The 57,104-nt window shown below is 72.4% G+C and carries 54 protein-coding genes (1 of these 54 running past the window's edge); 28 read left to right on the top strand and 26 right to left on the bottom strand.

Going from position 1 to position 57,104, the window contains the following annotated elements; genetic code table 11:
• Positions 1–82, top strand: partial view of a magnesium transporter CorA family protein gene (locus VMI11_11970; protein HTY73126.1) — the 3' portion only. The gene continues 950 nt to the left of window position 1, outside the view; only the last 82 of its 1,032 coding nucleotides appear in the window; its start codon lies beyond the left edge, outside the window; its stop codon occupies positions 80–82.
• 205 nt (positions 83–287) lie between these two features.
• Here VMI11_11970 and nagA read toward each other — a convergent pair whose 3' ends face one another.
• Complete coding sequence (gene nagA, locus VMI11_11965) at positions 288–1,514, bottom strand: N-acetylglucosamine-6-phosphate deacetylase (protein ID HTY73125.1); 1,227 nt, start codon at positions 1,512–1,514, stop codon at positions 288–290.
• Between the two features lie 72 nt (positions 1,515–1,586).
• On the opposite strand from nagA, the gene VMI11_11960 reads away from it, so the two are divergent.
• On the top strand, positions 1,587–2,252 hold the full coding sequence (locus VMI11_11960; GenBank protein ID HTY73124.1) for a hypothetical protein: 666 nt from the start codon (positions 1,587–1,589) through the stop codon (positions 2,250–2,252).
• A gap of 10 nt (positions 2,253–2,262) precedes the next feature.
• Here VMI11_11960 and VMI11_11955 read toward each other — a convergent pair whose 3' ends face one another.
• Positions 2,263–2,754 carry a potassium channel family protein gene (locus VMI11_11955; protein HTY73123.1) on the bottom strand — a complete coding sequence of 164 codons (492 nt, stop codon included), beginning with the start codon at positions 2,752–2,754 and terminating at the stop codon, positions 2,263–2,265.
• Positions 2,755–2,923: 169 nt separating this feature from the next.
• Here VMI11_11955 and VMI11_11950 point away from each other — a divergent pair, with 169 nt between their 5' ends.
• Together VMI11_11950 and VMI11_11945 are read left to right on the top strand one after the other, a co-directional pair.
• Positions 2,924–4,588, top strand: a complete 1,665-nt coding sequence (locus tag VMI11_11950; GenBank protein ID HTY73122.1) for an APC family permease — start codon at positions 2,924–2,926, stop codon at positions 4,586–4,588.
• A 37-nt stretch (positions 4,589–4,625) separates the two neighbouring features.
• Entirely contained in the window at positions 4,626–5,312 is a 687-nt protein-coding gene (locus VMI11_11945; GenBank protein ID HTY73121.1) for a GNAT family N-acetyltransferase, read from the top strand.
• A 12-nt stretch (positions 5,313–5,324) separates the two neighbouring features.
• Here VMI11_11945 and VMI11_11940 read toward each other — a convergent pair whose 3' ends face one another.
• Genes VMI11_11940 through VMI11_11920 form a run of 5 tightly spaced genes read right to left on the bottom strand, consistent with a single transcriptional unit; the run spans position 5,325 to position 8,770 of the window.
• A complete protein-coding gene (locus VMI11_11940) occupies positions 5,325–5,558 on the bottom strand; it encodes a ferredoxin (GenBank protein HTY73120.1) in 234 nt (77 codons plus the stop codon).
• Entirely contained in the window at positions 5,555–6,802 is a 1,248-nt protein-coding gene (locus tag VMI11_11935) for an NADH-ubiquinone oxidoreductase-F iron-sulfur binding region domain-containing protein (GenBank protein HTY73119.1), read from the bottom strand. The genes VMI11_11940 and VMI11_11935 overlap by 4 nt, the downstream gene beginning before the upstream one ends.
• Positions 6,799–7,362: a ferric reductase-like transmembrane domain-containing protein gene (locus VMI11_11930; GenBank protein ID HTY73118.1), complete on the bottom strand. Its 564-nt coding sequence runs from the start codon at positions 7,360–7,362 to the stop codon at positions 6,799–6,801. Before VMI11_11930 ends, VMI11_11935 begins: the two co-directional genes overlap by 4 nt.
• Positions 7,359–8,282, bottom strand: coding sequence for an FAD:protein FMN transferase (locus tag VMI11_11925; GenBank protein ID HTY73117.1), 924 nt, complete (start codon positions 8,280–8,282; stop codon positions 7,359–7,361). Before VMI11_11925 ends, VMI11_11930 begins: the two co-directional genes overlap by 4 nt.
• A gap of 2 nt (positions 8,283–8,284) precedes the next feature.
• On the bottom strand, positions 8,285–8,770 hold the full coding sequence (locus VMI11_11920; protein ID HTY73116.1) for a hypothetical protein: 486 nt from the start codon (positions 8,768–8,770) through the stop codon (positions 8,285–8,287).
• 533 nt (positions 8,771–9,303) lie between these two features.
• On the opposite strand from VMI11_11920, the gene VMI11_11915 reads away from it, so the two are divergent.
• From VMI11_11915 to VMI11_11895, 5 genes are all read left to right on the top strand, one after another.
• A complete protein-coding gene (locus VMI11_11915; protein HTY73115.1) occupies positions 9,304–10,047 on the top strand; it encodes a response regulator transcription factor in 744 nt (247 codons plus the stop codon).
• On the top strand, positions 10,044–11,693 hold the full coding sequence (locus VMI11_11910) for a HAMP domain-containing sensor histidine kinase (protein ID HTY73114.1): 1,650 nt from the start codon (positions 10,044–10,046) through the stop codon (positions 11,691–11,693). The genes VMI11_11915 and VMI11_11910 overlap by 4 nt, the downstream gene beginning before the upstream one ends.
• Positions 11,694–11,706: 13 nt before the next feature.
• Positions 11,707–12,591: a DUF929 family protein gene (locus VMI11_11905; protein ID HTY73113.1), complete on the top strand. Its 885-nt coding sequence runs from the start codon at positions 11,707–11,709 to the stop codon at positions 12,589–12,591.
• Positions 12,581–13,120 (top strand): vitamin K epoxide reductase family protein, encoded by a 540-nt coding sequence (locus VMI11_11900; protein ID HTY73112.1) that lies wholly within the window; start codon positions 12,581–12,583, stop codon positions 13,118–13,120. The genes VMI11_11905 and VMI11_11900 overlap by 11 nt, the downstream gene beginning before the upstream one ends.
• Positions 13,121–13,285: 165 nt before the next feature.
• On the top strand, positions 13,286–15,130 hold the full coding sequence (locus VMI11_11895) for an acyl-CoA dehydrogenase (protein ID HTY73111.1): 1,845 nt from the start codon (positions 13,286–13,288) through the stop codon (positions 15,128–15,130).
• Positions 15,131–15,196: 66 nt separating this feature from the next.
• Here the strand turns inward: VMI11_11895 and VMI11_11890 are convergent, their stop codons facing one another.
• Positions 15,197–16,132: a GNAT family N-acetyltransferase gene (locus VMI11_11890; protein HTY73110.1), complete on the bottom strand. Its 936-nt coding sequence runs from the start codon at positions 16,130–16,132 to the stop codon at positions 15,197–15,199.
• 218 nt (positions 16,133–16,350) lie between these two features.
• Between VMI11_11890 and VMI11_11885 the strand changes: the two genes are divergently transcribed.
• Together VMI11_11885 and VMI11_11880 are read left to right on the top strand one after the other, a co-directional pair.
• On the top strand, positions 16,351–17,727 hold the full coding sequence (locus VMI11_11885) for an NADP-dependent succinic semialdehyde dehydrogenase (protein HTY73109.1): 1,377 nt from the start codon (positions 16,351–16,353) through the stop codon (positions 17,725–17,727).
• 551 nt (positions 17,728–18,278) lie between these two features.
• Positions 18,279–18,704, top strand: a complete 426-nt coding sequence (locus VMI11_11880; protein HTY73108.1) for an OsmC family peroxiredoxin — start codon at positions 18,279–18,281, stop codon at positions 18,702–18,704.
• A gap of 194 nt (positions 18,705–18,898) precedes the next feature.
• Here the strand turns inward: VMI11_11880 and VMI11_11875 are convergent, their stop codons facing one another.
• Positions 18,899–20,725: an NHL domain-containing thioredoxin family protein gene (locus VMI11_11875; GenBank protein ID HTY73107.1), complete on the bottom strand. Its 1,827-nt coding sequence runs from the start codon at positions 20,723–20,725 to the stop codon at positions 18,899–18,901.
• 178 nt (positions 20,726–20,903) lie between these two features.
• Between VMI11_11875 and VMI11_11870 the strand changes: the two genes are divergently transcribed.
• Positions 20,904–23,726, top strand: coding sequence for a fibronectin type III domain-containing protein (locus VMI11_11870; protein HTY73106.1), 2,823 nt, complete (start codon positions 20,904–20,906; stop codon positions 23,724–23,726).
• Positions 23,727–23,732: 6 nt separating this feature from the next.
• On the opposite strand, the gene VMI11_11865 is transcribed toward VMI11_11870, so the two are convergent.
• Together VMI11_11865 and VMI11_11860 are read right to left on the bottom strand one after the other, a co-directional pair.
• Positions 23,733–24,503, bottom strand: coding sequence for a glycerophosphodiester phosphodiesterase (locus VMI11_11865; GenBank protein ID HTY73105.1), 771 nt, complete (start codon positions 24,501–24,503; stop codon positions 23,733–23,735).
• Between the two features lie 11 nt (positions 24,504–24,514).
• Positions 24,515–25,288 (bottom strand): carbon-nitrogen family hydrolase, encoded by a 774-nt coding sequence (locus tag VMI11_11860; GenBank protein HTY73104.1) that lies wholly within the window; start codon positions 25,286–25,288, stop codon positions 24,515–24,517.
• A 130-nt stretch (positions 25,289–25,418) separates the two neighbouring features.
• On the opposite strand from VMI11_11860, the gene VMI11_11855 reads away from it, so the two are divergent.
• Entirely contained in the window at positions 25,419–26,234 is an 816-nt protein-coding gene (locus VMI11_11855; GenBank protein ID HTY73103.1) for a maleylpyruvate isomerase family mycothiol-dependent enzyme, read from the top strand.
• A 50-nt stretch (positions 26,235–26,284) separates the two neighbouring features.
• Here the strand turns inward: VMI11_11855 and VMI11_11850 are convergent, their stop codons facing one another.
• The 5 genes from VMI11_11850 to VMI11_11830 all read right to left on the bottom strand — a co-directional run bounded on the left by VMI11_11850 (position 26,285) and on the right by VMI11_11830 (position 31,250).
• Complete coding sequence (locus VMI11_11850) at positions 26,285–26,410, bottom strand: hypothetical protein (GenBank protein ID HTY73102.1); 126 nt, start codon at positions 26,408–26,410, stop codon at positions 26,285–26,287.
• Between the two features lie 89 nt (positions 26,411–26,499).
• Positions 26,500–27,924 (bottom strand): dihydrolipoamide acetyltransferase family protein, encoded by a 1,425-nt coding sequence (locus VMI11_11845; GenBank protein HTY73101.1) that lies wholly within the window; start codon positions 27,922–27,924, stop codon positions 26,500–26,502.
• 51 nt (positions 27,925–27,975) lie between these two features.
• Entirely contained in the window at positions 27,976–28,974 is a 999-nt protein-coding gene (locus VMI11_11840; protein HTY73100.1) for an alpha-ketoacid dehydrogenase subunit beta, read from the bottom strand.
• On the bottom strand, positions 28,974–30,074 hold the full coding sequence (gene pdhA, locus VMI11_11835; GenBank protein ID HTY73099.1) for a pyruvate dehydrogenase (acetyl-transferring) E1 component subunit alpha: 1,101 nt from the start codon (positions 30,072–30,074) through the stop codon (positions 28,974–28,976). The genes VMI11_11840 and pdhA overlap by 1 nt, the downstream gene beginning before the upstream one ends.
• 138 nt (positions 30,075–30,212) lie before the next feature.
• Positions 30,213–31,250 (bottom strand): histidinol-phosphate transaminase, encoded by a 1,038-nt coding sequence (locus tag VMI11_11830; GenBank protein HTY73098.1) that lies wholly within the window; start codon positions 31,248–31,250, stop codon positions 30,213–30,215.
• Positions 31,251–31,421: 171 nt separating this feature from the next.
• Between VMI11_11830 and VMI11_11825 the strand changes: the two genes are divergently transcribed.
• From VMI11_11825 to VMI11_11815, 3 genes are read left to right on the top strand one after another with little or no spacing between them, the layout of a single operon-like run.
• Positions 31,422–32,060: a TasA family protein gene (locus VMI11_11825; GenBank protein HTY73097.1), complete on the top strand. Its 639-nt coding sequence runs from the start codon at positions 31,422–31,424 to the stop codon at positions 32,058–32,060.
• Positions 32,057–32,854 (top strand): signal peptidase I, encoded by a 798-nt coding sequence (locus tag VMI11_11820; GenBank protein HTY73096.1) that lies wholly within the window; start codon positions 32,057–32,059, stop codon positions 32,852–32,854. Before VMI11_11825 ends, VMI11_11820 begins: the two co-directional genes overlap by 4 nt.
• Complete coding sequence (locus VMI11_11815) at positions 32,802–33,710, top strand: LamG domain-containing protein (protein ID HTY73095.1); 909 nt, start codon at positions 32,802–32,804, stop codon at positions 33,708–33,710. The genes VMI11_11820 and VMI11_11815 overlap by 53 nt, the downstream gene beginning before the upstream one ends.
• A gap of 9 nt (positions 33,711–33,719) precedes the next feature.
• On the opposite strand, the gene VMI11_11810 is transcribed toward VMI11_11815, so the two are convergent.
• Entirely contained in the window at positions 33,720–35,081 is a 1,362-nt protein-coding gene (locus VMI11_11810) for a dipeptidase (GenBank protein ID HTY73094.1), read from the bottom strand.
• A gap of 95 nt (positions 35,082–35,176) precedes the next feature.
• Between VMI11_11810 and VMI11_11805 the strand changes: the two genes are divergently transcribed.
• Positions 35,177–35,998 (top strand): putative protein N(5)-glutamine methyltransferase, encoded by an 822-nt coding sequence (locus VMI11_11805; GenBank protein HTY73093.1) that lies wholly within the window; start codon positions 35,177–35,179, stop codon positions 35,996–35,998.
• A 78-nt stretch (positions 35,999–36,076) separates the two neighbouring features.
• On the opposite strand, the gene dnaB is transcribed toward VMI11_11805, so the two are convergent.
• The 5 genes from dnaB to rpsF all read right to left on the bottom strand — a co-directional run bounded on the left by dnaB (position 36,077) and on the right by rpsF (position 39,582).
• Positions 36,077–37,438 (bottom strand): replicative DNA helicase, encoded by a 1,362-nt coding sequence (dnaB, locus tag VMI11_11800; protein ID HTY73092.1) that lies wholly within the window; start codon positions 37,436–37,438, stop codon positions 36,077–36,079.
• 562 nt (positions 37,439–38,000) lie between these two features.
• On the bottom strand, positions 38,001–38,447 hold the full coding sequence (rplI, locus tag VMI11_11795; GenBank protein HTY73091.1) for a 50S ribosomal protein L9: 447 nt from the start codon (positions 38,445–38,447) through the stop codon (positions 38,001–38,003).
• Positions 38,448–38,458: 11 nt separating this feature from the next.
• Entirely contained in the window at positions 38,459–38,695 is a 237-nt protein-coding gene (rpsR, locus tag VMI11_11790) for a 30S ribosomal protein S18 (protein HTY73090.1), read from the bottom strand.
• Positions 38,696–38,747: 52 nt separating this feature from the next.
• The gene (locus VMI11_11785) at positions 38,748–39,251 is read right to left on the bottom strand and encodes a single-stranded DNA-binding protein (GenBank protein ID HTY73089.1); all 504 of its coding nucleotides are present in this window, start codon (positions 39,249–39,251) and stop codon (positions 38,748–38,750) included.
• Between the two features lie 40 nt (positions 39,252–39,291).
• Positions 39,292–39,582 carry a 30S ribosomal protein S6 gene (rpsF, locus tag VMI11_11780; protein ID HTY73088.1) on the bottom strand — a complete coding sequence of 97 codons (291 nt, stop codon included), beginning with the start codon at positions 39,580–39,582 and terminating at the stop codon, positions 39,292–39,294.
• A gap of 200 nt (positions 39,583–39,782) precedes the next feature.
• Here rpsF and VMI11_11775 point away from each other — a divergent pair, with 200 nt between their 5' ends.
• The 4 genes from VMI11_11775 to VMI11_11760 all read left to right on the top strand — a co-directional run bounded on the left by VMI11_11775 (position 39,783) and on the right by VMI11_11760 (position 43,327).
• Positions 39,783–40,130: a hypothetical protein gene (locus tag VMI11_11775; GenBank protein ID HTY73087.1), complete on the top strand. Its 348-nt coding sequence runs from the start codon at positions 39,783–39,785 to the stop codon at positions 40,128–40,130.
• Between the two features lie 92 nt (positions 40,131–40,222).
• A complete protein-coding gene (locus VMI11_11770) occupies positions 40,223–41,017 on the top strand; it encodes an exodeoxyribonuclease III (GenBank protein HTY73086.1) in 795 nt (264 codons plus the stop codon).
• A gap of 98 nt (positions 41,018–41,115) precedes the next feature.
• Positions 41,116–42,243 (top strand): peptidoglycan bridge formation glycyltransferase FemA/FemB family protein, encoded by a 1,128-nt coding sequence (locus tag VMI11_11765; GenBank protein HTY73085.1) that lies wholly within the window; start codon positions 41,116–41,118, stop codon positions 42,241–42,243.
• A 4-nt stretch (positions 42,244–42,247) separates the two neighbouring features.
• Positions 42,248–43,327, top strand: a complete 1,080-nt coding sequence (locus tag VMI11_11760; GenBank protein HTY73084.1) for an alanine racemase — start codon at positions 42,248–42,250, stop codon at positions 43,325–43,327.
• Here the strand turns inward: VMI11_11760 and VMI11_11755 are convergent.
• The 3 genes from VMI11_11755 to VMI11_11745 are packed head-to-tail and all read right to left on the bottom strand — an operon-like array spanning position 43,249 to position 47,363.
• Entirely contained in the window at positions 43,249–44,766 is a 1,518-nt protein-coding gene (locus VMI11_11755) for a glycosyltransferase 87 family protein (GenBank protein ID HTY73083.1), read from the bottom strand. The genes VMI11_11760 and VMI11_11755 overlap by 79 nt on opposite strands.
• A gap of 12 nt (positions 44,767–44,778) precedes the next feature.
• The gene (locus tag VMI11_11750; GenBank protein ID HTY73082.1) at positions 44,779–46,911 is read right to left on the bottom strand and encodes a transglycosylase domain-containing protein; all 2,133 of its coding nucleotides are present in this window, start codon (positions 46,909–46,911) and stop codon (positions 44,779–44,781) included.
• A gap of 50 nt (positions 46,912–46,961) precedes the next feature.
• Positions 46,962–47,363: a DUF5318 family protein gene (locus VMI11_11745; protein ID HTY73081.1), complete on the bottom strand. Its 402-nt coding sequence runs from the start codon at positions 47,361–47,363 to the stop codon at positions 46,962–46,964.
• A gap of 156 nt (positions 47,364–47,519) precedes the next feature.
• Between VMI11_11745 and VMI11_11740 the strand changes: the two genes are divergently transcribed.
• The 5 genes from VMI11_11740 to VMI11_11720 all read left to right on the top strand — a co-directional run bounded on the left by VMI11_11740 (position 47,520) and on the right by VMI11_11720 (position 52,923).
• On the top strand, positions 47,520–48,098 hold the full coding sequence (locus VMI11_11740) for a PadR family transcriptional regulator (GenBank protein ID HTY73080.1): 579 nt from the start codon (positions 47,520–47,522) through the stop codon (positions 48,096–48,098).
• Between the two features lie 5 nt (positions 48,099–48,103).
• Positions 48,104–49,174, top strand: coding sequence for an inositol-3-phosphate synthase (locus VMI11_11735; protein ID HTY73079.1), 1,071 nt, complete (start codon positions 48,104–48,106; stop codon positions 49,172–49,174).
• Between the two features lie 152 nt (positions 49,175–49,326).
• Positions 49,327–50,241, top strand: a complete 915-nt coding sequence (locus VMI11_11730; GenBank protein HTY73078.1) for a hypothetical protein — start codon at positions 49,327–49,329, stop codon at positions 50,239–50,241.
• A 46-nt stretch (positions 50,242–50,287) separates the two neighbouring features.
• Positions 50,288–51,490 (top strand): MFS transporter, encoded by a 1,203-nt coding sequence (locus tag VMI11_11725; protein ID HTY73077.1) that lies wholly within the window; start codon positions 50,288–50,290, stop codon positions 51,488–51,490.
• Between the two features lie 56 nt (positions 51,491–51,546).
• Complete coding sequence (locus tag VMI11_11720) at positions 51,547–52,923, top strand: glycoside hydrolase family 15 (protein HTY73076.1); 1,377 nt, start codon at positions 51,547–51,549, stop codon at positions 52,921–52,923.
• On the opposite strand, the gene VMI11_11715 is transcribed toward VMI11_11720, so the two are convergent.
• Positions 52,899–54,383, bottom strand: a complete 1,485-nt coding sequence (locus tag VMI11_11715) for a CCA tRNA nucleotidyltransferase (GenBank protein HTY73075.1) — start codon at positions 54,381–54,383, stop codon at positions 52,899–52,901. The two genes, VMI11_11720 and VMI11_11715, sit on opposite strands and share 25 nt — an antisense overlap.
• Positions 54,384–54,445: 62 nt before the next feature.
• On the opposite strand from VMI11_11715, the gene VMI11_11710 reads away from it, so the two are divergent.
• Positions 54,446–54,913, top strand: coding sequence for an NUDIX hydrolase (locus tag VMI11_11710; protein HTY73074.1), 468 nt, complete (start codon positions 54,446–54,448; stop codon positions 54,911–54,913).
• A gap of 91 nt (positions 54,914–55,004) precedes the next feature.
• Positions 55,005–57,104, top strand: a 2,100-nt coding sequence (locus VMI11_11705; GenBank protein HTY73073.1) for a DUF6049 family protein, incomplete at its 3' end; no start/stop codon positions are given.

Genomic DNA, 57,104 nt, shown 5'->3' with positions numbered 1-57,104 from the left:
GGGGTTCGTCATCTCGTCGACGATCATGATCGTGGCCGCCCTCGTGCTGTACACGATCTTCAAGCACAAGCGCTGGCTCTGACCCCAGCCGCCGGCGCTGATCCACACAGCGCTGGATCTGACCCGCCCGTCCGCCCGCCATCTTCTGCAGAAGTCCCATATGTGCAGATTCCGTGGCCGCCGGACCGGGACAAAAGGGACTTCTGCAGAAGATCAACCCCCGGGGGGGCTGCAGCAGAAGAGTCGCCCGGGGAGCGCGGGTGCGTGCGGGGCCTAGGGCTGGCTAGCTAGCGGGAGTCCCGGCGGCGGGTTCGATCAGCCGGCGCTGGCAGCGCTGGCACCAGAGCAGGCCCGCCGATGGTCGGCGGTCCGTCGAGCCACTCGCCGGCCCGCATGACGCGTCGGACCCGGAGGTCGTCGTCGGTCAGCACCAGGTCGGCGCGCATGCCGACGGCGAGCGACCCGCGGTCTGCGAGGCCGTAGCACGCGGCAGGGACGCGGGAGGCCGCAGCAACCGCGTCCACGAGCGGTACGCCGGTCCCGACGACCCAGCGCACGGCGTCCAGCAGCGTCACGGCGCTGCCGGCGAGGGCACCCGACGCCGTGCGGACCCGGCCCGAAGCGACGTACACCGTGGAGCCGCGCCACGCGAGCTCCCCGTCGGGCATGCCGACCGCCGGTGAGGCGTCGCTGACGAGCATCACCCGTTCGGTGCCCACGCTGTGCCAGACCCAGCGCACCACGTCGGCGTCGAGGTGCTCACCGTCGGCGATCAGCTCGCACCTGACCCGGGGGTCGTCGAGCAGCGCCACGACCGGCCCGCCCGCGCGGTGATGGATCGGCTCCATGCCGTTGAACAGGTGGGTCGCGACCCGCGCCCCCGCCTCGATCGCCGCTCGCGTCTGCGAGGTCGAGGCAGCCGTGTGGCCGACCGCCACGGTCACGTCGCGGTCGCGCAGCATCCGGACGAGCGCCAGCGCCCCCGGCAGCTCCGGCGCCAGCGTCATCGACCGCAGGGTCCCGCTCGCTCGGTCCAGCAGGTCCGCCACCTCCGCGAGGTCCGGGTCCCGCAGGACGTCCGGACGGTGCGCCCCGCAACGGCGCGCGGAGAGGTACGGCCCCTCGAGGTGGACGCCGTCCACGACGCCACGGGCGCTCGCCCCGGCGAGGTGGGCGACCTGCGAGGCGAGGTCTGCGGCCCGCTCCGACACCGTGCTGGCGAACAAGGAGGTCGTCCCGCACCGGTGGTGGTGCTCCGCCGCGCGGGCGAGCGCCTCCGGCCCGTCCGCGTACGCCGACCCGAGGGCGCCGTGGCAGTGGGTGTCGACCAGCCCCGGCAGGACGTACCCGTCGGTCTCGACGACATCGGCGCCGGGCGGCGACTCGCCACCGGCCGGACCGACGTCGGCGCCGACGCCGACGATGCTGGGCCCAGTCGTGCGCACCCACCCCTCGGCGACGCCCGAGGGCAGCACCAGGCGGCCCTTCACGAGAGTCGAGCCGGGGTGCTCCATCGTGGGTCAGGGTAGCCAGAGCCCTCCGAAAGCGCCCCAGCCACCGCGCGCAGCCGGGCAGACTCTGCTCTCGTGTCCGAGGAGAACAAGCACGTCCCCGAGAGCTACGTCTGGCCGTTGACGGCGCTCTTCCTCGTCATCGTGCCGCAGGTGTTCGTCCCGTCGCGGCTGCGCGTCGGGCCACCGTCGGTCGTCCCGGTCATCGAGGGGGTGGTCTTCGTCGCTCTGCTGGCCATCGCAGCCCGACCGGGACCGGTCCCGCGGGGTGCTCGACCGGTCGTGCTTGCCCTGTTCGGCGTGCTCCTCGTGGCGAACACGGGAGCGGCCGCGAGGCTGGTCTACGTCGTGCTCTCGGGCTCGAAGGTCGGCACGGCGCCCCCCGGGGTCGACCGGCTGCTGACCGCGGCGCTGCTGGTGATCCTCACCAACGTCGTGACCTTCGGGCTCTTCTACTGGCAGATCGACGCCGGCGGACCGCAAGGACGGATGCGCCAGCCGCCCCCCTACCCGGACTTCATGTTCCCCCAGCACGAGGCCGAGGGGTTGGCCCGACCGGGATGGCAGCCGCACTTCGCCGACCACCTCTACCTGTCCTACACCAACGTCGTCGCGTTCAGCCCGACGGATGCGGTGCCGATGACGATCCGCGCGAAGGGCCTGATGACGCTGCAGTCGCTCATCTCGCTGTCGGTGCTCGCCGTAGTGCTGGCCCGGGTCATCAACGTCCTGCCGAGCTGACGCCGACCGGTCAAGTCTTCGACGGCGCGGGAGGGAAGTCCTCGGCATCCGCCTTCGACAGGCTGGCGACCCGTCGCTGGGTCACCATGACCAGCGCGCGCACCACCACTCCGATGAAGACGATGTCGACGATCATCTGGATCGTGACCACGATCCGGGCGGTCTCTGACACCGCCGTGATGTCGCCGAACCCGACCGTGGCCAGCACGGTCACCGTGAAGTAGATGGCGTCGATCTTGGTCATCGACGAGGTGAAGCTGCCCGCCGTTCCGTTCGACATCGAGACATAGGTGGCGGCGAAGACGAGCACGAGCAGGGGGGCGCTGACCGCGATGGCCTCGAAGGCGCGCAGCCGCGGGAACGGCGACCTGGAGACGGCCACGATCTGCCACGTCGTGACGACGCCGATGCACGCCAGGGCGACCGCGAAGGCGACGTAGTCGTTGGCGTCGTGCTCGCTCTTCTGCAAGGGGGCCAGGGCGTAGGCGCCGAAGAGCACCACGGTGGAGACGACCCAGCGCGCGACAGACCAATACAGGTGTCTTCGATACTGAATCGGCCTCACGGCGAGCGAGTCCATGGCACGCTATCCCACGCCTTCGAGGTCGAGGTCCGGCCGTGACACGCCGCCCTCACCCCGGTTCTTTGCTGCCGACTGGCGGGAGGTCCGGATGAGCCAGATGATCGACCCGTACGAGGAAGCCCCGCTCCACCAGCCAGGCCACCTGAAGCGATCGGTCGGCTTCTACGGCCTCATGTTCGTCTCGCTCGGCTCGATCATCGGGTCGGGGTGGCTGCTCGGTGCGCTGAACGCCGCCGAGACGGCGGGCCCCGCCTCGATCATCTCCTGGGTCCTGGCGGCGGCGATGCTGACCGTGCTCGCCCTGGTCTACGCCGAGCTCGGCGCGGCCTACCCGGTCGCCGGTGGAACCGGCCGCTTCCCGTACTACTCGCACGGCCCGCTTGCCGGCTTCACCGCCGGCTGGGCCTCCTGGCTGCAGGCGGTCGCGATCGCGCCCATCGAGATCCTCGCGGCGATCGCCTACGTCAACAGCATCAAGGTAGTCAACGAGCACTTCTCGATGCTGCACGAGAGCGGTTCCCGCGCCGGCTTGCTCAACAGCCGCGGCCTGTTCGTGGCCACTCTGGCGCTCATCCTGTTCACCGCGATGAACCTCGCCGGCGCCAAGTTCATGTCCGAGAGCAACGCGATCATCGTCCTCTGGAAGACCGCGGTCCCGCTGCTCGCGATCATCGTCGTGTCCTCGCTGTCCTTCCACACGAGCAACTTCACGTCCGGGGGCGGCTTCATGCCGTTCGGCATCCACGGGGTTTTCGCGGCACTCCCCGCCGGCGTGGTGTTCGCCCTGCAGGGCTTCGAGCAGGCGGTACAGCTCGGCGGCGAGGCCCGCAACCCGAAGAAGGACCTGTCCAAGGCCATCATCGTCGCGATGTCGATCGGCGCCCTGCTCTACCTGCTGCTGCAGGTCACGTTCATCGGTGCAGTCGATCCCAAGAACGTCTCGAAGAGCTGGCACTCCCCGCTCGGCACCAACCCCTCCGACTACGGCGCCTGGTACACCCTCGCCCTCGCCGTGGGTGCCACCTGGCTGGCGACCATCCTCGTCATCGACGCGGTGATCTCCCCAGCGGGCACCGGCATCGTGTATGTCGGCACGACGGCCCGCATCTCCTACGCCCTCGGTGAGGAACGCGAGATGCCGTCCAAGCTCGCGAGCACGAACGCCAAGGGCGTGCCGGTCACCTCGATCCTCGTGGCCGCGGTGGTCGGGTGGCTGTGCTTCGGCCCGTTCCCCAGCTGGAACCGCCTGGTCGGCGTGGTCACGGGCGCCACGGCCATCATGTACGCGTTCGCGCCGGTCTCGCTGGCCTCGCTACGGATGCGGGACACCGGCCGCGCGCGGCCGTACCAGATGCCGGCCGGGAAGTTCCTCATGCCCGTGGCCTTCTGCTCGGCCAACCTGATCATCTACTGGGGCGGCTACGAGTACACGTGGAAGCTGGCCGTGGCTCTGCTCGTCGGCCTGCTCATCTTCGGGATCGGCTCCGCCAAGGAGCACACCAACGCCTTGCGCATGCTGCGGCCGGCGGTGTGGATCGGTCCCTGGATCATCGGGTGCGTGATCATCGGGGCGCTCGGCCGGTACGGCACCGGCGCGCACAACGTGCTGCCCGAGTGGTGGGACCTCATCGTGGTGATCGTCTTCAGCCTGATCATCTACTACTGGGCCATCGCCTCCACGCTGTCCCACGAGCGCATGGAGGAGGAGATCGCCAAGGACGCCGACCAGATCAACTTCGTGTCCGTGGAGTGAGTCCCGCGGCGTGATCACGGTCTGAGACGCTTCCCGGGTGGACGACGCCCCGGCCCGACTTGCCGAGCACCTGCGCAGCTGGGCCGGGGCATGGCCGCCCACGGGCGCGGGCGTGGAGGTGGTCGCCAACCCGCGCAACGCCGTGCCCGGCTGGGACGGCGAGGTGCACCCGGTGACCGGTGTGGTGCGGGCCGACGGCGCGGGGGTGCTCGGCGTGGCTCCGCAGGCCTACGCGCGGCTCGGGGAGGCGAACGCCCCCGCCGCGGACGTCGAGGCGCTCTTCGAGCGCCTGCCCGCCGCGATGGGGCGGCCCGACCTGCAGGTGTACCAGGCCGTGTACCGATGGAGCACCGAGCCCGCGCCGCTGGCAGACGTCGGTGAGTGGCTCGACGTGGCCGATCCGGCGCTGCCCGACTGGCTCAGGCCGTTCGGCGGCCAGGCCCTGGTCGTGCTGGACGACGACGGACGTTACCTCGCGGGCGTCGGACTGAAACGCCACGACGACGCCGGCTGGGAGATCGCCGTGGGCACCGAACCCGAGGCGCGCGGGCGCGGGCTGGCGCGCCGCCTGGTCGCCCAGGCGGCGCGGGCGGTGCTGGCGCGCGGCGCGATCCCGACGTACCTGCACGACCCCGACAACATCGCCTCCGCTCAGGTCGCGACGGCCGCCGGCTTCCCCGACCGAGGCTGGGGGGCCTTCGGGACGTGGCCGAGGGACGAGTGACGCGCCGACGTGTCAGACGCGCTGCAGGCTGAGCGCGAGGCGGGGGCAGGTCCGTACGGCCCGCTGGGCGTGGCCGACCAGCGACCCGGGGACCAGCACGTCACGCCCGCCCGGAGCCGTACGGTCCCGACGGGGCATGGGGTAGCCCCACGGGTCCTCCTCCATCAGCTCCGGCAGCAGCTCGTGGCAGAGCCCCGCGCCCTCGCAGGAGGTCCAGTCGACGTGCAGCCGCTTCTCCGCGCTCATGGCCGGCCCACGATCATCAGGCCGGTCGCCGCGCAGCGCCCGGACAGATGGGCTCGCACGTCCTCCTCGAAGGCGCGCAGGGCGCTGCGGGCCAGCCGAGCCGTCCCGTCCGGGTGGTGGCAGGCACCACGACGCTCGACCAGCTCGCTGAGCCGCTCGACGCGTTGCGCACAGTTGCGCGGGGCCCGTCCGCCCGCGAGAGCGGCGAAGTTCTCGGCCAGGGCCGGCAGGCCGTTGAGGCACGGCCCGCATTGCCGGGCGCTCTGCCCCGCCAGGTAGGTGAGCACCTTCGAGGTCGCGGCGAGAGCGCAGGCGCCGGAGCGCAGGGCCACGACGACGCCTGCGCCCGGCGTCGCGCCGTAGGGCGCGAGCCCGGCGCGGGACACCGCGATTCGCGCTGCGTCGTCGGCGTCGGCGAGGGGTACCCAGGCGCCGTGATAACCACCGATGAGGACGGCCTGCAGGTCCGCGCTCGGCCCGCCCACCGCGGCGAACAGGTCGGCGAGCGGTACGCCGTACCCGGCCTCCACGACACCGGGCGACGCGACGTCGCCGGACACCGTGGCCAGGAAGGTGCCGGGTTCCTCCGCGGTCCCGGCGGTGCGGAACCAGGCCGAACCGCCCCGCGCGATCAGCGCGACGTGCGCCAGCGTCTCGACGTTGTGCAGCAGCGTCGGCCGACCGCGCATCCCGGAGACTGGTGCGGGGATGCGCTTGTCGCGGGGCAGGGCGACCCGCCCCTCGAGCGCGGAGATCACCGCGGTCTCCTCGCCGTCGAGGAAGTGCCCCGACGCGCGGGTCACGGTGACCTCGACCCGGTCGCGGCCACGGCGCTCGGCGAGGGCGGTTCTCGCGGCGTGCTCACCGCGGCCCGGACGGACGTACAGGTGCGCCTCCTTGGCCCCGACCGCCTCCGCAGCCAGCTGCAGCCCGTCGAGGACGAGGTGCGGGGACACCGACAGCAGCGTGGCGTCCTTGGCGCTGGCGGGCTCGCCCTCCGCGGCGTTGGCGATGACGACCGCGTCGCCGCCCGCGGCGGAGGCCACCATCTTGCGCCAGGCCGGGAAGCCGGCTCCACCACGGCCGAGCAGCCCGGAGGCCTCGACCTCGCTGACCAGCCGACGCCTGCCCTGCCACGGCAGCTCGCCGAAGGTAGCGCGGTGCGTGGCAAGGTCGGGCGAGGGGGCGGCCAGCAGCCGCGGCGCCGTGTCCAGGGCCGACGGCGCGTCGACGGTGAGGCTCATCGGGCCGGCTCCAGGACAGGACGACCGGTCGTCGTCTCGGCGGGGGTGAAGGTGTAGCGCCAGGCGACCGCCGCGATCACGGTGACCGCGCAGGTGGCCGCGACGACGCGCATCCACAGCGTCGCGCTGTCGGTACCGCTGCCGAGGGAGTGCAGGAACGCGGCCGGCCATGCGGCGTACGCCACCCAGTGCACGGTGCGCCAGGCCGCGTGCCCGATCCGTTCGCGCAGCAGGCTGGTGATGACCAGCGCCAGCATGGCGTCGAGCGAGAGGGCGCCGAGCCCGACCCACAGTGGCCGGTAGCTGGAGGTGAACGGAAGGACGATGTTCACCAGGTGCAGTTGTGCGTACGGGTCGGCGAGCAGCGTCACGACGTGCAGGCCGAGCAGCACGAGGGCGAACAGGCTCACGCCGCGGTGCACCGAGGCGACCCCGAACCGGCGCAGCCCGAGGAAGGGTCGCCGCGAGCGGGCGGTGACACCGAGGACCAGGGTGAGGGTGAACAGCAGCAGCGTCACCACCCCGGTGCCGCGAGCGAGGTACCACAGGGACGCGCTCATGACGCTGCCTCCACTTCGGCCTCGGCGGGCCATCCGCCGAGGGTCACGACATGTCCGCCGGAGGTCACCAGGCGGGCGGGTACGCCGGCCGCGCGCAGCAGCGCCTCGGCCCGGCCGCCGCGCACGAGGGCGGCGGTGGTCAGGGTGTTCGCCTCGACGCAGGTCCAGGCGGCGACGGTGGCCGAGCGCCAGACGGCGGGCGCCGGGGAGCCGGTCCGGGGGTCGAGGACGTGGTGGCGGGACCGGTCCGCCTGGACCCAGGTACGGCGTACCGTGCTCGAGGTCGCCACCGCGGCGCCCGCCGGCAGCGTGATCGTCGCTCCGGGGTCGACGAGGCGGTCCTGGACCCGGACCCGCCACCCGCCCTCGGGTGCCGGACCGGAGGTGGCGATGTCCCCGCCGAGGGACACCAGCACCCCGCAGCCCAGCTCGGCGCGAACCAGCTGCGCGGCGCGGTCAGCGGTCCACGCCTTCGCGGTCGCGCCGAGGTCGATGAGGGTGCCGACCGGCACCGTGACGGTCGTCCCGTCGAGACGTACGCGCTGCCAGCCCGGCGCCGGCCGCGCGACCACGCGAACCTTCGCCACCAGGGGAAGGGCGGCGAAGTCGCGGTCGTAGCCCAGGTCGCGCAGCGCGGCGCCCACGGTCGGGTCGACGTCGCCGTCGGTACGCCGGGCCGCGTCGAGGGCCACCTCGAGCAGCTCGGCCAGCAGCGGGCTGACCTCGGTCGGCCGGCCCTGGGAGCCGGCCAGCCGGGTGACCTCCGAGTCCGCGCGGAACCGGCTCGCGGCGAGGTCCACCTGCCCCAGCAGCTCCTCGACCAGGGTGCGCGCCGGCCCCAGGGCTGCGGGGTCCGAGACCACGACCCGGGCCGTGGTGCCCCAGACGTCCCACTCGGTCGCGGGCAGTCGGTCGGTCATGGCTACGACCCCCTCGTGGTGGCGTGGCCGCTGTTGGAGTTGCTGCTTCCGACAGAGACGCTGTTGCTCGTACCACTCGTGCTGCTCGACCCGCTGGTGCTGCTCGAGTGCTTGGTGGTGCTGGTCTTCTTGGTCGAGCTGGTCTTCTTGGTCGAGCTGGTCTTGGTGGTCGCGCTGGTCTTGGTCGAGGAGTCGTCGGAGCCGGTCGACTGCGAGTCGTCGGAGCCGGTCGACTGCGAGACGGTCGAGGAGTCGTCAGAGCCCGTCCCGTCGTCGGAGGTGGTCGAGGTGCCGGAGGTCTCTGAGGACCCGGAGGTCCCGGCGCGGGCCGCGACCGTCGCGTTGTGGGCCAGGACGCTGAAGCCGAGGACCCCGACGACCGCCACACCGGCCACTCCGGTCATCACGGCCTTGCTCCGACGCACGTCAGCGTCACGGGCCGCGGCACGAGAGGACGGGGACTGGGGGTCGAACGGGTCGAATGCCATGCCGACGACGATGGCCCACGTTTCTGAGCAACTTTCGTGTTCAACCTGTGTGACCCCTGTGAGTGCTGTGGCACCCCGTCCCCCTCCTCCGGCTCTCCGTCCTCCCCACGCTCTCCGTCCTCCCCACGCTCTCCGTCCTCCCCTCGCTCTCCGCCCTCCCGCTCTCCCCCGCTCCCCCCGCTCTTCGCCCCTCCCGGCACACACCCCCTTCGACCCGCCCACCTACCCTGCAGAAGTCCCTTTTGTCCCTTTTCAAGCGCGGCAGGACCCGGACAAATGGGACTTGTGCAGGGACGACGTACGGCAGAAGTCCCATTTGTTCCCCTATCCGGGGTGTCCGAATGGGACAAATGGGACTTCTGCAGAAGATCGGCGCGTTGAACACACGCGTCCGGACGGTGACCGTCGGGGCGGGGGGACGGTGAGCGCGGGCCTGGCGAGCGGCAGCTCACAGGGAACTCGAGCGGCAGCTCACAGGGAACTCACAGGGAATGCCTGGCATCGGCTCAGGAGAGCGCTCGACCATGAGGGGCATGACGACGACCGACGCCCAGACCCGCCCGGCCACCGAGCTGCGGCGGCCCGACGGCACGCCTCCTCGGGTCCTCGTGGTCGACGACGAACCGACGCTCACCGACCTGCTCTCGCTGGCGCTGCGCTACGAGGGATGGGACGTGCGGACCGCCGGGGACGGGATGAGCGCCATCCGTACCGCGCGGGAGTTCCGTCCAGACGCCGTCGTCCTCGACATCATGCTCCCCGACCTCAGCGGGCTGGAGGTCATGCACCGGCTGCGAGCCGACGCGACCGACGTACCCGTGCTGTTCCTCACGGCCATGGACGCCACCGAGGACCGGATCGCCGGCCTCACCGCCGGGGGCGACGACTACGTGACCAAGCCGTTCAGCCTGGAGGAGCTCGTCGCCCGGCTGCGCAACCTCATGCGGCGCACCCACGTCTTGGTGCAGCAGGCCGATTCCCGCCTGACGGTGGGCGACCTGGTCCTCGACGAGGACAGCCACGAGGTCACCCGGGGCGGCGACCCGATCCAGCTGACCGCCACCGAGTACGAGCTGCTGCGCTATCTCATGCGCAACCCGCGGCGGGTGCTGTCCAAGGCCCAGATCCTCGACCGGGTCTGGAACTACGACTTCGGCGGTCAGGCCAACGTCGTCGAGCTCTACATCTCCTACCTGCGCAAGAAGGTGGACGCCGGCCGCGCGCCGATGATCCACACCATGCGCGGGGCGGGGTACGTCCTCAAGCCGGCGGAATGACCCCCCGGACGATCCGGCGCCCCTTCAGCGGCTGGAGCCTGCGCACCCGGCTGATCGCCGGGCTGCTCGCGCTGCTCGCCGTCGTCAGCGTGGTCATCGGCGTCGTCAGCGTGGTCTCCCTCGACCGCTTCCTCATGCACCGCCTCGACCAGCAGGTGCTCTCCGCCGCGAACCGGTCCAACAACTGTTACGGCAACCCGGCGGCGTGCGGGCGCGGCGGCTCCGGCGGAGGCGGGCCGGACCCGGACGGCGACGACGGCGCACGCCCGGTCTTCCTCGACGCTCCCGGTCAGGCGGTCGGGACCCTGGGTGTCCGCATCGTCGACGGCGCGGTCGCCGACTCCGGCGTGGTCACGGCGGTGGGGGACCCGGCGCGTACCGTCGAGTCGTCGGCGACCGAGGCCCTGCTCGGCATCCCAGTCGACGGCCGGGTGCACACGGTTGACCTCGGCGGGACGCTGGGGGACTACCGCGTGGTCGCCGTCCGAATGCCGGACGGCGACGTTCTGGTCACCGGCCTGCCGCTCAGCGACGTCCAGACGACCGTCTACCAGCTCGCCGCCGTGGTCACCGCGGTCGGCGTGCTCGGCTTGGTGCTCGCCGCCCTGCTCGGGATCCTCATCGTGCGCCTGGCCCTGCGCCCGCTGCGGCGGGTGGCAGCGACCGCCAGCCGGGTCGCCGAGCTGCCGCTGGACCGAGGTGAGGTCGCCCTGCGGGTCAGGGTCCCGGCCGAGGACACCGACCCGCGGACCGAGGTCGGCCAGGTCGGCGCGGCGCTGAACCGCATGCTCGACCACGTGGCCGCGGCCCTGGCCGCCCGGCAAGCGAGCGAGATGCGGGTACGCCACTTCGTGGCCGACGCCAGCCACGAGCTGCGGACCCCGCTGGCGGCGATCCGCGGCTACGCCGAGCTGACCCGACCCCGCCGGGCCGAGCTGCCCGAGGACGTCGGCCACGCCCTCGAACGGGTCGAGTCGGAGAGCGTACGGATGACCGGGCTCGTCGAGGACCTGCTGCTCCTGGCCCGCCTCGACGCCGGCCGTCCGGTCGACCAGGTGCCGGTGGACCTCTCGGCCCTGCTGGTCGACGCGGTCAGCGACGCGCACGCGGCCGGGCCGGACCACCACTGGGAGCTCGACCTGCCGGAGGAGCCGATGACGGTCCCCGGGGACGCCGCGCGCCTGCACCAGGTGGCGGCCAACCTGCTGGCGAACGCCCGCACCCACACCCCGCCCGGCACCCGGGTCCGGGTGGGCCTGCTGCCCGAGGCCGGCCAGGCGGTGCTGACGGTCAGCGACGACGGCCCGGGGATCCCGCCCGCCCTGCTGCCCGACGTCTTCGAGCGCTTCGCCCGCGGGGACGGCTCGCGCTCGCGCGCCGCCGGCAGCACCGGCCTCGGACTGGCCATCGTGGCCGCGGTCGTCGAGGCCCACGGCGGTGCCGTCGAGGTGCGCAGCCGGCCGGGCGAGACGGTGTTCACGGTACGGTTGCCGCTCGCACCGCCTGTTCCCGCGACGGCCCCGCCGGAAGGGCTCGCCGCGGGAGTTCCTGCTGAGAAGTCGCCAAGAATCTCCGAGCAGGGCAGAACTCAGGCACCCTACGAGCCGTTGGTGCTACGGGAGGGTCCGGCGGCGGGCCAGGGATGACGTGAGGAGTGGCGTGGCGAGCGGCAGGTCGACAAAGGAGACCCGCAGAGAGCAGACCCGGCGGCGGGTCGAGGCGCAGCGCGCCGCGCAGCTGCGCGCCGAGCGACGCCGCCGGGTGACGTACGCGATCGGGATCCCGCTCGCCCTGCTGGCCGCCATCGGTCTGATCGTTCTCGTGGCGGTCAACCGCGCCGCGCCCGTGACCACCTCCTTCGGGGCCGCGCCCGCCTCGGTGGTGACCCCGCTGACCACGGTGCCGGCCAGCGCTCTCGACAGCGTCGGCGTCGGGACCACGACGACCGACACAACGAAGAAGCTCACCGGCGCGGCGCTGACCAGCAAGGGCAAGCCGCGGGTGCTGTACGCCGGCGCGGAGTACTGCCCCTACTGCGCCTTCGAACGCTGGGGCATGGTGGTGGCGCTGTCCCGCTTCGGCACCTTCACCGGGCTGGACCTCATGAAGTCCTCGCCCACCGACGTCTACCCCAACATGAACACGCTGAGCTTCCGCAACGCGTCGTACACCAGCAAGTACCTGGTCTTCGACGGCACGGAGCTGCAGGACCGAAACGGCGCCGTGCTCCAGGAGCTCCCGGCTGCGGACAACGCGCTCTTCAGCTCGATCGGCGGCGGCTCCTATCCCTTCATCGACGTGGGCGGACGGTGGTACCAGAGCACCAGTGGCACCACGACGGCGCTGAACGCCGTGCACGGCAAGACATGGCAGCAGATCGCCGACGCGCTGAAGGACCCGTCCAGCCCGGTCGCCAAGGCGGTGCTCGGCACGGCGAACCAGCTCACCGCGCAGATCTGCTCGATCACGAACGACCAGCCCTCGACGGTGTGCTCGGCGTCCGGGGTCCAGGCGGCGGCGAAGGCGCTGTCCAGTGTCCAGTGACCGGCGAAGCCGCACTGCGACGCGGACGGAGGAGGTCGACCAGCCCGTCGTCGAGCAGGCGCCGCCCTGGGCGGCGTGGACGAGCGTCGGACTGGCCGCGCTCGGGCTGGTCCTGTCGGTCTACCTCACCTTCGAGCACTACTCGGGCAACGGCAGCCTCGCGTGCAGCGACAAGGGAGTCGTGAACTGCCTGAAGGTGACCACCAGCCAGTGGTCGTCCGTGCTCGGGATCCCGGTGGCGGTTTTCGGTCTGGTCTTCTTCGCGGTGATGATCCCAATGCTGCTGCCGCGGGCCTGGGCTTCGCAGGACACCCGGCTGCGGTGGGCCCGGCTCGGCCTCGCCTCGGTCGGGATGGCGTCCGTGGTCTACCTGGTGTGTGTGGAGGCCTTCGCCGTACGGGCCATCTGCCTGTGGTGCACCGCCGTGCACGTCGTGACGTTCCTGCTGTTCTCGATGGTCCTCGTCCTCACCGCGCTGACCAGCCCGCTGACCCCGCCGAGCAAGCAGGAGCTGCGCCGCCACCGGTGATGCCGGGTCTGAGGAAGGTGTTAGGCGTTTGTCGGGCCATCAACCCGCGAACGCCTAACAACTTTGGAGGCGCGGGGTCTTGCGGAAGTTACTGGCCGGTAGCACCATGATGTTACCGGCGGGTAGGGATGGGCCTGCCCACGCACGACAAGGAGCACGACCGCGATGGGGCACTACAAGGCGAACCTGCGCGACATCGAGTTCACCCTGTTCGAGGTGCTCGGCCGTCAGTCCGTGCTGGGCCAGGGGCCGTACGCCGACCTCGACGAGGACACCGCACGCAGCATCCTCACCGAGATCGAGCGGCTGTCCACCCACGAGCTCGCCGACTCCCTCTTGGAGTCCGACCGGACGCCGCCGGTCTTCGACCCGGCGACGCACTCCGTGCACATCCCCGACGGCTTCCGCCGCTCCTACGAGGCCTACCGTGACGGCGGCTGGCAGACCCTCGACCTGCCCGCTGAGCTCGACGGCCAGCCGACGCCGCCGTCCCTGCGCTGGGCGGTCGCCGAGATGATCCTCGGCTCGAACCCCGCGGTGCACATGTACTCGACCGGCACCGCCTTCGCGCACGTGCTCTACCGGCTGGGCACCGAGGAGCAGCAGGGTTGGGCCAAGACGTGGGCGAGCAAGCGCTGGGGCTCGACCATGGTGCTCACCGAGCCGGACGCCGGCTCCGACGTCGGCGCCGGGACGGCTCGTGCGCTGCCCCAGCCGGACGGGTCGTGGCACATCGAGGGCGTCAAGCGCTTCATCACCAGCGGCGAGCACGACCTCGAGGAGAACATCATCCACCTGGTGCTGGCCCGCCCGTACGGCGTGCCGGGCGTCGGCGGCCCGGGCACCAAGGGTCTGTCGCTGTTCGTGGTACCGAAGTTCCTCGTGGACTGGGAGACCGGCGAGCTCGGCGAGCGCAACGGTGTGTTCGCGACCAACGTCGAGCACAAGATGGGCCTGAAGGCCTCGAGCACGTGCGAACTGCGCTTCGGCGAGACGATCCCGGCCAAGGGCTGGCTCGTGGGCGACGTCCACGAGGGCATCGCGCAGATGTTCAAGATCATCGAGTCCGCGCGCATGATGGTGGGCACCAAGGCGATCGCGACGCTGTCGACCGCCTATCTCAACGCCCTCGACTACGCCAAGACCCGAGTGCAGGGCGCGGACCTCACCCAGGCGGCGGACAAGACGGCGCCGCGGGTGACGATCACCCACCACGCGGACGTACGCCGATCGCTCATCACGCAGAAGGCCTACGCCGAGGGCATGCGCGCGCTCGTGCTGTACACGGCCTCGATCCAGGACGACGTGGCGCTGGGGTCGGCCGAGGGGCGAGACGTGTCCGCCGACGAGGCCCTGAACGACCTGCTGCTGCCGATCGTGAAGGGCTACGGCAGCGAGAAGTCGTACGGCCTGATCGGGCAGGAGGCGCTGCAGTGCTTCGGCGGCAGCGGCTACCTGCAGGACTACCCGCTCGAGCAGTACGTGCGCGACGCGAAGATCGACACCCTCTACGAGGGGACGACGGCCATCCAGGGGCAGGACCTGTTCTTCCGCAAGATCGTGAAGGACCAGGGCCGCGCGCTGACCCGGCTGCTCACCGACGTCGCGGAGTTCGCCAAGGGCGAGGCCGGCAACGGGCACCTGGCCCGCGAGCGCGACCTGCTCGGGAGCGCCGTCGAGGACGTCCAGGGGATCGTGGGGGCGATGGTCGGGCAGTACGCCTCCGCCCAGGTCGACGTGCGCAACGTCTACAAGGTCGGCCTCAACACGACGCGACTGCTGTTCGCCCTCGGTGACCTGGTGTGCTCCTGGCTGCTGCTGCGCCAGGCGGAGGTCGCCCTCGCCGCGCTCGACCACGGGGCGAGCGGGCGCGAGGGCGCCTTCTACGAGGGCAAGGTCGCGGCCGCGCGGTGGTTCGCCCGCCAGGTGCTCCCGCTGCTGGCGGTACAGCGCCAGCTCGCCGAGGAGACCGACAACGACGTCATGGACCTGCCCGAGGACGCCTTCTGACCCATCGGCCGCGCTCGGCTGTCAGGCGTCCGGACAAGGCAGGTTTGCGAAACGCCTGACAGCGCGTCAGGCGCGTGACAGCGGTCGCGCCCAGAGCTGGTTCTCGCTCTCCTGGGTCATCCCGGCGCGCTGGTAGACCCCTAGCGCTCCCGTCGGGTTGTCGGCGTCCACCGTGAGCCTTACGACCTCGCACCCGGCGCGGGCCAGCAGGCCGAAGGACGTGCGCAGCAACGCCGTCGCCAGTCCCCGGCCGCGCGCCCGGCGCAGCGTGGCCACGATGTCGACCCGCCCGCCGTCGGAGTCGATGCTGCACAGCGTCATCGAGCAGGGGCCCTCAGCGTCCTCGGCGATGCGGCTGAGGTCGGGGCGGGCACCCGGGCCGGCCATGAAGTGGCGCATCTGCTCGGCCGAGAACACCTGGTCGCCGTGATGGTCCTCGAAGGCGGTGACGACGCTGGCCACCGCGTCGAGGTCGGCGTCGGGGTCCACCGGGCGCGCGCGGAACCCGTCCGGCAGCGGGGGGATCTCCTCGTTCGGCGTCACGTCGCGGCGCATCCCCCAGTAGGAGCGCAGGTAGCCGAACCCGTTGGCGGCCAGGTAGGCACGCAACGGGTTCGCCTCGGCGACGGTCAGCACGAGTCGTGGTTCCACCCCGGGTTCGGCCCGCGCCGCGTACCGGCGGGCCACCAGGTCGGCCCGGTCCACCAGGGCCGCGTGCACCTCGGCCGCGTCGCCGGCCGTCAGGTCGGGGTCGACCATGGAGTAGCCCATGACCTCGGAGTACGGCGGGACGGCGACGACCGCGATCCCGCCCACCAGACGACCCTCGAGGTCCACGCTCCAGTAGTCGTTCGCCGGGTCCATGCCCGGCATGTCGAAGGTGTCCGCAACGAACTCCTTCGACGCCCAGGCGCTCGGCCCTCTGCTCCACCGCTCGACCTGGCGCCTGAGCAGGTCGGCCATGGCGGCGGACTCCGAGCGCTCGGACGGGCGTACGGCCACGGTGTCCAACCTCGTCCCTCCCCTCTTGCGGCGGCCTCGGGGGAACCCTGGCACGCGGGGAGCGGGCCGGCACGGCCAACGGCGACTCTGGCGCACCCGTGTCGTGCGCGCCAGGCATCGGCGGCCCGCTGGCGGCTGACACCTCGTCAGCCATGGGGGTGTCCGGGTTCACACCTCGTTGCTGGCGAGGCACCCGAGCCTCGGGGGACACTGGGTCCATGGCCATCGCTACCGTGAACCCCGCCACCGGCGAGACCGTCAAGGTCTTCGACGCCCACACCCCCGAGCAGGTCGAGGCTGCCCTGGCCCGGGCGGACGCCGCGTTCCGCGACTGGCGGCGTACGAGCTTCGCGGAGCGCGCCGCCCTCATGCGCCGCGCCGCGGACCTGCTCGACGAGGACAACGCCTCGATCGCCGCGGTGATGACCCTCGAGATGGGCAAGACGTTCGCCGCCGCCAAGGGCGAGGCCTCGAAGTGCGCCAAGGGGATGCGCTTCTACGCCGAGCACGCCGAGGCGTTCCTGGCCGACGAGCCGCTGGAGGACCCGAGCAAGGTCAGCGCCTCGCGGGCGTACACGCACTGGCAGCCGATCGGCCCGGTGCTCGCGGTGATGCCGTGGAACTTCCCGATGTGGCAGGTCATCCGCTTCGCGGCGCCGGCGCTCATGGCGGGCAACGTGGGGCTGCTCAAGCACGCTTCGAACGTGCCGCAGACCGCGGTGTACCTCGAGGAGCTGTTCCGCCGGGCCGGCTTCCCCGACGGCTGCTTCCAGACGCTGCTCATCGGCGCGCGTGACGTCGAGAAGGTGTTGCGCGACCCGCGCGTCAAGGCCGCGACGCTGACCGGCTCGGAGCCGGCCGGGCAGTCGGTCGGCGCCATCGCCGGCGACGAGATCAAGCACACGGTCCTCGAGCTCGGGGGCTCCGACCCGTACGTCGTCATGCCGTCGGCCGACCTCGACCGCGCCGCCGAGGTCGCGGTCACGGCCCGCGTGCAGAACAACGGGCAGTCCTGCATCGCCGCCAAGCGCTTCATCGTGCACGCCGAGGTCTACGACGCGTTCGCGGAGCGCTTCGTCGCGCGGATGGCCGCGCTCGTCGTCGGCGACCCGATGGACGAGAAGACCCAGGTGGGTCCGCTGGCGACCGAGAGCGGCGTCACCGACCTCGAGGAGTTCGTCGCCGACGCGGTCGCGCACGGCGCCTCGGTGCTCTGTGGCGGACAGCGGGTCGGTACGGCCGGCTGGTACTACGCCCCGACCGTCCTCGGTGACGTCACCCCGGCGATGCGGGTCTGGCTGGAGGAGCTCTTCGGCCCGGTCGCGACGCTGATCAAGGTGTCCTCGCTGGACGAGGCGCTCGAGGTCGCGAACGCGACGACCTTCGGTCTGGGGTCCAACGCCTGGACCAACGACCCCGCCGAGCAGGCTCGGTTCATCACCGAGCTGGAGGCCGGCGCGGTCTTCATCAACGGGATGACGACCTCCTACCCCGAGCTGCCCTTCGGCGGGATCAAGCGCTCCGGGTACGGCCGCGAGCTGGCCGCCCTCGGGATCCGCGAGTTCTGCAACGCCAAGACCGTCTGGGTCGCCTGAGCACCTGCGCGCCCCCCAGAACGTCGCCACCCGCTCGGCGTCCCGCCCCCAAGGGTCGCCACCCGCTCGGCCCCCCCACGGCGTCGCCGCCCGCACGGCGTCCCGCCCCCGAGGCGTCGCCACCCGCTCGGCCCCCCCAAGGCGTCGCCACCCGCACGGCGTCGCCACCCGCACGGCGTCGCCGCCCCCCGCAGCAGCGGCAGCCCGTACCCGCGCTCTGACGGCAGCCCGTAGCCGCGCTCTGACGGCAGCCCGTAGCCGCCTCTTCTGCAGAAGTCCCTTTCGTCCCTTTTCGGCGACCGATCCCACCGGACATTTGGGACTTCTGCAGAGGTTCTTTCTGCAGAAGTCCCATTTGTCCGGTTCCGCCAGCAGTCGGGATGGGACAAATGGGACTTCTGCAGCGAGGATCCGCGCGGCAGGGCGGCCGGCAGACGCGCGGGTACGGTAACGGCGGCGGCGTCACCTGCCCGCGCGAGGCGCTTGCTGGTGCGGCAGGCTGGAAGACGTACGGCAGTCCTTCCGTCTCGCCACACGTCAGGGAGTACCTCATGGCAACCGTCCGCACCGCCAACGCCCACTGGGAAGGCTCGCTCCTCGAGGGTGGCGGAACCGTCGCGCTGAGCACGTCCGGCCTGGCGACCTTCGACGTCACGTGGGCCGCCCGCTCGCAGGACGGCGCCGACAAGACCTCACCCGAGGAGTTGGTCGCCGCCGCGCACGCCTCGTGCTTCTCGATGGCGCTCTCCAGCGGCCTGGCCAAGGCCGGTACGCCTCCGCAGGCGCTCGACACCCGGGCGGACGTCACCTTCCAGCCAGGCCAGGGCATCACCGGGATCGTCCTGACCGTCCGGGGCGACGTACCGGGGCTGTCCGCGGCGGACTTCGTCGCCGCCGCCGAGGACGCCAAGGCCAACTGCCCCGTCAGCAAGGCGCTCACCGGCACGACGATCACCCTCGACGCCGCCCTCGCCTGACGGGACGGCCCCTGCTATCCGGATGAACGCGGCATTCGTCCAATAGGTCGGGCGCAACGTCGCGTTCATTCGAAAGGGGTTGGAGCCGTCCGGACCCGATGAAGCCTTGGACGCGCCGTGGGTTGCGCTCGGTGTGCAACTACGCCGCGTTCATTGCATGACAGGGGTGGATGGACGGGGCCCGGGGCGTGGGGTCAGCCGCGGAGGTAGAGGGTCAGGGTGCGGGCACCATCTGGGGTGACCCGCAGCGGGATGCCCCAGTCCTGCTGGTGGACGTGACAGGCCGGGAACTCGACCTCGCCGACCTCGTCGCAGGAGGCGGCGAACGCCGCCACGTGCAGGACGCCCTCCCCGACCTCGTTCCCGAGCACCAACGCCCGGACCAGCGCCTCGCCACTGCCCGTGCCGCTCACGAGCAGGTCCGGTGGTGATGAGGAGACCAGGAGCCGGGTCGCCGGCCCGTACCGCTCGTCCAGCTTCTGCCCTCCCGGCGGCTCGAAGACGACCTCGAGGGTGAACGGTCCAGCGCTGACGTCGAGCGGCGGGCGCGACGTACGGTGCCGAGCCGCGTCCACCCGCAGAGCCGACGACGGCAGCGCGAGCCGGGTCAACCGATGCGCCGCCGACTCCACGACGAGCAGGCTGCCGTCCGGCTCCATCACCGCCCCGGACGGCTCGCGCAGCCCCATCGCGAGGGTCGTGACCGTTCGCGACCAAGGGTCGAAGCGGCGGACCGCGCCGTTGTACGTGTCCAGGACGGCGACGCTGCCATCAGGCAGCATCGTGACTCCGAGCGGGTGCTGGAACATTGCCTCGTCGGCGGCACCGTCCACCAGTCCGAAGTCGAACAGCCCGGCACCGACGTACGTCGCCACCGCGCCGTTCGCGACCGACCGCAACGCGGACGTCTCGGCGTCGGCGAACCACAGCCGCTCGCCGTCGACCGCCAGCCCGCTCGGCTGCGCGAGCCAGGACTCCAGCGGTGGCCCGTCACGCAGCCCCTCGTTCGTTGTCCCGGCGAGCACCTCGACCGTTCCCGAGACGGGGTCGAAGACCCACAGCTGGTGGATCCCGGCCATCGCGACGACGACGGCGCCGATCTCGGGCCACCACACGACGTCCCACGGCGAGGAGAGCGGCACGGCGCGGGCAGGTCCCGCGGACGCGTCGGCCTGCATCCACTGCGCCCCCGTGCCCGCCACGTTCGACACGGCGCCGTCGGAGAGACGCACGCCGCGAAGCGCGTGGTTGACCGTGTCCGCGACGACGACGTCGTAGCCCAACCGCTCGGCCATCTCGGGCGGGAGCAGGCACAGCCCGTTGGGCTCGTGGAAGCACGCCTGCTCCGCGGGTCCGTCGAGCAAGCCAGGCTCGCCGGACCCGATCCGGCGTACGAGCGTCTCGCCGTCGGCCTCGAGCTCGGCCAGGCAGTGGTGGCCGGCGTCGGCCACCAGCAGCCGTCCGTCAGCGAGGCGGACCACCTTGGCGGGGAAGCGAAGCGTGGAGGGTTGCGGCTGGGGCGCGACGTACGGCCCGGACCCGCGGTGCAACGTGCCCTTCGCCTCGTGCTCGGCGACCAGCTCGGCCACCAGCGCGGCGAGCCCGTGGCCGTGGCCCTCGCCCGACATCTGCGCCACGACGTAGCCCTCCGGGTCGACGACCGCCAGCGTCGGCCACGCCCGCACCGCATAGGCGTTCCACGTCACCAGGTCGGGGTCGTCGAGGACGGGATGGCGTACGTCGTATCGCTCGACCGCCGCCACCACCGCGTTGTGGTCGCTCTCGTGGACGAACTTCGGCGAGTGCACCCCGACGACGACCAGGACGTCCGCGAACTCCTCCTCGACCGCCCGCAGCTCCTCGATGACGTGCAGGCAGTTGATGCAGCAGAAGGTCCAGAAGTCGAGCAGCACGACCTTCCCGCGCAGGTCGGCCAGGCGAAGCGCCTTGCCGCCGGTGTTGACCCACCCGCCACGACCCACGAGCTCGGGTGCCCGGACCCGGGGGTGCCGACCGTGCATCACCTGGCCATCCTGGCAGGCGACGCACGGCGAGGCGTGCGCTCCAGCGCCCGATCTGTCCGACCACTCGGCTCGACGTGACGCAGGACACGTCACCAACTGACTGAAGCGTCAGCACGTCCGTGCCGATGGAGTCGAAGGCCCGCCGTGGGCCGCCCGACGAAGGGGGACGTCGCTCGTGAGGCGCGTACGCAGTTGGTCGACCATCGCCGCCGTCGCGGTCGCCGCCGGTCTCGTCCAGGTCGCGACCGCGACCACGGCACACGCGGACCCGCCGGTGTACGTCGTCACCGGCGGCGACGTTTCCGCCGACGGTTCGAGCGGGTGGGCCGTCGAGAGCGCGAACGGCGGCACCGGCGCGTTCGTCCAGGGACCGGGGGCCCCGCCGCTGGGCACCGGGTCGTACCACCTGGCCAGCCACGCCATCGGCGACAAGCAGTTCCTGCACCTCACCAAGGTCGACGGCACACCGCTGCTCGGGACCCCGCTCACCGACTTCTCACAGCTGACCTACGCCAGCTACGCCAGCGACGGCACGTACTCGCCGTACCTGAACATCCCGATCCACAGCAGCGCGATCGACGCGAACAAGGACGGCATCGCCGACGGCGACCAGCCCGGTGTCCCCGGTGCGACGGGCAACGCCACCCTCGTCTACGAGCCGAGCGTCCCGGGCGGCGCCTGGGGCACCAACGACACCATCAACGGCACCGCCACGTGGCGACTGACGCGGCCCGTGGTCGTGGGCGGCGTCACGACGCCCCTGTGGACGTACAAGACGTGGGGCGACTGGACTGCGCTGCTGGGCGACGCCGTCGTCAACCCGACCTACGGCGACATCCAGTTCGTCATCGGAGACACCAGTACGCCGGCCTGGGCCGGCCGGGAGGGCTGGGTCGACGACATCACCGTGGTCACGACGAGCGCCGCGGCGACCTACGACCTCGAGGAGGGGCTCGGCAGCTGCCCGGTCACCATCAACAACGCGACCCAGACGCTGACCCTGAAGGCCGACTGCACCACGAACCAGACGCTGACGTTGCACGACGGCTGGACCCTCGACGGCGCCGGGCACACCATCACCGCCGTCGACCCGAGCAGCGGGTCGTTCACCGGCCCCATCCTCACCAACGACCACGCCACGGCCGACCAGACGATGAACGTCACGGACGTGCACCTGGTGGGCGACTTCGCCGCGGGATGCAGCTCCTCCCTCTTCGGCATCCAGTTCAACGACGCTGCCGGCTCCTTCACGCATTCGACAGTCGCGAACGTGCGGTACGGCTCCGGCAGCGGCTGCCAGAGCGGCAACTCCGTCGACATCACCAACCTCGGCGGCGCCAACCGCATGCAGGTCGACGTCGACGACGTCCAGGTCACCGGGTTCCAGAAGACGGGCATCCGGGCCAACGGCAACGTCTCCCTCAAGCTCACGAACTCCTACGTGGCCTCCAGCGACCTCGACCTGATCACCGCGAGCAACTCGCTGCAGATCAGCCGCGGGGCACGGGCCTACGTCACCGCCAACACCATCGAGGGCAACGACTGGGACGGCAACACCGACTGGAACGCCACCGGGGTGCTGCTCTACGGCGCGGAGAACGTGACGTTCGTCCGCAACGTCGTCGACGGCACGGACACCGACTTCGGCCTGTACGTCGCCGACGCACCTGGCTACAACCCCGGCCGTACGACGCTCACGTGCAACCTGTTCACCCGCGACGCGGCGGCCGACTCGACGCCGACCCCCGGGACCGCACTGGACGTCTGGGACACCGGAGTCGCCGCGGACGAGGACCTCACCGCCACCATCGACGCCAGCGCCAACACCGTCACCGGGTTCCGCACCGCCTGGTCGAACATCGACGACACCGACGGCGGCCCGTGCGCATCCGGTCCCGTCCAGGGGCTCACCCTGGGTGGTGGCGGCTCGACGCTGACCGCCGACTGGAACCCCCCGGCTGCGCTCGCCTACGCGCCGGTGACCTCCTACGACGTCACGCTCATCCCCGGCGGTGACACGCAGACCGTGACGGGCACCTCGGCCCACTTCTCGGTGGCCCCGGGCTCGGTGTACACCGTCACCGTCGTGCCGCACAGCGCGGCCGGGGACGGCACGCCGCGAAGCGCGAGCCTCGACACCTCGGCACCCGGGCGTCCCACCGGCCTGACCGCGACTGGATCGACGACCTCCGCCGCGCTGACGTGGACCGCGCCGTCCTCGCCCGCCCCTCTGACCAGCTACACCGTCACCGCCACGCCACCGAGCGGACCGGTCGTGACGAGAACGCTCGGGGCGGGCGGCCTGACGTTCCCCGTCACGGTCACCGGACTGGTGCCGCACACGACGTACACCTTCTCGGTCAGCGCCGCGAGCGTGTGGGGCAGCGGACCGGACGCGACCACGACCCTTCGTGGCACCACGGTCGTGACGACCACTGCCGCGCGCTCGGTCGCCTACGGCTCACCGGCGACGCTCAAGGGGACGGTCACGGACGCCACGACCGGCCTCCCCCTTTCCGGCGCGACCGTGATCCTGCGGGTACGCCCGCGCGGGGCGAGCACGTACACGACGGTGCCCGGCCTCACGGCCACGACCAAGGTCGACGGCACCTTCACCCTGACCTACCGCCCCAAGACGCGTACCAGCGTCTACGCCGTCGCCGAGGGCAGCACCGCGCTCATGGCCGCGGCGTCACACTCGCTCCCGCTCGTCGCGCACGCGACGTCCTCGCTTCGCCTCAACCACACGCACGTGACGGCCGGCCTGGCTGTTCGCTTCAGCGGCATCTCCCGTCCCGGCAAGGGGTCGGTGGTCCGGCTGCAGCACTGGGCCCACGGCCGCTGGGTGACCGTCCACACGGTCCACGTCACGTCGACCAAGGGTCGCTGGTCGCTGTCGTGGACCGCGACGGTGGGACGCGGCTACTTCAGGGTCCGCGTGAGCGCCCACGGCCTCCCGACCGGCACCAGCACCAAGCGCCTGCTCGTCGTCAGCTGAGCGGGGTCACGACAGCGCCTGGAGGATTGCCAGGTTCGCGGTCGTGACGCCGTCGACGTGCAGGGCGACCAGCTCGTTGAGCCGGTGCACGTCGTTGACCGTCCACGCGAGCACGAGCAGGTGCCGTTCGTGCATCCACGTCACGAGGTCGGAGCTCACCAACCCCTGGAACACCGTCGCGCCGCCGATCGCGTGTTGCAGCACCGCGTCGGCGCGCAGGTGCTGGAAGCCCTCAGGGAAGCCGATGGAGTAGAGCATCGTCACCGCCGGCAGCCGCTGGTGGAGGTACAGCAAGGCCCCCTCGTTCCTCGTCGAGATCATGACCTCGCGGGAGGAGGCGCGCGGGGCGAGGAAGGCGACGAGGTCGTCGAGGAACGCGCGGTCGGTCTGCTTGAGGTCGAGCTTGAGGACCTGCGCGGCCGCCGCGTGCTCCCAGACCGACTCCAGCGTCGGACCGCGGAACAGATGCTCGCCCAGCCACGGCCAGGGTTGGTCCCGACCCGCGACGATCTGCCCGCGCACCGAGATGACGTCGACCTCGATGACGTCGGCGCCGTGGGCCAGCGCCAGCTGCACCGTGTCGAGCCGGTTGCCGGCGTTGTGCGCGATGCCGAGCACGGCCGGGTAGTCCTGAAGCAGCGCCGGGTCGAGCTCCTCGTGGAACTGCTCCGGTGGCAGGCCGGTCGTGAAGCGCTGGACGTGCGGCCACGAGATGGCCAGCGTCACCACCAGGACCAGCCCGATCGCCCCGGCCACCCAGGGCCAGAGCCGTCGCATGCGGGTGCGCCCTACAGGCGGCGGTCGGCGAGCGCCGGGAACTGCTCGCGCCACACGCGGACGTCCGCCAGGTCGACCTCGGCGGTGAGCACCGTGGGCTCGGCACCGGCTGCCGTCACGACGGTGCCACGCGCGTCGATGACGGCTGAGCCACCGGCCATGCGGTCGGTCCCCTGCTCGCCCGTGGCGTTGACGGCGACCACGACGTACTGGTTCTCGATGGCCCGGGCCCTGGCGAGGACGGACCAGTGCTCGACCCGCGAGGCGGGCCAGGCCGCGGGGATGACGACGCACTCGGCGCCGGCGTCGACGAGCGCCCGGAACAGCTCCGGGAAGCGCAGGTCGTAGCACGTGGCGAGCCCGAGCCGGCCGAGGTCGGTGTCGACGGTCACCGGCGAGACGCCGGCGACCAGCAGCGCCGGTTCGCCCTCGCTGAAGCCGAACAGATGGATCTTGCGGTACGTCGCCGCGACGGAGCCGTCCGGGCGCAGCAGCACCGAGGTGTTGTGCAGCCGGCCCTCCTCGTCGCGCTCGATGAGCGAGCCCGCATGCACCCACGCACCGATCTGCTTGGCCGCCGCGGAGATCGCCTCGACGGTGGGTCCGTCCACGGCCTCGGCCTGCTCCGCCCAGCGGGTGTAGAGGAACCCGCCCTGCGGCCAGAGCTCCGGCAGGACGACGAGGTCGGCGCCCGCCTGGGCGCGGACCAGGCCGGCGGCCTGCTCCCGCCGCGCGTCGATGGGCTGGGTGTAGTCCGGGGCGAGCTGGAGGGCCGCGATGCGCACGGCACCAGCGTCGCACGTCGGCGCCGCCCCAGTCCCGGCGATGTCCGCACGATTCGCGAAACCGGGCGAGACCCCGCGAGATCCGTCGGGGTGAGGCGCGCGACGTTGACCGCGCGGCTACGTTGGGCGGGTGGCTGCCTGGGACCGCGACGCCGCCGTCGCGGCGTACACGGACGCGCTGACCGCCATCCGCTCGCTGGCGCACGAGGTGGACCTCACGCGCTGGGGCGACCCCAGCGACCTACCTGGATGGAGCGTCCACGACGTGTTCGCCCACGTGGCGTGCCTCGAGGCGCTCCTGCTCGGGCGGGTCGACCCGCCGCACGAGCCCGACTGGTCCCGGCTGCCCCACGTCGGCGAGGACTGGGTCAAGCGGCGCATGGAGGTCGGGGTGGACCTTCGTCGGGGCCGCGACCCCGTGCAGGTGCGCGACGAGCTGGACGAGGTGGTGGCCCAGCGCCTGCCTCAGATCGGCGCCCTCCCGACCGACCCGGACGCGCTGGTGCCCGGCGTCCTGGGCAAGCCGCGCCCCGTGGCGGGCAGCGTCGCGATCCGGACCTTCGACGTCTGGGCGCACGAGCAGGACGTCCGGCGCGCGGAGGGCCTGCCGGAGCGCCTGACCGGCCCCGCGGCCGAGGTCGCCAGGCAGCGCATCATCACGGCGCTGCCGAGCGTCGTGGGCGAGCTCGGCCTCCATGAGGGCACCTGCGTGCGCTGGGAGCTCACCGGCGCGCTGCCCGGGACGGTGGCCGTGCGGGTTGGCGAGGACCAAGCGACCAGCCTCGAGGGCGAGGAGGAGGACGCCGACGCGACGATGACCCTCGACTGGGGGACGTTCGCACTCCTGGCGTGCGGTCGGGTGACGCCCTCGCACGCGCGGGTCACCATCGACGGCGACGTGGGGCTCGCCGAGCGGGTGCTCGACGCGATGTCCATCACACCCTGACGGCCATCACACCCTGATGTCCATCACACCGCGCCGGGCGGTCCGGCGGGCTAGCGGCGGCGCCGGCGGCGCCGGGTCCCGCCCCGGGCGAAGACGACGACCATCACCACGATGACCACGATCCCCATCGCGAGCAGTCCAGGGATCCACACGGTCTCGGCCAGCAGGGCGTCCATGGGCGGTGACCCTATCGAGGCCGGCTCGGGCCGGTCCGCGCGGCCCCGACGGTGCCGGTCCGCACGAGGCCGCTATCCGACGTGCGCGGTCACGACCAGGACACCGCGACGGCGGGGTCGGCCAGGACCGCCGCGACGTCGGCGAGGAAGCGCGAGCCCATCGCGCCGTCGATGTGGCGGTGGTCGAAGGACACGGTCAGCTCGGCCACCCAGCGGGCCCGCACCCTGCCCTTGTGCACCCAGGGGCGTTCGCGGAAGGCGCCGACCGCGAGGATCGCGCCCTCGCCGGGATTGATGATGGGCGTTCCTCCGTCGACACCGAAGACCCCCACGTTCGTGATGGTGAACGTCCCGTTCGTCATGTCGCCGGGAGCCGTCCTCCCCTCCCGTGCCGTGCGGACGAGGTCGTCGAGCGCCGCCGCGAGCTCGGGCAGGGACTTGAGGTCGGCGCCCTTGATGTTCGGCACGATCAGGCCTCGCGGCGTGGCCGCCGCGATGCCCAGGTTGACGTGCTCGCGGTAGACGACCTCCTGGGCATCGGCGTCGAAGACGGCGTTGAGGTCCGGGTTGCGCGTGAGGGCCAGGAGCACCGCACGGGCGACGAGCAGCAGGGGGGTGACCCGTACGTCGTCGAAGCCGGGGGTCTCGCGCAGCCGCCGGGTCAGACGAACCGAACGGGTGACGTCCACCTCGGTCCACACCGTGACGTGCGGGATCGTGAACGCGCTGCGAACCATGGCCTCGGCCATGTGCTTGCGGATCCCGTGGACGGGCTCACGGCGGTCGCCGGACAGGGCGGGAGCGACGACCGCACCGGTCAGGGCTACATCGGGTTGCACGAGGACCCCCGCCTCGCCTCCCCGACCGGCGAGGACGTCCTCGCGGGTCAGCGTCCCACCCGGCCCGGTCGGCGTCAGCGTCGCGAGGTCGACGCCGAGATCGCGCGCCAGCTTGCGGACCGGCGGCTTGGCCTGCGGCCGTACGCCGCCGACCGCGCTGGTCGCGGGCTGGGACCCGGCCGCCGCGGCTCGCGGCCGCCGGGGCCGTCTGGTCACGGCGGCGTCGCGTACGCCGTAGCCGACCAGCACCGCCTCGCGCCGCTCCTGGGGCCGCGCCCCCGTGGGGACGAACTCCACCCCCGGTCGCACCCCCTCGTGCGGTGCCGGCTCGGGGGCGGCGGGTGCGGGCTCGGCGACGGGTACGGCTGCGGGCCGAGCGGCCCCCTCGTGCGACCTCGCGAGCGGGACCCCACCTGCCGGGCCGGCGGCCGAGCCGACGTCGACGGTGAGCAACGGGGTACCGACCGGCACGGTCGCGCCGACCTCGACGTCGAGGGAGGTGACGACGCCGGCCCACGGGATGGGCAGCTCGACCGCGGCCTTGGCGGTCTCGACCTCGACGACGACCTGGTTCACCACGACGGTGTCCCCCGGCTTGACATGCCAGGTCAGGACCTCGCCCTCGGTCAGGCCCTCGCCGACGTCGGGCAGCCGGAACTGCTTGAGCTCGCCCACCTCAGCGCTCCCTCGCCCCTGGCGCGCGCGTGCTCAGCCGCCCGCGCGTGCTCACGAGTACTCCAGGAGCCGGTCGACCGCCTCGAGGACCCGGTCGAGGTCGGGCAGATAGTGCTCCTCCAGCCGCGACGGCGGGTACGGCGCGTGGAAGCCGCCGACCCGCAGCACCGGTGCCTCCAGGGAGAAGAAGCACCGCTCCTGGACCCGCGCGGCGATCTCCGCCCCGAGGCCGAGCCAGACCGGGGCCTCGTGCACGACGACCAGCCGCCCGGTCCGCTCCACCGAGGCGCACACCGTGTCCAGGTCCACGGGCGACAGCGAGCGCAGGTCGACCACCTCGAGGGAGTGACCCTCCGCCGCCGCCGCGGACGCGGCCTCGAGGCAGGTCCGCACCATCGGGCCGTAGCACACGACGGTGGCGTCGGCGCCCGCCCGTACGACGCGGGCGGTGAACAGGTCCTCCGCCGGCGCCGCGGACTCGTCGACCTCACCCTTGTCCCAGTAGCGCCGCTTGGGCTCGAAGAAGATCACCGGGTCGTCGCAGGCGACCGCCTGCCTGATCATCCAGTAGGCGTCCGCCGCGTTGGACGGGGAGACCACACGCAGTCCGGCGGTGTGGGCGAAGTAGGCCTCGGGGCTCTCGCTGTGGTGCTCGACCGCGCCGATGCCGCCACCGAAGGGGATGCGCACCGTGACCGGGAGCGGGACCTGGCCCGCCGAGCGCGCGTGCATCTTGGCGAGCTGGGACACGATCTGGTCGTAGGCCGGGTAGACGAACCCGTCGAACTGGATCTCCACCACGGGGCGGTAGCCGCGCATGGCCAGGCCGATCGCCGTGCCCAGGATCCCGCTCTCCGCGAGCGGGGTGTCCAGCACCCGCGCCTCGCCGAAGTCCTTCTGCAGGGAGTCGGTGACCCGGAAGACCCCGCCCAGCTTGCCGACGTCCTCACCCATCAGCAGCACCCGGTCGTCGGACTCCAGGGCGCGGCGCAGGCCGAGGTTGAGGGCGCGGGCCAGGGTCAGCGTCGATACGCCGCCGTCGTCGGCCATCAGACCGCTCCCTCCGGCAGGAAGCCCTCCAGGTACGCCGCGTAGGCGGCCCTCTCCTCCGTGACGAGCGGGTGCGGCCCGGCGTACACGTGGGTGAACATCGCCTCCGGCGGCGGCTCCGGCATCGACCGGCAGCCCTCGCGCAGGCGTACCGCCAGCGCCTCGGCCTCCGCGTCCAGGGCTTCGAAGAACGACTGGTCGACGAGTTGTCGCCGCCACAGATAGGACCGCAGCCGCTCCAGGGGGTCCTTGAGCTTCCACACCTCGAGGTCGCTCGCGAGGCGGTAGCGGGTCGGGTCGTCCGAGGTGGTGTGCGCGCCCATCCGGTAGGTGAACGCCTCGATCAGGGAGGGTCCCTGCCCCTCGCGAGCCGCGGCCAGGTGCGCGCGGGTCACCGCGAGGACGGCGAGGACGTCGTTGCCGTCGACCCGCACGCCGGGGAAGCCGAAGCCCGAGGCGCGGCGGTACAGCGGGATGCGGCTCTGCCGCTCGATCGGCTCCGATATCGCCCACTGGTTGTTCTGGCAGAAGAACACGACCGGTGCGTTGAACGAGCCCGCGAACACGAACGCCTCGTTGACGTCACCCTGGCTGGAGGCTCCGTCGCCGAAGTAGGCGATGACGGCGCTCGATCGCTCACCGCCGGATCGTGACGCCTCCATCTGGACGCCCATGGCGTAGCCGACCGCGTGCAGGCACTGGTTGCCGATGACGATCGTGTAGAGCGCGAAGTTGTGCTCGTGCGGGTCCCATCCGCCGTTGCTCACCCCCCGGAACAGGCCGAGCAGGCTCATCGGGTCGACGCCGCGCGTGATCGCAACGCCGTGCTCGCGGTAGGTCGGGAAGGCGAAGTCGTCGGCGAGCAGGGCGCGCCCGCTGCCCACCTGCGCCGCCTCCTGACCCAGACAGCTGGCCCAGAGCCCGAGCTCGCCCTGGCGCTGGAGCGCGGTGGCCTCGACGTCGACCCGCCGCGTGAGCAGCAGGTCGCGGTAGAGCCCGCGCAGGTGCTCGTCGGTGACGTCGGCGATCCAGGGGTCGTACGTCTCGTCGGGGACGCGCTCTCCCTCAGGGGTGAGCAGCTGGATGAACTCCGAGGTCACGCCGCCCTCCTCCCACCGCCGAGCCGGCTGGGTGGCCAGCCGCTCCTCATCCTGACACCCCGGTGCACCCCTGGGGGAGCCGCCTCGCGAGCGACTCGCGGGTCCGCGCGGCGCAGTCTCGCCGGCGCCGGCACCGAGCTAGCGGGTACGGGCGAACGCGGCCACCGCGGCGAGGAAGCGGTCCGAGGCGGCCGGCTCGGCCACCGTGACCCGCACCCCCTCGCCGTCGAAGGGCCGGACGACGACGCCGGCCGCGGCGCAGGCCGCGGCCACCTCCGCCGTGTGCTCTCCGGTCCGCAGCCAGACGAAGTTCGCCTCGGACCTGGCCACCTGCCACCCCTGCGCCCGCAGCGCGCCGAGCACCCGCGCGCGCTCGGCCACGAGGACCTCGACGCGCTCGAGCAGCTCGGCCTCGGCCGCCAGCGAGGCCACGGCGGCATCCTCGGCGAGAGAGGACACCCCGAAGGGCACGGCGGTCTTGCGCAGCGCCTCGGCGACCTCGGAGTGCGCGACCGCGAACCCGACCCGAAGTCCCGCGAGGCCGTACGCCTTGGAGAAGGTCCGCAGCACCGCGACGTTCGGATGCTCGGCCTGGACCCGCAGGCCGTCCGGCGCGTCGGGGTCGCGGACGAACTCGCGATAGGCCTCGTCGAGCACGACGAGCACGTCCCGGGGGACGGCCTCGAGGAACTCGTCGAGCTCCTCACGGCGCACGCTCGTCGACGTCGGGTTGTTCGGCGTGCAGACGATGACGAGGCGGGTCCGCTCCGTCACCGCCGCGGCCATCGCCGGCAGGTCGTGGGTCTCGTCGGGTCGCAGCGGCACCCGCACCTGGGTGGCGCCGACGATCTGCGCGATGATCGGGTACGCCTCGAAGGAGCGCCAGGCGAACACCACCTCCTCGCCCGCGTCCAGCACCGACTGCATGGCCTGCTGGAGGATCCCGACCGACCCGGTCCCGACGGCGAAGCAGTCGGCGGGGCGCTCGAAGCGCGCGGACAGCGCGTGCAGCAGCGCGGACGACGCCGGGTCGGGGTAGCGGTTGACGCCTCCGGCGGCATCCTCGAGCACCTTGCGGACCGAGGCGAGCGGCGGGAACGGGTTCTCGTTGGAGGAGATCTTGTACGAGCCCGGGGGCGCCGGTTGGCCGGCCTTGTAGGCCGGGAGCCCGGCCATCGCCCGCCGCAGACGTACTCCCGAGCCCACGGGCGCAAGCGTAGGTCCATCCGGGTGCCGCCCCATGCCCGGCGGCTCAAGCGCTGGGGCCACCTCGCCGATGCCATCAGCGAGCGGGGGCCCAACCCGGGGCGCCGACGCTTGTTTCCAGGCACGGGGGTTGAGGTAGACATGGACGACCTGCTGTCGGAGTTCGAGCAGCCCAAGGAGCGCTCGCAGGAGTCGAAGGACCGCCGCCGGCGGCTGCTTGCGACCGCGGGGATCGTCGGGCTGTCGATCGTGGCTCTGGGCAGCCTGTCCACCGGTGCGCTGTTCACCGACCAGGCCCAGATCGACAGCGACACCGTGGTGACCGGCAGCGTGGACATCAACACCAACCCGACCACCTCGCTGGACTTCGGCGCGACGAACATGGCGCCCGGCGACTCCGCGTACGCGAAGCTGATCGTGCAGAACGACGGCTCGCTGCAGCTGCGCTACAGCAGCACCGGCAAGGCCACCAACGCCCTCGGCGGCCAGCTGGACGTCTCGGTCTACCTGCTGCCCTCGTCCGCGTCGACCTGCGACGCCGCGAGCGTGGCGACCGCCACCCAGCTGTTCGCGCCAGCGCCGCTGGGCACGTCCTTCGTCTCCATGTTCGGCGACTCAGCCGTCGGCCAGCAGCCCGGCGACCAGGTCCTCGCGGCCGGGGCGAAGGACGGGCTGTGCTACGTGGCCACGCTACCGCTCAGCACCGACAACACCTTCCAGAGCACCAGCACCACGCTGACGCTCCACTTCGACGCCGAACAGACCGCCAACAACCCGTGACCACCAGGACCGTGGCCGCGGACGCCGACTCGCTGGCCGACCCGGTGACCCCGGGCTCGGTCGACGCGGCGACGGCGACCGCGGCCCCGTCGGAGCGGATCTCGCTCCCCGCGGTCGGGCTCCTGGTGAGTCGGGCCGCCGGTCGGGTCTTGGTCGGGGCGCGGCGCCTCCTGGCCCCGCTCGCCGGGGACCGGGCGCGGCGGGTCGCGTTCCGGCTGGTGATCGGCGCGTTCGTCGCGGCCATCCTGGTCAGCTACAGCGTCCCGCTCTGGTACCACCTCAAGGGCGAGCAGCTGCTCGTCGTGACCAGCGGGTCGATGCAACCCACGGTCCGCGAGGGCGACGCCGTGGTCGTGCACCCGATCAGCCCGACCGAGCTGCGTCGGGGCATGGTGGTCACCTTCTGGACCGCGGCTCAGTCCCCGCGCCGCCTGGAGACCCACCGCATCGTCGACCTCAAGACCCTGCCGGTGACCACCAGCGACGGCCACCTCGTGTACGACGCCAACGGTCAGGTCGAGACCCGCCAGGTGATCCAGACCAAGGGCGACGGGAACGCCTTCCCGGACCCCAACATGACCCCGGTCACCAACGTTCGGGGCGTCGTGGTGGCGGTCAAGACCGGCTGGGGACGACAGCTGCTCTGGGCGCACTCCGGAACCGGTCGCCTGCTGCTGTTCGGGCCGCCGCTGCTCATGCTGCTCGGCGCGGAGCTGCTGTCGTGGCGGCGCGTGCCCCGACGTGACCGCGACCCGCAGAAGGGCGCTCGCGATGCGGCCCCGCGGGCTCTCTGAGCAGGCCCCGCGGCTGCTCTTGGCGGCAGGCCTGCTCGGCGCGGCCCTCGCCTGGGCCGGGCCGTCGGCGACGGGAGCGACCCTCACCGACTCCACCGAGATCTCCAGCACCCCGATCCAGACGGGGACGTGGAGCACCAACCCCTACCCGGCCACGGTGGCGACCACCACACCCGCCCCGGTCGACGTGCTGCGCCTGTCGGAGGAGGCCCCGGTCACTTTCGTGACCGACGACGGTTCGCGGGGGGTGTCGGCGGTCGCGTCGGGCAGCCCGCTCGGGTGGGGCGCCACCGGGCTGCTGATCGGCGACACCAACACGGCACTGGCCTTCGACGGCGACCCCTCCGGTCAGCCCTTCGTGCGGGTCGGCGGGCCGGCCGCGCCGGCGCCCGACGCCCTCACGGTGGCCGCGTGGATCTCGGTCAGCGACGCGGGACGGATCCTCGGCTTCGGCGACGCCTCGAGCGGGCCCTCGACCGATGAGGACCGCGTGCTCTACGTCGACGACGCCGGCTACCTGCGGGCCGCGGTCCGCGACACCGGCGGAGCCGTCAGCGCCGTCCGGTCCGACGCGCCCGTCGTCGGCGCGACCCACCACGTCGCGTTCTCCCTCGGCCCGGCCGGACTGCTCCTCTACGTCGACGGCGTACGTCAGTCCGGGTCCGACCCGGCCACGACGAGCGCCGAGGCCTACGACGGGTGGTGGCGCATCGGCTGGGACGCGCTGCCCACGGACGACCCCGGCCTCGGCACGGCCGACGAGCTGGTCAAGGGCACCGTCGACGAGGTCGCCATCTGGGATGCCCAGCTGAGCGACGCCCAGGTCGCCGACCTCGCGGCCGCGAACCACACGTGAGCCGCGCGGTCAGCTGGCGAGGCGCCGAAGGAACAGCGCCTCGGCCAGCGCGGTCCGCTCGATCTCCCCGGGATCGACGCTCTCGTTGGGCGCGTGGATGAGGCTCCTCGGCTCCTCGACCCCGATGAGCAGGATCTCCGCGTCCGGGTAGGTGGAGCGCAGCGTGTTGCACAGCGGGATCGAGCCACCCTGCCCCGCCGTCACCGGCTCGCGGCCGAAGGCCGCATGCATGGCCTCCCGCATGGCGGCGTACGCCGGTCCGTCGGTCACCGCGAGGAAGCCGGTGCCGCTGCCCTCGAGCTCGACCTCGACCCGCACCCCCCACGGGGCGACGGCCAGCAGGTGCTCGGTCAGGGCCGCGCCGGCGCGGGCCGGGTCGGTGCTGGGCGGGATGCGCAGGTTGAGCCGCGCGGCTGCCCTGGGCTGGATGGCGTTCGGCGACCCGACGGCGGGTGGGCAGTCGATGCCGGTGACGGTGAGCGCCGGCCGGGCCCACACCGCGTCCGGGACGCTGCCACCCCCGATGAGGCGGACCCCGTCGAGGACGCCGGCATCCTCGCGGAAGCGCTCGGCGGGGTAGTCGACGCCGTCCCAGGTCGCGTCGGCCAGGTCGTCGAGGCCGCGGATCGTCGTACGTCCCTCGACGTCTCGCATGCTGGCCAGCATGGCGATGAGCGCGGCGAGGGCGTCGGGCGCGGCGCCGCCGTAGGACCCTGAGTGCTGGGGGCCGGTCAAGGACGCCACGCGCACGATCGCGGTGACCATCCCCCTCAGCGAGGTGGTCAGCGTGGGCAGGCCGAGCTCCGCGTTGCCGCCGTCGGCGATGACGATGGCGTCCGCGGAGAGGACCTCCGGGTGGGCCTCGACCCAGCGCTCCAGACCGCCGAGCCCCTGCTCCTCCGAGCCCTCCATGACCACCTTGAGACCCACCGGGTAGGTCCCGTCGGTGCCACGAAGCGCGCGGAGCGCGGTGAGGTGCATGACGAGGTTGCCCTTGCAGTCGGCCGTCCCCCGCCCGTACCAGCGACCCTCGCGTTCGACCAGCTCGAACGGCGGGCTGCGCCAGGCGGCATCGTCCAGCGGCGGCTGGACGTCGTAGTGGCTGTAGAGCAGGACCGTCGGTGCGCCCGCGGGGCCGGCGAGGCTGCCGACCACGGCATCGCTCCCGTCGGGGGTGCGCTCGAGTCGGACATCGGCGACGCCGAGGTCGAGGAAGGCCTCCATCACCCACCGGGCGGCCCGCGCGCAGTGGGCGAGGTCGAACTGGCGGGCGTCGTAGACCGACGGGATCGCCACGAGCGCGGCCAGGTCCTGACGGGCTCGAGGCATCAGGTCCGCCACCGCCCGCTGCAGGTCCTCGACGTCGGTCACGGCACGGCAGGCTACGTCCCCCTCGGACACCCCCGACATCCAGGCCTCCCCGCTGTTCTCCGAAGGGCGAGGATGTCGGGGGAGCGGGAGGTGGGATGGGGCAGGAGGCGCTGGGCGTCGCGGCGGTCACGCTGCGGCTGCGCGCCGCGGGGTGCGTGTTCGCCGAGGAGGAGGCCGAGCTGCTCGTCGCGGCGGGCACGGACCCGGCCCGGCTCGAGACGCTCGTCGAGCGTCGTGAGCTGGGCGCTCCGCTGGAGCACGTCCTGGGGTGGGGCCTGTTCGCGGGGCGCCGAGTCCTCGTCGAACCGGGCGTCTTCGTCCCGCGACGACGCACCGAGCTGCTGGCGCGTACGGCCGCGTCGGCGGCGGCGGCCGTCGTCGGGCACCGGCCGGTGGTGGTCGACCTGTGCTGCGGGTCCGGGGCCATCGGTGCGGTGGTGGCCGACAGCGTGGGAGATCTCGAGCTGCACGCCGTGGACGCCGACCCGCTGGCGGTCGGGTGCGCCCGGCGCAACCTGCCCGACGACGCTGTCGTCGCAGTGGGGGACCTCTACGCGGGGCTGCCGGGAGACCTGGCCGGGCGGGTCGACGTGCTCGCCGCGAACGCGCCGTACGTCCCCACCGGCGAGCTCGACCTCATGCCGGCGGAGGCACGACTGCACGAGCCCGGCCTGGCCCTCGACGGCGGGCCTGACGGCCTGGACGTGCACCGCCGCATCGCCCTCGATGCCCCACGTTGGCTGGCGCCGGCCGGGCGGCTGCTCATCGAGGTCGGCGAGGACCAGCTGACCGCGACCCGGCGGATCCTGGGGGAGGCGGGGCTGCGCGTCCGCGTCCTCCGCAGCGCCGCGCTCGACGCACGCGTCGTCGTCGGCGCACTCACCCGACGCCCCAGACTGCGGGTCGTGGCCACCTGATATGCCGAGGGGCGCAGGCGCACCGCGGCCGAGAGGTTTCCGGCAAGGGGGCGGCTCGGCCGACCACCGGCTCCAGCGCTACATCTGGGCCATGTCGACGAAGCGGCTGTAGTGACCCTGGAAGGCGACGGTGACGGTCGCGGTCGGCCCGTTGCGGTGCTTGGCCACGATGAAGTCCGCCTCACCGGCGCGGGGGCTCTCCCGCTCGTACATGTCCTCGCGGTGGAGCAGCACGACGATGTCCGCGTCCTGTTCTATCGAGCCGGACTCGCGCAGGTCGGCGAGCTGGGGTTTCTTGTCGGTGCGCTGCTCGGGACCCCGGTTGAGCTGGCTCACCGCGATCACCGGGACGTCGAGCTCCTTGGCGAGCAGCTTGAGCGAGCGGGAGAACTCCGAGACCTCCTGCTGGCGCGACTCGACCTTGCGGCCGCTCGTCATCAGCTGCAGGTAGTCGATGACCACCAGGCGCAGGTCGTGACGCTGCTTGAGCCGGCGGCACTTCGCGCGGATCTCCATCATCGACAGGTTGGGGGAGTCGTCGATGAACATCGGAGCCTCCGACACCGACGTCATCGTGCGCGCGAGGGAGTTCCAGTCCTGGTCGGAGAGCGTGCCGGAACGCATCTTGTGCAACGCCACCCTGGCCTCGGCGGACAGCAGGCGCATGGTGATCTCGTGGCGGCTCATCTCGAGGGAGAACACCGCCGAAGTCAGGCCTCCTCGGATCGACGCGGACCGGCAGATGTCCAGCGCCATCGTCGACTTGCCGGCACCGGGACGGGCCGCTACGACGATCATCTGACCGCCATGCAGCCCGTTGGTCAGCGCGTCCAGGTCGGAGAAACCGGTGGGCACACCCACCATCGCCCCGCCGTGCGAGCCGATCGCCTCGATCTCGTCGAGGGTGCCCTGCAGGATCTCGCTCAGCGGCGCGTAGTCCTCCGACGTGCGCCGCTCGGTGACGGCGTACACCTCCGCCTGGGCCCGGTCGACGATGTCGTCGGCCTCGGCGTCGGCGTTGTAGCCCATCTGCACGATCCGGGTGCCCGCCTCGACCAGCCGGCGGAGGATGGCCCGCTCGCGGACGATCTTGGCGTAGAAGCCCGCGTTGGCGGCCGTGGGCACCGAGGCGATGAGGGTGTGCAGGTAGGCCGGCCCGCCGATGCGCTGGAGCTCACCGGAGACGAGCAGCGCATTGGCGACGGTGACCGGATCGGCCGGCTCCCCGCGGCCGTACAGGTCGGTGATCGCCTCGTAGACCGTCTGGTGGGCCGGCTTGTAGAAGTCGGCGCCACGGATGACCTCCACGACGTCGGCGATGGCGTCCTTGGACAGCAGCATCCCGCCGAGGACGCACTGCTCGGCGAGGAGATCCTGCGGCGGCTGCCGCTCGAACCCCGGCTCGTAGCCCCCGCCGGGGTGGATCTCGGTGACCGTCACTGCTGGCCGAGCCTCCCGCAGTCCGGCAGCGAGCGCGATGCGCCGCCGCCTCCCCGAAGCCGCGCCGGGTGGCGCGACCGCACGAACGTCCGTACGACTCCGCAGTGAACACCCGTCCCCCGACAGGCTCGTCCACGGGTGTTCCCTGGAGCCGACGGCGGACGCTACGGGGGCGGCGGGACCAGTCTCAAGCCCCGGCTCGACGGGGCTGTGGACGCCTGTGGACCGGGGGCCCGCGACCTGTGTCCAACCGCCCGTCCGGCTTGGGGACAGCCGTCCCCATGTTGTGGACAACCCTGGGGAACGCCGATGACGGCTGGGTCGATCATGCCTCTGACCTGCGTGGATGCCCTCCACCGCGTGTGGAGGAAAATCTTTCGGCCCGCCGTGTCCCCTCGTGTCCACGGAGTGGAACAGGGCGGCGCGGTCCGCGGGGCGCAGCCGAGGACCCTGTGGAAGCAGCCCGGACCAGTCGGCCGCCGCGGCGATCGCAACAGACGCCGCGCAACGCGCCGGCCCTCGCCGCGCACCCCTCCCGGTGGCGGCGAGGGATGGTGGCGGGCTAGGCCGCGGTGACGTCCACGGCGACGCTGGCCACCACCTCCGGGTGGATGCGAACCGTGACGGAGTGCACACCGAGAGTCTTGATCGGGTCGACGATCTGGATGCTGCGGCGGTCCAGGTCGGGGCCCCCCGCCGACCTCACCGCGGCGGCGACGTCGGCGACGGTGACCGAGCCGAACAGCCGCCCCGAGTCGCCGGCCCGGGCGGCCAGGGTCACCGACAGCGACTCCAGCTGGGACTTGATCTCCTGGGCGTGCCCGAGGTCGCGGACCTCGCGCACCTCGCGGGCCCGCTTGATGGTCGCGATCTGGGTCTCGGCGCCCTTGGTCCAGCGGATCGCCTGGCCGCGGGGGACGAGGTAGTTGCGGCCGTAGCCGTCCTTGACCTCGACGATGTCGCCGGGCGCCCCGAGGCCGCTGACCTCCTGGGTGAGGATGAGCTTCATCGTCAGCCTCCTCAGCGCGCCGTCGAGGTGTAGGGCAGGAGGGCCATCTCGCGGGCGTTCTTGACCGCCTTGGCGATCTCCCGCTGCTGCTGGACGCTCACCCCGGTCACCCGCCGGGCACGGATCTTCCCGCGGTCGGAGATGAACTTGCGCAGCAGCGCGGTGTCCTTGTAGTCGATGTAGTCGATCTTCGCGGTGGTGAGCGGGTTGCTCTTCTTCTTCGGCTTGCGGATGGGCGGCTTGGCCATCGTGGTCTCTCTCGTTCGTCTCATGAGGGGAAGGTCATCGGGGGAGGTCGGGTCAGAACGGCGGCTCGTCGTAGGACCCGCCTGAGCCGCCCCACGAGCCGGAGGTGCTGGCCGCCGGCGAGCCGGCGGACGCCCACGGGTCCTCGGCGGGGGCACTGCCCTCCCCGCCGCCGAAGCCGCCGCTGCCGCGGCTGACCTTCGTGATCTTGGCGGTGGCGTAGCGCAGAGCCGGCCCGACGTCGTCGACGTCGACCTCGTAGACCGTGCGCTTCTCGCCCTCCTTGGTCTCGTACGAGCGCTGCTTGAGCCGCCCGTTCACGATGACCCGGGTCCCGCGCGTGAGGGACTCGGCGACGTTCTCGGCGTACTGCCGCCACACGCTGCAGCGCAGGAAAGTGGTGTCCCCGTCCTTCCACTCGTTGGTCTGCGGGTCGCGCACGCGGGTGCTCGAGGCGACCGTGAACGACGCGACCGCCTGACCGCTCGGGGTGAAGCGCAGCTCGGGGTCGTTGGTGAGATTGCCGATCACGGTGACCGGGATGTCGCCCTGGGCCATGGGGGCTCCTGTGGGTCCGGGGGAAGGCGGGTGGGTGGGCTCAGCGGGCGTCGGGGCGCAGGACCTTGGTCCGCAGCACCGACTCGTTGAGGTTGAGCTGACGGTCCAGCTCCTTGACCACGGCGGGGTCGGCGGTGAGGTCGACCACGGCGTAGATGCCTTCGGACTTCTTCGCGATCTCGTAGGCCAAGCGGCGCCGGCCCCAGATGTCGACGTTCTCGACGGTCCCGCCGCCTTGGCGGACCACGTTGAGGAAGGCGTCGAGCGACGGGGCGACCGTCCGCTCCTCGAGCTCGGGGTCGAGGATGACCATCAGTTCATAGCGACGCATGCGTGAACCCCACCTCCTCTGGACTGAGCGGCCACGGTCGGTCCGTGGCAGGAGGGCTCGCGACGCTGGGTGGTCTCGAGAGGCCGCCACCGTGTCGCGGTACGTCGCTGCCGCCCGCGAACGGGCGGCAACCGCGGACCAGGGTAGCCGAGACGGGCGGGCCCGTTGAAATCGTCCACAGTCAGGCGCACGCTTCGATCATGAACGAGTCCGCCCCAGACGCCGGGGCCAGCTCTGCGCCCGCGGCGCCGTACACGCACACCCCCGCCCTGCTCGGGCACTCCCGGGCCGAGACCCCCGCCCTGCACCATCGGGTGCACCAGGTCCTGACCCTGGTGACCTTCGTCGTCGGCTGCGTCGCCTTCGGGCTCGGCGTGGTCGTCTCGGCGCACGCCGCCGCCACCGTTCTCGGGATCGTCGGCGTCGCCCTCGGGCTGTACTGCCAGCTGACCTCGGAGTCGACCGGCCAGCGGTGGTTCGACGTCATCGGGATGGGCGCCGCCGCCGTCGGGATGGGCCTCGGCTTCGGCCACGGCGGCTTCAGCTGACCCTCCTTCTCCGAATGAACGCGGCATTGCTCCAATAGGTACGACTGAACGCCGCGTTCATTCGGATCAAGGCGGGTCATAGGGTCGGCCTTGTGCGGATCGCGACCTGGAACGTCAACTCGGTGACGGTCCGGATGGGCAAGATGCGCGAGTGGCTGCCGGCGGCGGCGCCCGACGTCGTGTGCCTGCAGGAGCTCAAGGCGACGCCGGAGCAGTTCCCGACGGCCGACTTCACCGCACTCGGGTACGAGTGCGCCGTCAACGCCGACGGCCGCTGGAACGGCGTGGCCATCCTGTCCCGGCTGGGCCTCTCCGAGGTGGTGAGCGGGCTGTCCGGCGAGCCGACGTACGAGGGGGCCACCGAGCGGCGGGCGATCGGCGCGACCTGCGGCGGCGTGCGGGTGTGGAGCGTGTACGTCCCCAACGGCCGCGAGCCGGGGCATCCGCACTACGCCTACAAGCTCGAGTGGCTGGACGCGCTGCGCGCCACGGTGGCGGCCGAGCTGACCGCGACGCGGCCGTACGCCGTCCTCGGCGACTTCAACGTCGCCCCCAACGACTCCGACGTGTGGGACGTCACCGCCTTCGAGGGCCTCACGCATGTCACGCCACAGGAGCGGGCCGCACTCGCCGAGCTGCGCGCCCTCGGCCTCGACGACGTCGTCCCGCGGGCGATGAAGTACGACACCCCGTTCACCTACTGGGACTACCGGGCGGGCAACTTCCACAAGAACCTCGGGATGCGCATCGACCTCGTCTACGCCAACCCCGCCTTCGTCTCCGCGGTCACCGACGCCTATGTCGACCGGGAGGCGCGCAAGGGCAGCCTCAAGGAGGGCAAGGGCCCGAGCGATCACGCCCCCGTCGTCGTCGACCTCGACCTCTGAGCGGCAGCGCGGCACGTCGTCCGACGACACAGGCGTCTGACGCACGCACCGTCTTCCAGCGCCAGAACCGCCGGCCGTCCCGCCCGTAGGGTTGTCCCATGCCGCTGGAGGTACGGCCGCTGGAGGTACGGCCGCTGGACCGCGACGCCCATCTCGGGTTCGTCACCGAGCGCTCGGCCTCGTTCCTGCAGTGCCCCTCCTGGGCGGGGGTGAAAGCCGAGTGGGGCAACCTCAGCCTCGGCTGGTACGACGGCGACCGGCTCGTCGGCGCCGCCCTGGTGCTGCTCCGCCGCACGCCGGGCGTCGAGCGCTACCTGGCCTACCTGCCCGAGGGGCCCGTGCTCGACTGGTCCGCTTACGAGCCGGCCGACGTCCTGGCGCCACTGACCGCGATGCTCAAGCGCCGCAAGGTGTTCGCGGTGAAGATCGGCCCGCAGGTCCCGGTCCGGCGCTGGTCGGCCGCGACGTTGAAGGAGGCGATCGCGGCGGGTGCTGGCGGCCGGCTCGGCGACGTCCCCTCCGACAGCACCGACAAGGACGGCGTCGGGCTCGTCGAGGCCCTGACCCACCTCGGTTGGCGGCAGCTCTCCGGCGCCGGCGCCGGCTTCGGAGACGTCCAGCCCCGGTACGTCTTCCAGCTTCCGCTGGCCGGCCGGAGCGAGGCCGACGTGCTGGCCGGGTTCAACCAGCTGTGGCGGCGCAACATCAAGAAGGCCGAGAAGGCAGGGGTCGTCGTCGAGCGCGCTGGCCCCGACGACCTCGCCGAGTTCCACGCCCTGTACCTCACCACGGCCAAGCGCGACGGCTTCACCCCCCGCGGCCTGGCGTACTTCCAACGCATGTGGCGGGCCATGACCGCCGAGGACCCCGACCGGATCCGGCTCTACCTCGCCCGCCTCGACGGGGAGGCGCTGGCCGCGACGACCGCCGTTCGCGTCGGCGACCACGTCTGGTACTCCTACGGAGCCAGCGCCGACCACCGGCGCGAGGTACGCCCGAGCAACGCCGTGCAGTGGCGGATGATGCGCGACGCGCTTGCCGAGGGTGCTGCCGTGTACGACCTGCGCGGCATCAGCGACACCCTCGACCCCGAGGACCATCTGTTCGGGCTGATCCAGTTCAAGCTGGGCACGGGGGGCGAGGCCGTCGAGTACGTCGGTGAGTGGGACTTCCCGCTCAGCCCGCTCCTCTACAAGGCGTTCACCGCCTATCTCGCGCGGAGGTGACCGGATGGCCTTCACGCTGCACGTCGACGCCGAGCGCTGGCGCGCGCACCTGACCGAGGTCCTGGAGCAGACGCCCGGACTGGTGCCGGTGGCCAAGGGCAACGGGTACGGCTTCGGTGTCAGCCTCCTCGGCGCTGAGACCGCCCGCCTGGGACTGCCCGCGCTCGCGGTGGGCACCCGCTTCGAGGTCTCGGCCGCGCGCGAGGCCTACGACGGGGACGTCCTCGTCCTCACCCCGTGGGACCACCGGGTGGACCCGCCCCCGGAGGCCGACGACCCGACGATCCGCACCGTCTCCTCCATCGAGGCGCTGACCGCGCTCGCCGCGCTCGGCATGCCGACCCGGGTGGTGGTGGAGGTGGAGACGTCCATGCACCGGCACGGCGTACCGCACGACCACCTGCTCGAGGTCGGACCGCTGCTGACCGGGCTTCGCGTCGAGGGCTTCGCGATCCATCTGCCGCTCGCCGAGCCGCGGCTGGGCCGCCTGGCGGAGACGGAGTCGCTGATCGCCCGGCTCTGGGGCGCCGCGCTGCACGTGGATCGGCTGTGGGTCTCCCACCTCTCACCGCACGAGCTGGAGCGGGTGCGAGCGGAGCACCCAGCCATCGAGGTACGTCCGCGGGTGGGCACCTCGCTCTGGCTCGGCGAGCGGGAGGCGCTGCGGGCCACCGGGACGGTGCTCGACGTCCACGACCTCAAGCGCGGTGCGCGCTACGGCTACCGGCAGCGCAAGATGCCGGGGGCCCACCGCCTGCTCGTGGTCAGCGGCGGGACGGCCCACGGGGTCGGACTCGAGGCGCCCAAAGCGGTGCACGGCGTCATCGGCCGCGGCAAGGCGGCGGCCAAGGGCGGGCTCGAGGCGACCGGCCGCACCCTCTCGCCGTTCCATGCGGGCGGGAAGCAGCGTTGGTTCGCCGAGCCCCCGCACATGCAGGTCTCGTTGTTGCTGGTGCCCGACGACCTCGAGGTCGCCATCGGCGACGAGCTGGACTGCGACGTGCGCTACACGACGACGACCTTCGACGAGGTGACGCTCGAGGCCGCCCCGCGCACCGCCGAGGAGACGTCCACCGCCTCCTGACCCGGGCGATCCAAGGCGTGGGCGCCCCCGTCGGGCGCGCCGTCGAGGACCCCACCGGCCGGGTCGTCCGACCCGTCCAGGCGCACCGGGTCGCACTCGGGCCGGTAGATGTCGCGGACGATCAACGCGCACACCCACAGCTCGCCGCCCATGCGAAGCAGCGTCGCCAGGGTGTGCGGCCAGTTCGGGATCGCCAGGTCCGGACGTTGGATCCCCTCGAGATGCCACCAGATGGCCACGAAGTAGGCCGCCTCGAGGCTGGTCCAGATCACGAAGTCCCGCCAGCGCGGCCGCGCCAGCGGGAAGAGGAAGACCAGCCAGAGGACGTACTGCGGTGAGTAGACCTTGTTGACCAGCAGGAACGCCGCGACCGTCAGGAACGCCAGCTGGGGCAGCCGGGGGCGGCGCGGCGCGCTGAACGCGACGTAGGCGATGCCGGCGAACAGCGCGACCAGGCACAGGGCGACCACGGCGTTGAGGGTCCCGGCCGGCAGCGGACGGTGCATGTCGTCGAGCGCGAGCCAGAGCGAGCCCCACGACTCGGGGCGGTGCGCGTTGAACGTGTAGAAGTACGCCCACCCGTGGAAGGCCTTGAGCATGACCGGCAGGTTGACCGCGAGCCAGGTCAGCACGCCCGCGCCCAGAACCTGCCCGAACTCGCGCATCCTGCGGGCCCGGATGCACAGCAGCAGGAGGGGGAACAGGAGGAACGCCGGGTACAGCTTGGCCGCGGTACCGAGCCCGATGAGCGCCCCCGCGGCGATCGGGCTTCGCCTCGACCAGGCCCAGAGGGCGCCGGCGCCCAGGGCGACGGCGAGCAGGTCCCAGTTGATGTAGGCGGTGAGGACGATCCCCGGCGCGATGAGCAGCGCGTCGTACGGCCGCCTGCGATGCGTCGCCGCGACGAACCACGCGCCCACGATCGCGCATGCGGCGAGCATGAAGGCGTTGATGTCGAAGAAGCGCTGGAGCCGTTGGTAGGCAACCGTGCTTTCGTTGCCCGGCACGATCATCCGGTCCGCGACCGCGGCCACCTGCATGAACAGCCCGGTGAGCACGGGGTACTCGAGCCGCTCTGACGGAACGGGGTTCACGTACGGCGTCGCGCCCCGGTCGAAGCCCCGGCCGGCGTAGAGGGGCGCGATGTCGGTGTAGCAGAGCTTCGGGTACATGTCCTTGGTGAAGGCGTTCGCACGGCAGGGCGCCTTCTGCACGAAGGCCAGGCAGCAGGCGATCGTCACGACGGCGAGCACCACGCGCAGCGGCGTCCACCAGCGCCGTCGCCAGCCGGCGTGGTCTCCGATCGGCCCGCCGATCAGCCCGGCCGCGGCGCCCACGACGGAGTCGTCCCGGCTCGGGATGACGTACGGGTACTCCTCGTCGACCGAGGTCGGTGCCGGCGGCGGGGCTCCGGCGGCGTCGGTGGGCACCGAGGTCACCCCGGGATCATGTCAGCCGGCCGTCGCGGCACGCGACGACGGGCCGATCGCCTCCGCCCGCCCACCCGCGGCCGGCGGCCCGCCCGGCGCCGCCGCCGAGGGTTGGTTCGTCGGGGTGGGGGTCGGTGTGGGTGTGGGCGTCGGGGTGGGGGTCGGCGTGGGTGTGGGCGTGGGCGTCGGGGTCGGGCTCGTCGCCGTGGGAGTGGTCGACGGGCTGGGGGAGACGCTGGTGCTCGTCGAGGGCCCGGCGGTGATCGACGGTGCGGGGGTCGGGAACGTCTCGACCGGGGTGCCGGCGAGGGAGCCGGCCATCGCCGCGGTCCAGATGCGCGCGGGGAACGAGCCGCCGGTGACCGTGGACATCCCGCCCACACCGTCGAGGGAGGTCAGGTTCCCCTGCTTGTCCGGACGGAACAGGTCCACCGCCATCGCCGCCTGGGGGACGTACCCGGCGAACCAGGCGGACTTGCCGGCGTTGGTCGTGCCGGTCTTGCCGGCCGCGGGCCGGCCCAGGGCCTTCGCCGCGAAGCCGGTCCCATCCGTGACGACCTTCTGCAGGGCGTAGTCGACGCCGGCCACGACGTCGGGGGTGAACGCGCGGACGCTGACGACCTTGGCCCGATAGAGCACGCCGCCGCCGAGGGTCTTCACCGCCGCGACGACGTGCGGCGCGCGGTAGATCCCGTCCGCGGCGAAGGTGGCATAGGCGCTCGCCATGTCCAGGGCGGTCGGGGACGCGGTGCCGAGCGCGACGGTGGGGCCGCTGTCGATGGGCACCGAGTCGGGGATCCCGGCGCGGCGGGCCGCGTCGACGACCTTGTCCGTCCCGACCTGCAGCGACAGGGGGACGTAGACGGTGTTGACGGAGTCCTCGGTCGCAGTGAGGAGCGAGATCCGCCCGAAGCTCTCGCCGCCGTAGTTGCGGACCACGTACGGCCCGCTGGGTCCCTGGACGGTCTGGGGCGAGTGCCCGTTCCACATCGAGCTCAGGCTGACGCCGTTCTCCAGCGCGGCGGCGAGCGCGAACGGCTTGAACGTCGAACCCGCCTGCGGCGCGGACTGGGTCGCGTCGTCGTACTGCTGGGTGAGGTAGTTGCGCCCGCCGTAGAGCGCGAGCACCCCTCCGGTGGCCGGGTCCACCTGGGCGAGGCCCACCCGTACGTCGGTCTCGGTCGGACGTAGGTCGTGGACCGCCTTCTCCGCGGCCGCCTGGTCCTTGGCGTCGAAGGTGGTCACGATGTGCAGGCCGCCGCTGTCGATGCGGTCCTCGCCGTAGCCGAGCGCGAGCAGCTCCTTGCGGACCTCGGCCACGAGGTAGCCGCTCGGCCCGGCGAGGCTGATCGCGGTACGCCGCTTCGCGATGGTCGGGAAGGTCGCGGCCTGCCGCTGCGCCGGCGTCAGCCAGCCCTGCTTGACCATCCCGTCGAGGACGTAGTCCCAGCGGGCCCGCAGCCCCGCCAGGTTCGTCTCGGGGGCGTACCCGCCGGGGCTGCGGATGAGCGAGGCCAGCACCGCCCCCTGCTCCACTGTGAGGTTGCGCGCCGAGACCCCGAAGTAGGCGCGGGCGGCGGCCTGGATGCCGTACGCGCCGCGCCCGTAGTAGATGGTGTTGAGGTAGTCCTCGAAGATCTGGTCCTTGCTGAGCGTGCGCTCGATCTTCACCGCGAGGATCGCCTCGCGGAACTTGCGGGAGACGGTGCGCTGCTGGGTGAGGTAGTAGTTCTTCACCAGCTGCTGGGTGATCGTCGACCCGCCTTGCAGGCTGCGGCCCCGGGCGTCGTTGAGCACGGCCCGCGCGATCCCGGTCGGCGAGAAGACGCCCTCGTGATAGAAGCGCCGGTCCTCTGCGGCGAGGACCGCCTCACGTGTGGTCAGCGGGATGTCGGACAGGGCGACCGACGTGCGGTCGGTGGTCCCCACTCGGGCGAGGACGGTCCTCCCATCGCTGTAGTACAGGACGCTCTGCTGGGCAAGGGCCTCCTGGTTCGGCTGCGGTACGTCGGTGCGCTCGTAGGCCCACACGGTGACGCCGATGACCACCAGCGCGAGGAACAGCCCGAGACCCAGCAGCTGGCGCCACGAGGGCAAGTAGCGCCGTACGCCGGTCTTCCCGGCTCGCGGGTAGTCGGGGTGGGGGAGCTTCACGGCACCGCTCTCGGGAGGGGACAGGGCGGGGTACGGGCGGCGCCGGCCGGTCAGTCGGCGGAACGCCGCCGACGCTCCGGCGTACGAGGTACCCCGTCACCGAGGACGAACGACACGACGAGGTGGTTCCATCCGCAGCCGGTGCATACCTCGACGACGTAGACGCTGAACTCCCCGTGCTCGCGGGCCATCGCCTCGAGCTCGGCGCGCGCCTTGAGCCGGCCGGAGTACTGCCCCAGCTGGTCGCCGAAGGTGTAGCTGAGCTCCACCAGCATCTCACGGCGGCACACCGGGCAGGTGCGCTCGGTCGTCTCCCCGTGGTGCTTGGCGGCGCGCAGCAGGTAGGGGTCGGGGTCGCACACGTCGGTCGGGGTGGTCAGTCCGCGGAACAGGGACGCGAGCGTGGCGCGGCGCTTCAGCGTGTAGTCCACACGGGCCCGTTCCGACCACATGGTCTCGAGGGTACGGGGCTCGCGCCGGCCGCCGCCCTGCGCGTCGGCTTGCCAGGGACCAGGGTGATGCGTATCGTCTCAATGTATCGAACCGATACATCGGGAGCATCGGCCCCGTTGCCTCGCGTTCACCGTACCGTCCCCGGAGAGCTGCCTGTGAGCAAGCGGACCGACGTGTTGGAGATGGCCGTGCTCGGCCTGCTCCACGAGTCGCCGATGCACGGCTACGAGCTGCGCAAGCGGCTCAACGCGCTCCTGGGCAGCATGCGGGCCTTCTCGTACGGCTCGCTGTATCCCTGCCTGAAGAGCCTGCTGCACCAGGGGCTGATCACCGAGGAGTCGACCCAGTCCACCGGTCGGCGCTCGAAGATCGTCTACCGCCTCACGGCGGACGGCAAGGAGCACTTCCAGGAGCTGCTGGACCAGTCCGGTCCGGCGTCCTGGGAGGACGACAACTTCGGCGTGCACTTCGCGTTCTTCGCCCAGACCGGCGCGGACACGCGGCTGCGCATCCTCGAGGGCCGGCGCAGCCGGCTCGAGGAACGACTCGACAACGTCCGTACGTCGCTGACGCGCACGCGGGAGCGACTGGACAGCTACACCCTCGAGCTCCAGCGGCACGGCCTGGAGAGCGTGGAGCGCGAGGTGCGGTGGCTCAACGAGCTCATCGCGGATGAACGAGACCGGGCCCACCCCGGCAACACCGCTTCTGACACCTTCACCCCCAAGGAGTAAGCCGGATGGGCGAGATTCGCGTGGCCATCGTGGGCGTGGGCAACTGCGCCTCCTCGCTGGTTCAGGGCATCGAGTACTACCGCGACGCCGACCCGTCGCACTTCGTCCCCGGGCTGATGCACGTCGAGCTCGGCGGCTACCACGTCCGCGACGTGACGTTCGTGGCCGCCTTCGACGTCGACGCGAAGAAGGTCGGCCAGGACCTCTCCGACGCGATCAACGCCTCGGAGAACAACACCATCAAGATCGCCGACGTCCCCCCGACCGGGGTGACGGTGCTGCGCGGTCACACCCTCGACGGGTTGGGCAAGTACTACCGCGAGACCATCACCGAGTCCGACGACGAGCCCGTCGACGTGGTGGCCGCCCTGCGCGACGCGCGGGCCGACGTCGTGATCTGCTACCTGCCCGTCGGCTCCGAGCACGCCGCGAAGTTCTACGCCCAGTGCGCCATCGACGCCGGCTGCGGCTTCGTCAACGCGCTGCCGGTGTTCATCGCGGGCACCAAGGAGTGGGCGGACAAGTTCACTGCCGCCGGCCTGCCGATCGTGGGCGACGACATCAAGTCCCAGGTGGGCGCGACCATCACCCACCGCGTCCTCGCCAAGCTGTTCGAGGACCGCGGCGTCATCGTCGACCGGACCTACCAGCTCAACGTCGGCGGGAACATGGACTTCATGAACATGCTCGAGCGCGAGCGCCTGGAGTCCAAGAAGATCTCGAAGACGCAGTCGGTCACCTCGCAGCTCAACCACGAGCTCGGCGCCCGCAACGTGCACATCGGGCCGTCCGACTACGTGGCCTGGCTCGATGACCGCAAGTGGGCCTTCGTCCGCCTCGAGGGCCGTGCCTTCGGAGACGTACCGCTCAACCTCGAGTACAAGCTCGAGGTCTGGGACTCGCCGAACTCCGCGGGCGTCATCATCGACGCGCTGCGCTGCGCGAAGATCGCCATGGACCGCGGGATCGGCGGCCCGCTGCTCGGCCCGAGCTCGTACTTCATGAAGAGCCCGCCCGTGCAGTACCGCGACGACGAGGCGCGGCAGGCCGTGGAGGACTTCATCGCTGGGGAGTGAGCTCGCGACTGAGCGAGGAGCTCGCGAGGCGAAGCCGAGCAAGCACCGCAGCGAAGGAGCCATCGGCGAGGAGCTCGCGAGGCGAAGCCGAGCAAACCAGCGAGCGAGCGGTTTCAGGTTGCTCACAGGTCGGGCGGCTAGCGTCGCTGTTCGTGACGCAGACGTTCGCGCGACGTACGTCCTACGCGCTGCTCGCCCTGGCCGCTGTGCTCGCACCGGTCGCCGTGACAGCGCTGTGGGCCCAGCAGCACCTGCTCAGTGAGAAGGGCTACCTCGCCACGGTCGCCCCCCTGGCGGCGGACCCCTCGGTGCAGTCGGCGGTGAGCCAGGCGGCCACCGACCAGATCGTCTCCGCCCTGCCCGTGGACTCCATCGCCTCCTCACTGCCGAGCGTGCTGCAGGGTGTCGGGGCGCTGGCCGAGAAAGCCGAGCGGACCCTCGTGAGCGCCGCGGTCTCCGACGTGGTGCACAGCCCGTCGTTCCCGTCCCTGTGGGTGCAGGCGAATGCGACCGCGCACGAGCAGTTCGGAGCCGCCATGGCAGCCGGCGGGTCCGGGGGCGACCTGCGTCTCACGATCGGCCTGGACCCCATCGTGCAAGCCGTTCGCGCCGACCTGGTCCGCCGCGGCGTGCCCGGCGTGGGCGACGTCCCGCTCTACGTCCCCGGTCACGTCGTGATGGTGACCGTGCCCGGCGCCCAGGTGCGGTCGGCGCACGTCGCATGGGCGCTCGTGCGAGGGGCCCAGTGGCTGGCGATGGCGGTGGTGCTGCTGGCAGCTGCCGCCGTCCTTGTCGCGCCACGTCGTCGGTGGATGCTGCTGCTCGAGGCGGTCGCCCTCCTCGCAGGTGTCGGCGGACTGGCCCTGCTCACGGTGGCGGCGCACGCCTTCTACGTCGCCCACTCCCCCGTGGGCGCGCACGTCTTCGGCGACGCCCTCGCCGCATCGCTCGGCTCGTGGGTTCGTGCCTGGGGCCTAGCGGCGACGGCGGTGCTCGCCGTGGCGATCGCGGCCGTCCTCGGGTCCTCGCACGAGTGGCGGGCGCGCAACGCCCACCCGGCCGGCTGAGCGTTCCGGGCAGGGCAGCCGGCCGCGGGAGGCATGATGGGCCGCCGTGGCTTCGAGCGCGGACGGCGGCGTCCGCCTCCCGCGCGAGAGCGTCGTACGTCTGCTGCGCTCGGTGCCGTTCCGCCTGCTGCTGCTCGTCCGCCTGACCGGCCAGTTCGGTGACGGGCTCCTGCAGGCGGGCCTGGCCTCCTTCGTGCTGCTCAGCCCGGAGCGTCAGGCGTCACCGGGTCGGGTGGCCGCGGCGCTGACGCTGCTCCTGCTGCCCTACAGCCTCGTCGGGCCCTTCGCCGGGGCGTTCATCGACCACTGGCGGCGGCGACAGGTGCTGCTCGTCGCTGACCTGACCCGGGCGGTGCTGGCCGTCGCTCTCGCGGCTCTCGTGGCGAGGAGCTCGGTCGGCGTCGCCTTCGGCGTCCTGGCGCTCAGCGTCATCGGGGTCAACCGCTTCGTGCTGGCCGCACTCCCCGCCGCGCAGCCGCACGTCGTCGACCCGCCCGACCTGGTGACCTCGAACGCCCTGGCACCGACGCTGGGATCCGGTGCCACCCTGGTCGGGGTCCTCGCCGGCATCGGGCTGCGCTCGGCCCTCGGGGGCAGCGACCCCGCCGCCGGCTGGATCGTGGTGGCCGGCGCCATCGCCTACACGCTCGCCGCGGCCCTGTGCCTGCCGATCGCCACCGCCTCCCTGGGGCCTGACCCCGACGCCCCCCGCCCGGACGTGTCCCCGGTCGGCACGGCGTACGCCCTCCTCGACGCGGCGCGCCACGTGGTCGCGCAGCGCAGCGTCGTGCTGGCGCTGACCGCGCTGACGCTGGTCCGCGCGGTCTTCGGAGCGTGGACGGTCCTCGCGATCGTGCGCGAGCGCACCGTGCTGCACCCGCCGACGGACACCACGGGTGCCCTCGCCGAGCTCGGTGCGGCAACCGCGATCGGCGGGGTCGGGGCGGCGCTCGGGGCGATCCTCACCCCCGGGGCCGCGCGTCGCTTCGGCGTACGGCGCTGGGTGATCGCCCTGGTGCTCGCCTGCCTGCTCGGCTGCGCGACCATCGTGCCGGTGGTCAGCAGCCCCGCGATCCTGGGGATGGCCCTGGTCCTCGGCTTCGTCTACCAGGGCGTGAAGATCTGCTCCGACACCGTGCTGCAGCGCCGGATCGGCGACGCCTGGCGAGGGCGCGCGTTCTCGATCACCGACCTGCTCGCCAACGTGTCGTTCGTGCTGGCGGCCATCGTCACCGTGCCCTTCGCCTGAGTGAACTTCACCGAAAGCAGCGCCCGGCGAAGGCCGGGGCGACGTAGCGTCGCGCCATGCTCGCCCCCCAGCGGCGGTCCGTCCCGGCCGCGGGGGAGCGCGCGCCGGCTCAGCCCCGCGCGCTCGCGGCGATCCTGGTCCTGGCGGTGGTCGCGGCCACGACGGTCGGCGTCCAGGTCCAGCGCCACCAGCACGTGTCCGCCTACCTCCACGGGGCCGGCGTCGCGATCGGCCCGGACGGCGCGGTGGAGCTGCTCCCGGTCGGCACGCCCGCGAGTGCGCTGTTGCCCGGATCGCGGGTGCTCGCGAAGCAGGGCGCCGAGATGCTGGCGTTCGCGACGGCCCAGCGTGCCTGGGTCGCCGCCGGGACCGTCCCGGGCGAGGGGACCCGGTGGGAGTCGATGGCCCGGGACGCGCTGCTCGACCTGCACACCCTGACCCTGCCCAGCGGGGCCACTCCCGCCGGCTGGGCACGCAAGTGGCGCTACGTCTGGCCGCGGGACGCCGCCTTCGTGGCGGCGGCCTATGCCGCGACCGGCCACCTCGGCGACGCCCGGGCGGAGCTCGCCTACCTGCAGCGTGTCCAAGGACCGAGTGGGGTCTTCGAGGCGCGGTACGTCCTGGACGGGTCGGGCCCGCCCGACGGACGGTGGGCGCAGAGCGACTCGACGGGCTGGGTGCTGTGGGCGACCGGCCGGCTCGCCCGGGCGGTCCCGGCCCTGCCGGAACGCGTCGCGGTCGTCGGGGGGCTGCGCAGCCTGGTCGAACGCTCGACGGCGACCCTGCTCGAGCTCACCGATGCCGGGCGGGCGCTGCCGCCCCCCAGCCCGGACTACCGGGAGCTTCCCGAGGACGCCACGACGCTGGGGATCTCCGGCCCCTTCCTCGCCGGCCTGCAGGCGGCTCCGGGGCTGTTGCGGCTGCTCGGTGACACCGCCGAGGCAAGGGCGGCCGCGCGGGCGGCGGCCCGCTTCACCGCGCGGGTGACCTCGACCTACGGTCCGACGTACCCCCGCATCGCGGGGACGCACGTGGGCGATGTCTCCGTCACCTTCGTCCTGCCGCCGTTCACCGGCGAAGCGCTGCCCGGTGCGGCCCTGGCGGCCACCCAGACCGCCGGTCGGCTGGTCCGTCCCGCCGGCGGCCTCGGCCCAGGCACGGATTGGCGCGACCACACGATCTCCTGGACCGCGGAGACCGCCCTGTTCGCGCTGGCCGATGCCACGAACGGCGATCCGCAGCAGGCGGCCCACTGGATGGACTGGCTCGACACGCACCGCACAGCGGTCGGCTCGCTGCCCGAGAAGGTCGACGGAAGCGGCCGGCCGGCCGGCTCCGCCCCGCTCGCCTGGACCGACGCCCTCGTCCTGCTCACCCTGGCGCGCCTCACGCGCACCCCTGGCGCCGGTCAGCCCCTGGCCGCCCACCACTGACGCAGCGCCTCGGTCGCGGCCTGCTCGCCGAGCGGACCGTGCTCGAGCCGCAGGTCGAGCAGGTGCGCCATCGCCTGGCCGACCTCGCGCCCCGGCGGGATGCCCAGGATGGCCATGACCTGCCGGCCGTCGAGGTCTGGACGGATCCTGGCCAGCTCCTCGCTCGCCTCGAGCTCGGCGATGCGCCGCTCGAGGTCGTCGTAGGCCTGCTCCAGCGCCTTGGCGCGCCGCCGGTTGCGGGTCGTGCAGTCGGCGCGAGTCAGCCGGTGCAGCCGCGACAGCAGCGGCCCGGCGTCGCGCACGTAACGGCGCACGGCCGAGTCGGTCCATTCGCCCGCGCCGTACCCGTGGAACCTCAGGTGCAGCTCGACCAGGCGGCTGACGTCGTCGGTCACCTCGGAGGAGAAGCGCAGGGCCTGCATACGCTTCGCGCACATCCGTGCCCCCACGGTCTCGTGGTGGTGGAAGGAGACGCCGCCACCCGGCTCGAGGCGGCGGGTACGCGGCTTGCCGATGTCGTGCATGAGCGCGGCGAAGCGCAGCACGAAGTCCGGCCCCGGCACCTCGCCGCCCGGCGGGTCCTCCAGGTCGATGGCCCGCTCGAGGACGGTCAGCGTGTGCTCGTAGACGTCCTTGTGCCGGTGGTGCTCGTCGATCTCGAGGCGCAGCAGCGGCAGCTCCGGCAGGACGTGCTCGGCCAGTCCGGTGTCCACGAGCAGCGTGAGGCCGCGACGGGGGTCGTCGGCGAGGACCAGCCGGACCAGCTCCTCACGGACCCGCTCCGCGGAGACGATCTCGATCCGCTCCGCCATCGCGGTCATCGCGGTGACCACCTCGGGAGCGACGCTGACGCCGAGCTGCGCGGCGAAGCGGGCCGCGCGCATCATCCGCAGCGGGTCGTCCGAGAACGACTCCTCGGGGGCCGACGGCGTGCGAAGCACCCCACGCGCCAGGTCGGCGAGCCCGCCGTAGGGGTCGACGAAGGAGGTCCCCGGGAGGGAGACCGCCATCGCGTTGATGGTGAAGTCACGACGCAACAGGTCTCCCACGAGGCTGTCGCCGTAGCTGACGTCCGGCTTTCGTGACGTCCGGTCGTAGGTCTCGGAGCGGTACGTCGTGACCTCGATGACGTACTCGCCCTTGCGAGCCCCCACGGTCCCGAAGGCGATGCCGACGTCCCAGACGTGGTCGGCCCAACCGCGAAGCAGCCGCTGCACCTGCTCCGGGCGGGCGTCGGTCGCGAAGTCGAGGTCGTTGCCGAGGCGGCCCAGCAGCGCGTCGCGGACCGAGCCACCCACCAGCGCCAGCTCGTGACCCGCCGCGTGGAAACGCCGGCCCAGGTCGTCGGCGACGGGCGCCACCCGCAGCAGCTCGAGGACGGCCCGGTGCTGGGCCTCGGTCAGCAGCTGCTGGAGCTCCCCGGAGGGGGGCGTCGGCTGATCCTCGGAGACGGCGGACACGGGGAGCAGGGTAGCCACGGCGGCTGACCCGGGCCGCCTCGCGCCTTGTCTACTCTGGCCGGGTGGCAGACCAGCGACGCGATCGCCAGCGCCGGCGGCGCACGGTCGAGGAGACCTCCGCGGGGGGGCTCGTCGTCGACCAGCCCAGCCTCGGGGGTCGCGGCGCCCTGATCGCGCGGCGGGACCGGCGCGGCCGGCTGGTCTGGTCACTGCCCAAGGGGCACGTCGAGCCCGGGGAGACCCGCGAGGAGGCGGCGATCCGCGAGGTCGAGGAGGAGACGGGCATCCGGGGCCGGGTCCTCGCCCCGCTGGGGACGATCGACTTCTGGTTCGTCGCCGAGGACCGCCGGGTGCACAAGACGGTCCACCACTTCCTGCTCGAGCGCGATGCCGGTGAGCTCTCCGACGCCGACATCGAGGTGGTCGAGGTCGCCTGGGTCCCGCTCGAGGAGGCAGCGGGCCGGCTCGCCTACGCCGACGAGCGTGAGCTGGTGGACCGGGCGCTGCGCCTGCTCGCGGACACCGCGTGAAGACGCGCCAGGAACACCACGTGAAGACGCGCCAGGAACACCGCGCGAGAACGCGCCAGGAACACCGCTCGGGTACGGCGGCGGACGCGCCGTGATCGGTGGGACGCGGGTAGCCGTCGTGGCGCTGCTCGGGGCGCTGGTCGCCGCGGCAGGGCCGGCCGTGCCGGCTCGAGCGACGGTCGGCGCGCTGTCCGCGGGATCGGTGCGGGTCTCGGTGTCCGTCGTCAGCCCGCCCTCGCCCGGTCCGGGGGACACCTTCGTGGTGGCCGGACGGGTGATCAACGGCGGCGGCGAGCCCATCCAGGCGGTTGGTGTGCGCCTGCTCGTCGACCCGCAGGCGTTGACCAGCCGCGACGACCTGGCGCAAGCGGCTGCGGTGGACACGACGAGCGACCCCGCCCTCGCGGACTCCGGCGGCGACGTCGTGAGCTCCTCGATCATCACTGGACTGAGCGAGAGCCTCGCGCCGAACGCGTCGGTCCCCTTCCAGATCACGATCCCCGCGGACGACCTCGCGCTGAAGGGCTTCGGGGTCCACGTCCTGACCGTCGAGGCGAGGGCCGCCGAGCCCACCGGGCAGCGCACCACCGTCGCGAGCCTGCGGACCTTCATCGTCTGGCGCGGCAGCGCGAGCCTGCCCACCCTGCGCACCACCTGGCTGGTGCCGCTCCAGGACCAGCCGCTGCGCGGCGTCGACGGGCGCTATGACCCGAAGGCCGCGGGCGCCCTCGCCGACTCCCTCGACTCCGGCGGCCGGCTGAGCACCATGCTGGAGGCCGGTGAGGGGGAGCCCGTCAGCTGGGCGGTCGACCCGGACCTGCTGGAGGAGGCCCAGCAACTGTCCGTGGGCGCCCCCCTCGTGGGCGGCGGAACGGCCAGCCCGGACGACGGCGCCGCCAACTGGCTGCGCGAGCTGTCCTCAGCACAGGAGGTCCTGGCCCTGCCCTACGCCGACCCGGACCTGACCGCTCAGCGACGCGGCGGACTGTCCTTCGACCTCGCCGCCCAGGTCGCGACCGGAACGGCGAGTGCCGCCCGGGTGCTGAACCGCACGGTGCCCGCGGCCCCCGCCTGGCCGGTCGACGGGGTCACCACGTCGGGCACGATCGACGGGGCCGCCGCGAGCGGGCTGACCCAGGTGGTGCTGTCGTCCGGGGCCGTGCGCGCCCCGGACGCCCAGAACTACACCCCCGACGCCCTAGGGCCGCTGGCCGGCTCGAGCCTGCAGTCGGTCACGGCCGACGCGACGCTGTCCTCCTTCGCCGCCGCCGACCCGCGGCTGCTCGGGAACGCCACGCTGGCCCGTCTCCGGCTGCTGGCCGAGACGGCCATGATCGCGGCCGAGCGGCCGAGCCAGCCCCGGTCAGTGGTGATCGCGCTGCCTCGGGACTGGGCGCCCTCCCCCGGCTGGGCCAGGGTGGTGTTCAGCCTCGCCAAGTTCGCGCCCTGGCTGCAGCCCACCACCCTGTCCGCGCTGACCGCCGACCCGGGGGACGCGCCGCTGCGCCGGCTGGCGCCCTATCCGGACGCTGCGGCCGCCGCCGAGGTCCCGTCGGCGCAGTTCCGCATCGTCCGGACCACTTCCGGCCGGCTGGACCGCTTCCAGGAGATCCTCACCCAGCCCGCGCAGGTGGTCCCGGCGTACTCCGCCGCGTTGATGCGCGCCCAGTCCGCGGCCTGGCAGCAGGACCCCACCGCCGGGACGGCGTACGCCGCCGGGGTCGCCGCGTCGCTGCAGGAGCAGATGGCCAAGGTGCGGATCCTCCCGCGCGGTGAGGTCACCCTGTCCAGCCGGACGGGCAAGGTCCCGCTCGCCGTCCGCAACGAGCTGGACCAGGACGTCCGCCTCCAGGTGCGGCTCACGGCGACGCCGGCGTTCCGGCTGCGCACCGGGCCGCAGGAGGTGTCGACGGTTCCGGCCGGGCGCGCCATCTCCGTGGAGGTACCCGCTTCGACCTCGGCGGACGGGCGGATCCCGGTCACCGCCCGGCTGGTCACGCCGTCGGGTACGCCCTTCGGGCAGCCGGTCTCCTTCGAGGTGCGGGCGACCGGCTACGGGGCGGTGGCGCAGCTGGCCGCCGGGGCGCTGGTGGTGCTGCTCGCGATCGCGCTCGTCGTCCGTGTCGTGCGCCGGATCCGCCGTGGCGCCGCGGAGGCCGACGCGGCGCGCGACGTCATCGAGGAGGAGGCG

This window comes from Actinomycetes bacterium, assembly GCA_035506535.1.
Classification (GTDB): Bacteria; Actinomycetota; Actinomycetes; order DATJPE01; family DATJPE01; genus DATJPE01.
Note: the sequence above shows the minus strand (reverse complement) of the source record. Positions and strands in the feature narration are given on the sequence as shown.

What these genes read in the sequence shown, in the direction of transcription:
- nagA (HTY73125.1), bottom strand. Translation starts at nt 1,514, where the DNA reads ATGGAGCACCCCGGCTCGACTCTCGTGAAGGGCCGCCTGGTGCTGCCC.
- VMI11_11950 (HTY73122.1), top strand. Translation starts at nt 2,924, where the DNA reads ATGAGCCAGATGATCGACCCGTACGAGGAAGCCCCGCTCCACCAGCCA.
- VMI11_11940 (HTY73120.1), bottom strand. Translation starts at nt 5,558, where the DNA reads ATGAGCGCGGAGAAGCGGCTGCACGTCGACTGGACCTCCTGCGAGGGC.
- VMI11_11935 (HTY73119.1), bottom strand. Translation starts at nt 6,802, where the DNA reads ATGAGCCTCACCGTCGACGCGCCGTCGGCCCTGGACACGGCGCCGCGG.
- VMI11_11930 (HTY73118.1), bottom strand. Translation starts at nt 7,362, where the DNA reads ATGAGCGCGTCCCTGTGGTACCTCGCTCGCGGCACCGGGGTGGTGACG.
- VMI11_11925 (HTY73117.1), bottom strand. Translation starts at nt 8,282, where the DNA reads ATGACCGACCGACTGCCCGCGACCGAGTGGGACGTCTGGGGCACCACG.
- VMI11_11920 (HTY73116.1), bottom strand. Translation starts at nt 8,770, where the DNA reads ATGGCATTCGACCCGTTCGACCCCCAGTCCCCGTCCTCTCGTGCCGCG.
- VMI11_11915 (HTY73115.1), top strand. Translation starts at nt 9,304, where the DNA reads ATGACGACGACCGACGCCCAGACCCGCCCGGCCACCGAGCTGCGGCGG.
- VMI11_11910 (HTY73114.1), top strand. Translation starts at nt 10,044, where the DNA reads ATGACCCCCCGGACGATCCGGCGCCCCTTCAGCGGCTGGAGCCTGCGC.
- VMI11_11895 (HTY73111.1), top strand. Translation starts at nt 13,286, where the DNA reads ATGGGGCACTACAAGGCGAACCTGCGCGACATCGAGTTCACCCTGTTC.
- VMI11_11885 (HTY73109.1), top strand. Translation starts at nt 16,351, where the DNA reads ATGGCCATCGCTACCGTGAACCCCGCCACCGGCGAGACCGTCAAGGTC.
- VMI11_11880 (HTY73108.1), top strand. Translation starts at nt 18,279, where the DNA reads ATGGCAACCGTCCGCACCGCCAACGCCCACTGGGAAGGCTCGCTCCTC.
- VMI11_11875 (HTY73107.1), bottom strand. Translation starts at nt 20,725, where the DNA reads ATGCACGGTCGGCACCCCCGGGTCCGGGCACCCGAGCTCGTGGGTCGT.
- VMI11_11865 (HTY73105.1), bottom strand. Translation starts at nt 24,503, where the DNA reads ATGCGACGGCTCTGGCCCTGGGTGGCCGGGGCGATCGGGCTGGTCCTG.
- VMI11_11850 (HTY73102.1), bottom strand. Translation starts at nt 26,410, where the DNA reads ATGGACGCCCTGCTGGCCGAGACCGTGTGGATCCCTGGACTGCTCGCG.
- VMI11_11840 (HTY73100.1), bottom strand. Translation starts at nt 28,974, where the DNA reads ATGGCCGACGACGGCGGCGTATCGACGCTGACCCTGGCCCGCGCCCTC.
- VMI11_11830 (HTY73098.1), bottom strand. Translation starts at nt 31,250, where the DNA reads ATGGCCGGGCTCCCGGCCTACAAGGCCGGCCAACCGGCGCCCCCGGGC.
- VMI11_11825 (HTY73097.1), top strand. Translation starts at nt 31,422, where the DNA reads ATGGACGACCTGCTGTCGGAGTTCGAGCAGCCCAAGGAGCGCTCGCAG.
- VMI11_11805 (HTY73093.1), top strand. Translation starts at nt 35,177, where the DNA reads ATGGGGCAGGAGGCGCTGGGCGTCGCGGCGGTCACGCTGCGGCTGCGC.
- rplI (HTY73091.1), bottom strand. Translation starts at nt 38,447, where the DNA reads ATGAAGCTCATCCTCACCCAGGAGGTCAGCGGCCTCGGGGCGCCCGGC.
- rpsR (HTY73090.1), bottom strand. Translation starts at nt 38,695, where the DNA reads ATGGCCAAGCCGCCCATCCGCAAGCCGAAGAAGAAGAGCAACCCGCTC.
- VMI11_11785 (HTY73089.1), bottom strand. Translation starts at nt 39,251, where the DNA reads ATGGCCCAGGGCGACATCCCGGTCACCGTGATCGGCAATCTCACCAAC.
- rpsF (HTY73088.1), bottom strand. Translation starts at nt 39,582, where the DNA reads ATGCGTCGCTATGAACTGATGGTCATCCTCGACCCCGAGCTCGAGGAG.
- VMI11_11775 (HTY73087.1), top strand. Translation starts at nt 39,783, where the DNA reads ATGAACGAGTCCGCCCCAGACGCCGGGGCCAGCTCTGCGCCCGCGGCG.
- VMI11_11765 (HTY73085.1), top strand. Translation starts at nt 41,116, where the DNA reads ATGCCGCTGGAGGTACGGCCGCTGGAGGTACGGCCGCTGGACCGCGAC.
- VMI11_11760 (HTY73084.1), top strand. Translation starts at nt 42,248, where the DNA reads ATGGCCTTCACGCTGCACGTCGACGCCGAGCGCTGGCGCGCGCACCTG.
- VMI11_11745 (HTY73081.1), bottom strand. Translation starts at nt 47,363, where the DNA reads ATGTGGTCGGAACGGGCCCGTGTGGACTACACGCTGAAGCGCCGCGCC.
- VMI11_11735 (HTY73079.1), top strand. Translation starts at nt 48,104, where the DNA reads ATGGGCGAGATTCGCGTGGCCATCGTGGGCGTGGGCAACTGCGCCTCC.
- VMI11_11720 (HTY73076.1), top strand. Translation starts at nt 51,547, where the DNA reads ATGCTCGCCCCCCAGCGGCGGTCCGTCCCGGCCGCGGGGGAGCGCGCG.